This is a genomic window from Algoriphagus aestuariicola, from assembly GCF_017254835.1.
GTDB lineage: Bacteria > Bacteroidota > Bacteroidia > Cytophagales > Cyclobacteriaceae > Algoriphagus > Algoriphagus aestuariicola.
In genome coordinates, this window is record NZ_JAFKCW010000003.1 from 402,399 (window position 1) to 460,069 (window position 57,671).

Genomic DNA, 57,671 nt, shown 5'->3' on the forward strand with positions numbered 1-57,671 from the left:
GGAATCCCTAATCCATCTGGCAGGAGGCATGGGGCAGGTCGGCGACATCAGTACCTACTTTCAGGGAGAAAAAAGCTATTTCGACCCAATTTTATGGCACAATAATCAACAACAAAAATATCAAGGATATTGCTCAGACATATTCGCTTCGGAGGCTATCAAGTTTATCGAGAAAAACAAAGATCGCCCATTCTTCACCTACTTGGCATTCAATGCCCCGCATACCCCACTTCAAGTGCCGGAGGAATATTACCAACGATACAAAGACATCGATCCATCAGCTGGATTTGGTGGCGATGGAAGACCCTTTTACCCGATGTCTGAGAAGGACAAAGAAGATGCGCGAAAGGTCTACGCCATGGTCGAAAATATAGACGACAATCTCGCAAAGCTCTTTTCCAAGCTTGAGGAATTGGGAATCGAAGAGAATACCATCGTGATTTTCATGACCGACAACGGACCCCAGCAGCAACGGTATTTGGCCGGCATGAAAGGACGCAAGGGCACCGTCTACCAAGGAGGCGAAAAAGTGCCATTCTTCATTCGATATCCTGCGGGATTTACCGGAAATCGAGATATCTCTTCTCTCTCGGCCCATTTGGATATTCTGCCGACTCTGGCAGACTTGTGTGGCCTTGACGTACCTAGCGATCGGAAAATTGATGGACAAAGTATGCTTCCCTTGATCTCAAATTCAGGGAACGCCACAGCGGACCGAAGCTACTTTTCCTATTGGACGCGCAAATATCCTGAGCTCTATGAGAATATTTCGCTCCAGAAATCAGGATGGAAGTTGGTTGGGAATACCGGCTACAGTTCGGAGATAGAAGACTTTGAGCTATATGACTTGAGCAAAGATCCTTTTGAAAAGCAAAACCTCGCAAAAAAACACAGCTCAAAAGCAATGGAGCTAAAATCTGAGATGGATCATCTCATCGCAGAATTGGTCAAGGAAGAAAATCTGATCCATCCCCCGCTGATTCAGATTGGATACGAAGCCGAAAATCCAGTAGTTCTTAATCGCAACGATGCTTCCGGCGAAAGAGGCATTTGGGACCAAGAAAACATTCTTGGCTATTGGAGGGTAGCCATCACCCCGGGTGTGTATGATATCAGGTTTAAGTTTATAAAACCAGTACCACCTCTTGGCAAAATGACCTTAGAGATCGGTAACCTAGCCAACGTCCTCTCAGACAAATCCGAGAGCGAGATAGACATTTTGGAAATGAAAGGGGTGAGGCTAGAACAAACCGAAGGAGATCTGCTGCCTTTCTACACGGTGGGAGGCAAACGATACTTCCCTTTTTGGGTAGAGTTGGAGAAAAAAAAATAACGACAAGAAGCAAATTCTTCGGCTCGAACCTGGCGTAATGACGCTACCTTAACAGCCTATCTCAAGTCAATCACCTCTATACCTGGGTACTTTTTTGGATCAAAGACAAAGTAATCGGCGGGCAAACTCGGTGCGGCTTTCAGGTTTTTGAAGGAGTAGGCAAACATCCCCCCCTGTCCATCAAACATCTCCCAGCCTAGCAGATCTTTGGTTGACTTGTCCACCATCAGCTTCACTTGTTTAAATGGCGCGTTGGATTTGAGAGCTGTCAGCTCGACGACATGCACGGATTTTCCCTGATAGGTTTTGTCAGCCAAAAGCTTATAGTTAAATCCCGACTGATACATCTTATACACGTTAGACGGGGTCAATTCTCCTTCCATCTGCGAGGCGTCGTTGATCGTGACTTCCTTGTAAGTCGAAGTTTGGATAAAAGTCCACACGGTTTTGCTGTCGTTGTAGATCTCTTGATCAGGAAGCTTGAGCCGGTATTTGTCGCCATTCACAGCAATCTCTCCCGACTGTCGATCTCCCGTGCCACCTGCATCTTGGTACGTGTAGTCAAAACCTGCGGTGAAGCCTTTCATGCTTTGGAACTTTTCGCTCATACCATCGAGCACGGCCTTGGCCTTTGGATCCTTCTGGGCAAAGGCCTCAAAAGCGGAGAAAGACATAAAAAAAAGAATGATAAGGAGGTAAAGAGACTTCATGAATTTGGAGTGATGAAACTGCGAGACAGCTTCTACAAGCCATTCAATAACCGTTCCAAACTAACCTCATCCTGAATCAGTACTTCACGGGCTTTGGAGCCTTCAAATGCCCCCACAACGCCTGCCGCCTCCAGCTGGTCTACAATGCGGCCAGCTCTGTTGTAGCCTAGCTTTAGCTTTCTTTGGATCAAAGAGGTGCTGCCCTGCTGATGAAGTACGATGAGCCGTGCAGCTTCGTCAAAAAGCGGATCCCGGTCGGCAAGGTCAACGCTAGCGAGCGAGCCGTCTCCATCTTCCCCGACAAATTCCGGCAAAAGGTAAGCGTCCGAGTAGCCTTTTTGCTCTCCAATCCAGTCGCATATGGCATCTACTTCAGGCGTATCCAGGAAAGCACACTGGATTCGAGTCATCTCAGATCCTACGGAAAGCAGCATATCACCCATGCCGATCAGCTGATCTGCACCACCTGCGTCGAGGATGGTTCGGGAGTCAATCTTTGAGGTCACGCGAAAAGAAAGCCTTGCGGGGAAATTGGCCTTGATGATACCCGTGATCACGTTGACAGATGGCCGCTGCGTCGCGACTACCAAGTGGATGCCAATAGCCCGGGCTAGCTGGGCAAGGCGAGCAATGGGAGCCTCGATTTCCTTGCCGGCTGTCATCATGAGATCCGCCAGCTCATCGATAACGAGGACTATGTAAGGCATGAAGTAGTGTCCCTTTTCCGGATTGAGCTTTCGGGCGATAAATTTCGCGTTGTACTCCTTCAGGTTTCTACAGCCGGCATCCTTGAGGAGGTTGTATCGGTTATCCATTTCGATACAGAGGGAATTAAGCGTATAGATGACTTTTTTGGTGTCGGTAATGATGGCTTCCTCCGAACCTGGCAGCTTGGCCAAGAAGTGTCGTTCAATCTTGTTGAACAGCGTCAGTTCAACTTTCTTTGGATCGACCAATACGAATTTGAGCTGTGAGGGGTGCTTCTTGTAGATCAGGGAAGCAAGTATCATGTTCAGTCCCACGGACTTACCCTGCCCGGTAGCACCTGCCATCAGAAGGTGCGGCATTTTTGCAAGATCCCCGACAAAGACCTCATTGGAGATGGTTTTTCCGAGGGCCACGGGTAGATCCTTGTCCGACTTCATAAACTTCTCAGTCCCCAAAACCGCTCTGGCAGGAACCAGTTCTCGGTTCTTGTTGGGCACTTCGATACCAATCGTCCCTTTGCCAGGAATGGGCGCAATGATACGGATTCCCAAAGCCGCCAAGCTGAGTGCAATGTCATCTTCGAGATTTTTGATCTTGGAGATCTTTACTCCCGGATCCGGCACGATCTCATAAAGGGTCACAGTCGGTCCGATAGTTGCCTGTATTCCCTGTATTCCTATCTGGAAATTCTTGAGTGTGGTGACGATCTTCTCTTTGTTTTCCTGAAGCTCCTGCATGGTCACGGTCACCTTCTTGATGTCGTACTCATTTAGCAAGTCGAGCGTAGGATATTTGTATCTCGGAAGATCGAGCGTAGGATCATAGGGGTCGAGGTTCTCCACTTCCGCGGCAGTCTTTTCCTCTTCTGAAGCTTTCTTGATCGAGAAACTGCCCGCTTTTACTGGACCGCTTTTTTCTGCCCCTTCCTCCAAAAGATTCACTTGGGGTACGTCAAAAATGTCCTCCTCATCTTCCGGCAGCTGCTCCTCCAGACCAGGAACATCGAAGGGAATCTCAGTCTGCGGCAGCGGAGAAGCGGCGGGCGCCGTGTTTTTCACTTCCCAACTGCTTCCGTCATCTTCTATTTCATCCAGGGAATCCGAGAAATCCTGGCCTGATTCCTCTGAATCCAAAAATGGGTTTGGCTTGTTGCTTCTTCGTGCAAACTCCGAAGCGAGGCCGCCATCTTCTGCCGAGTGCGACTTTGGAGAAAACCAATTCAACTGCTCCAAGCCAAAGAAAAGCACTACAAATATCAAGAATGCCCCTACGATCAGGATGAAAGTCCCCATGCCCAGAAAATCACTGGAAAGCTTCGCCAGCTCGTATCCAAATCCCCCCGAAAGAAAACTCCAATAAGAATAGCCCTCCACCAGGATCACGATGTATCCCATCAGCAGCCCGAGCCAAGCAGCAAAAAAGAGCGCAAAAACCGAATAGCGGGTCAGCGAAAGCAAGGAAAATTTGAAAGTCCACCTGAATCCCAGCAAAAACAAAAATGGTGGAAGGAGAAATGCAGCAATTCCAAACCAGCGGTAAATCAGCCAGTGCGAAGCTTGCGCACCGAGGTAGCCTACCCAATTTCGTGATTCCCGGGCAGAGTCACGGATCGCCTGATCCGGATTGTTCATCACAAGACTTTGGTCCGCGGGACCATTGATCAGATAGCTGACAAAGGCAATAAAAAGGAAGATCGAAGCGGAAATAAGGATAATCCCCAGCGTCAGCGTCAGCTGCTTAAATTGAAACTTTGGCAGCGAAATACCCGACCCACTCGGTTTTTGAGTGGTCTTTTTGGTATTTTCTGACTTCTTTCGAAAGGTATTTTTGCCGGGAGATTCTGATGCCATCTAAGCTTGAAAGTACAATTTTAATTTTAGCCAAAAGGCTAGTGAAAGACAACTTACCGGGAAAAATACTCCAGCAGTCCTTTCTTGATTTTCTTGATCAGTCCTGGTCCCTCATAAATCATGCCCGAGTACACCTGGACCAAGCTAGCGCCCGCCTCCAGCTTTTCTATTGCATCCTCTGCCGAAAAAATCCCTCCGACGCCAACGATCGGAAACTCTCCATTGGACTTCTGATGCAGGTAGCGGATGACATCGGTGCTTCTTTTCGCCAACACTTTACCACTTACCCCACCCGCACCAATTGCCTCGACCTGCTCTTTCGACGTGGTCAAAACCGAACGGTCTATAGTCGTGTTGGTCGCAATTACCCCAGCGATGCCCGTCTCCCGAACGATCTCCACAATATCATCCAGCTGCCCGTTCGTCAGATCTGGTGCTATTTTCAGCAGAATGGGCTTAGGATTGGACTTTTGGTCATTGGCGGATTTAACCGCGCTCAGCAATTGCTTCAAAGGTTCCTTTTCCTGTAGATCGCGTAGATTCGGCGTATTTGGGGAACTGACATTGACTACAAAGTAGTCGACGTAAGAATGCAAGGCCTCAAGGCAGAAAAGGTAATCGTCCACCGCATGCTCATTGGGTGTGACCTTGTTTTTGCCGATGTTTCCGCCTACTATGACATCGGACTTTCGTTTTTTCAAACGCTCCACGGCCTTGAGCACCCCACCGTTGTTGAAACCCATCCGATTGATCAGGGCATGGTCCTGCGGTAGCCGAAACAGGCGCGGAAGCGGGTTCCCCTCTTGCGGCTTCGGGGTCAATGTCCCTATCTCAATAAAGCCAAAGCCCAGCATCGCCAATTCGTCAATCAACTTGGCATCTTTGTCTAAGCCAGCGGCCAGGCCGACGGGGTTCTTGAATTTCAAGCCAAAAACCTCCCGCTCCAATTTTGGATCATTCAGCTCAAAAGTCGCTTTGACAATCGAATCGACGATCGGCAGATTGAAAGTCAGGTTGATCAGGTTAAAGGTAGTGTGATGGGCCTTTTCCGGATTTCTGAGAAAAAGAAGCGGCTTGATGAGCGATTTATACACGGCGGTTTGGTGGGATTTTGGTTGCCAAAGTTAGGAATTGCTCGGAGAAAAACGGGAGGAAAAACCCCGGTTTTGCCTATCCGGCAGAGTTGGCTTCCGTGATCAGCCTCAGCCCTTCCAAGGTAAGGTTAGGGTCGATCTCATCGAAGACTTTCTCCAAAGTCGTGAGTATGGCGGCCAAACCTCCGGTTGCGACGACTTTGAATTTCAGATTTGCCTCCGTTTCCATCATCTCGATCATCCCCTTGACCAGACCTGTGTAGCCGTACAAAACTCCCGCTTGGATCGCATGGATGGTGTTTTGTCCCAAAGCCGAAACGGGAAATTTTAGCTCGACTTCCGGAAGTTTGGAAGTATTTGCCACAAGTGCCTTGATGGCAGTTCTTAAGCCAGGGACGATGTTTACCCCAAGGATTTTGCCTCCCGCATCCACAGCCGTAAAGGTCAGGGCTGTCCCAAAATCCACCACAATCACCGGACTGGTGAACTTTGAAAATGCGGCCATGACGTTGCACATCAAGTCAGAGCCAATCTCATTTGGGCGAAGGGACTTCACTGGAAGTTGGGAATAGCTCTTCGCAGTGATCAAGTAGGCCGAGAGCCCAAAATAGCTTTTGCAAAACTGCTCGATGATGGCGTTGATCTCCGGAACCACCGAACTGAAGCCAATTTGGGAGATGTCGGAAGCTTGGATTCCATGCTCCAGAAAATAAAGCGGAACCTTCTTGCCGAGCTGGGAAATCAACCTAGGCGCGTGCGTCTCCAGTCGGAACTGATTAGTCCATTTTCCGGCTTTTTGATCATACAGCGCAAATACAACGTTCGAGTTGCCGGCGTCAATGGCTAAAAACATTCTTTCTCAGGTTTTGACTAATTTAGGCCTTCACAAAAGTAAATACCAAATCTAGACTCCCATTCTGAATATGTATTCTCTCCGCGAAGGCAAGATTGAAGACCTGCCCCGAGTACTCGAACTGATCAAAGAACTCGCCCTATATGAAAAAGCTCCCGAGCAGGTGACCAACACTTTGGAAATGATGAAGGCCGACGGATTTGGGACAAATCCGGTTTATGGACTTTTTGTCTGCGAGAAGCACAACTCAGCCGAAATCATCGGAATCGCCATCTACTACTACCGCTATAGCACTTGGAAGGGCAAGCGCCTGTACCTCGAAGATATAGTAGTCACGGAGTCAGAGCGGGGAAATGGCGCCGGAAAACTACTTTTTGACCGGGTGATGGCTAAGTCACTCGAGGCAGGCTGCACAGGGATGATGTGGCAGGTGCTAGATTGGAATGAACCCGCGATCAATTTCTACAAAAAATACGGCGCCGCGCTTGAAGCAGGCTGGCTCAATGCCCATTTGCAGGATTATGAGATTAAAAAATTGCTGGGTGCCTAAAGTCCGGTGACCGATGCTTTCGACATCAGGCATCCGACATAATCCCCTACCTTTGTGATTCATTATGAGAAAGAAGCCATTTACCGTTGTCTATGAAGACAACCACCTCCTGATCGTCAACAAGGCGGCAGGGATATTGGTCCAAGGGGATAAGACCGGAGACAAAACCCTGACCGACTATTGCAAGGAATATATCGCCGAGAAGTACAACAAGCCCGGAGATGTCTTCCTCCATCCCGTCCATCGCTTGGACCGTCCTGTGAGTGGGCTGGTGGCTTTTGCACGCACTTCAAAAGGTCTGGAGCGCATGATGGAGCTTTTTCGCAAGCGGGATATCCACAAGGTCTATTGGGCGATTGTCAAAAGAAAGCCGAGAGAAGAGCAAGGCAAACTCACACACTATTTGACGAAAGACGAAGCTAGAAACGTAGTCACAGCACACGAGCGTGAAGTACCCGGATCACAAAAGGCAGAGCTGAATTACAAAACACTCGGCTACATGAACGACCACTGGCTGCTGGAAGTCCGTCCGATCTCTGGCCGTCCCCACCAGATCCGTGTCCAGCTCGCTTCCATGGGCTGTCCGATTCGCGGGGATGTGAAGTATGGCTTTGCTAAGCCTAACCCTGACGCCAGCATCAACCTGCATGCCTTCCACTTGATCTTTGTCCATCCGGTAAGAAAGGAAAAGCTCTACATGCGCGCAGCCCTGCCCGAGACGGAGTTTTGGGAGCAGTTTCTGGAGTTTGAGGAAGTCAAAGCCAAAGACCAACATTTGGACAACACATTTTCTGGGTAAAGTCTTTATTTCGGGAATAGAGCCTTACCCCCGACATCCAAACATCGAATCCCAGCTCATTTTGCAATGTCACCTTACCAAGCCTTGAAAAATTTCCTTATCCTTCTCTTCTTGGTCCTCGCTCTTGCTGGCTGCACTTCCCAAAACCAGCCCAAGACCATCTACATAGTCCGGCATGCGGAGAAACAACTCGAAGGGAGTGATCCGGAGCTGTTGTATGTGGGCGGAGTGAGGGCGACAAAGCTTGCCCAAATTCTTGAGGACAAAGAAATCCAGCACGTCTTCTCCACGGACTACAAGCGTACACGCCTCACCGTGGAGCCAACTGCCCGCGCCTCCGGAGTCTCGATCCAATCCTACGATCCAGGCAACCACGATCAACTGGTGGAGAATCTCAGAAGCCTGGAAGGCAATGCACTCGTAGTAGGCCACAGCAATACCGTCAGCCAGTTGGCCAACTATTTCGTAGGGGAAGGAGAGAAGTTTCCGGACCTGACAGATCTGGAATATGAATACATCTATATCGTCACACTAGAGCCCAACTCCTCCTCGGTAGTCCGAAAAGTTTACAAGGATTTTTAGACCGATCATTCCAATGATGATCCAATTCCTCTATCTTGAAAGGACTTTTAGACGGAAAAATGGATCGAAACGAAAACCTGGAGCAACTCAAAAACTCCGAAAAAATCTGGGACATAGCCGTGATTGGCGGAGGTTCTTCAGGATTGGGAGTTGCCCTCGACGCGGTTTCAAGAGGACTTTCAGTTGCACTTTTCGAAAAAGCGGATTTTGCCAAAGGCACCTCCAGCAGGAGTACCAAATTGCTCCACGGCGGAGTGCGCTACCTAGCCCAGGGAGATGTCATTCTGGTACTTGAGGCGCTTCGTGAGCGGGGAAGATTGCTAAAAAACGCACCTCATCTTACCAGAAACCAAGCCTTTATCATCCCGGTGTACACGCTTTGGGATCGGGTGCAGTTCAGCGCGGGGCTGAAGATGTACGACTACATGGCCGCAAACTTGAGCCTTGGACCCTCGCGATACATTTCCAAGGAAGAGACCATCCAAAGAATGCCCGGGATACAGGCCAAAGGACTGTTTGGCGGAATAGTCTATCACGACGGGCAATTTGACGACGCGAGGTTAGCACTATCTATCGCCCAGACCGCTGACCATGCCGGCGCCTGCATCCTGAACTACACCAAGGTAACAGCACTCAAGAAGTCCGAAGCGGGAAAAATCTCGGGACTTGAGGTCGAGGATCTTTTGTCCAAAAAACGCTACGGCATCCAAGCCCGCATGGTGGTCAACGCCACCGGGGTGTTTGCCGACAAAATTCTCCAAATGGACAATCCCGATGCCCCAAAAACCATCCAGCCCAGTCAGGGTATCCACTTGGTTTTGGATCGGGACTTTTTGGGGGGGGATGATGCACTCATGATTCCAAAGACTCGCGATGGACGTGTGCTTTTCGCAGTTCCTTGGCATGGAAAACTCGTAGTGGGAACTACAGATACCCTTCGGGAAAAGGCGAAGTTGGAGCCGGAAGCCTTGCAGAAAGAAATCGACTTTGTGCTGGAAACAGCCTCAGGGTACCTCAAGCGAAAGCCAACTCGCTCAGACGTGAAAGCGGTATTCGCCGGGCTGAGGCCACTGGCGCGGCCAAAAGAAGGCAGTACGAAAACCAAAGAAATCTCCCGTTCCCACAAGGTCATCGTTTCAGAGAGTGGCCTAGTGTCACTCACAGGAGGCAAATGGACCACATTTCGCAAGATGGGAGAAGATACCTTGGAGTATTTTCCCCAAGTCACTGGCATAAAAATGGCCCGCTCCACCTCCAAGGATATCTTGCTACATGGATTTACCAAAGCTATACCCGACGGACACTGGGGCACCTATGGTTCGGATGCTGCTTTGATCAAAGATTTGGCAAAAAAGGACCCTGCGCTTGCCGAAAAGATACACCCCGCATTTCCAAACATCATGGCGGAGGTGGTATGGGCAGTCCGCAATGAGATGGCCGTCAAAGTGGAAGATATACTTTCCCGAAGAATCCGAATGCTCATCCTAGATGCACAAGCGGCCTTGGATTCTGCCAAAAAAGTGGCAAGCCTAATGGCTTCTGAACTGGAAAAGGACTCGGTATGGATAGAAAAAGAACTGGCTGACTTTCAGCTCACCGGTAAAAAGTACCTGATCAGACCTGGATAAAATGAGGGCGAGCACAAGTCCGTTTTTGTTTACAATCAAACCCAGAAAAATGACCCAAAACAAACCTTACCTCATGGCCTTGGACCAAGGAACAACAAGCTCCAGAGCCATAATTTTTGACAAAAAAGGCCAGATTGTTTCCGTTGCCCAAAAAGAGTTCAAGCAATTTTTCCCGAAGCAGGGCTGGGTAGAGCATGACGCCAATGAGATCTGGACGAGCCAGTCCTCCGTGATGATCGAAGCGCTGGTCAACCAAGACATCCGGGCAGACCAGATCGCCGCCATCGGCATCACCAATCAACGCGAGACCACCATCGTTTGGAACAGGAAGACCGGAAAGCCGATCCACAAGGCAATTGTATGGCAGGATAGACGCACGGCCGCATTTTGCAATGAATTGAAAGAGAAAGGACTTGCGGAAAAAATAGCCTCAAAGACAGGCCTGGTCATCGACGCGTACTTTTCCGCCACCAAAGTGCGATGGATCTTGGAAAACGTAAAAGGTGCCAAAGCGCAGGCGGAGGCGGGTGAACTCGCCTTTGGAACCGTGGATTCCTGGCTGATCTGGAAACTCAGCACCGGACGAGCCCACCTGACCGACATCACCAACGCCAGCCGAACCATGCTCTTCAACATCCATACCCAGAAATGGGACGAGGAGCTTTTGGAACTTTTCGAAATACCTATGTCCATGCTTCCCGAAGTAAGGTCTTGCAGCGAGATCTTCTGTGAAACCACTGGAGATGTATTGAGTGTAAAAATCCCCATTTCGGGCGTGGCGGGGGATCAACAAGCAGCCCTTTTTGGCCAGCTCTGTACCGAGCCGGGTATGGCCAAAACGACCTACGGCACTGGTTGTTTCTTGGTGATGAACACGGGAAAAGAGGCCGTGCGCTCCCTAAACCAACTATTGACTACCGTAGCTTGGAAGGTCGGGGACGAAATCAACTATGCGCTCGAAGGCTCGGTTTTCATCGGTGGAGCCGCCGTACAGTGGCTTCGCGACGGACTGGAGCTTTTCGAAAAAGCCTCTGACACTGAGAGTCTGGCGACTAGCCTGGATGACAACGATAAGGTATATTTTGTGCCTGCGTTGTCTGGTTTGGGAGCGCCACATTGGGATCAGAACGCAAGGGGGGCGTTTTTCGGGATCACACGAGGAACGACTATCGCCCATATGACCCGGGCAGCACTGGAGGCGATCGCTTATCAAGTTTACGATGTGCTTAAAGCCATGGAAAAAGATTGCGGACAACCGACCCAAGAGCTCCGGGTGGATGGCGGTGCCACAGCAAACAACTTCCTGATGCAATTTCAGGCGGATCTGCTTGGCTGTGAAATCAAACGCCCAAAAATCATTGAAACCACCGCAATTGGAGCAGCTTTTTTTGCAGGCTTGGCAGTCGGGTTTTGGGAAAGCAGAGAAGAACTTCAGGCACTTTGGACTGCGGACCGAAGCTTTGATCCAAACATGAAAGCCGAAAAGCGGGAAGAACTGATCCACTTTTGGCACAAAGCAGTCGAACGCTCCAAACATTGGGTAGATTGAAATACTAACCCATCAAAAACATTCAAAACAGGAAAACCAAAGACACAGAAATAGCAGTATGAATCCCTATATAGCAGAATTTATAGGCACGGGAGTCCTCCTTTTGCTGGGCTCGGGCGTGGTCGCCAACGTCATTTTGCCACAGACCAAAGGAAACGGAGGTGGATTGATCGCCATTACCACCGCTTGGGCTTTGGCAGTATTTTGCGGCGTCGTTGTCGCGGGACCATACAGCGGCGCGCACCTCAATCCTGCCGTGACGGTTGGGCTTGGGATTGCAGGCAAATTCGACTGGGCCTTGGCTCCAGGCTACATTCTTGCGCAGATTGGGGGTGCCATGCTTGGTTCATTTTTGGCCTGGCTGATGTACCGAGAGCATTTTGACCTCGCTACGGAGCCAGGCCTAAAACGAGCACCATTCTGCACCGACCCGGCGATCAGGAATTTTAACACCAGCGTGATATCCGAAGTGCTCGGAACCTTTGTGTTGATCTTTGTGATCTTGTACATCGCTCCTGCCAAGATGGAAGACGCTTCCGGAACTCCAATCGGCTTGGGCTCTGTCGGCGCGCTGCCAGTGGCATTTTTGGTTTGGGTGATAGGCTTGGCACTTGGAGGCACTACGGGCTATGCGATCAATCCAGCCCGGGACCTTGGTCCGAGAATTATGCATCAGATTTTACCGATCAAAGGAAAGGGAACTTCTGACTGGGGATATGCTTGGGTACCGATCGTAGGCCCGATCATCGGATGCGCGCTGGCAGCCGGATTGTTTTTGGCGGTGGGGAGCTGAAAGATCAAACTTCCAAGAGCCGTTTTACAGGCACCGAATTAAAAAGCCCCGAATTGAATCCGGGGCTTTCTTGTTTCATTTCACGTTAACCTTCGTACTTAAGAGAACATCTCCTCGATCAGATCTGAATAAAATTCCTTCACCTCCATCCCAGCCGCCCTTACCTGCTGGGAGATTAGACTGGTCTCGGTTTGCCCTGGTACGGTGTTGATCTCAATGAAATAGAAGTTTCCTGTTTGTTGTTGAAGAAAATAATCGACACGCACCGCTCCTTTGCAGTTTAGCTTTTCATAAACTTGGGTCACAATCCTGCCGACGCGCTCGACCTCTTCGGGACTCATCCGTCCGGGAGTGATCTCTTCAGTCACTCCGGGAACATACTTCGCTTCGTAGTCAAAAAATTCTTTGCTGCTTACGATTTCCGTAGCCGGAAGGACGGTGATTTTTCCTTTCCCTTTGAAGACTCCGATCGAAAACTCCCTTCCGGAGACAAACTCTTCCACCAACACCTGACTGTCTTCAGCAAAGGCTTTCGCCAAAGCCTCCGGTAGTTCTTCCCAAGTTTTCACCTTACTCATGCCTATCGAGCTGCCGCCGTTGTTGGGTTTGATAAAAAGGGGCAGCGTCAGTTCTGCGTGAATTCTCTGGGCATTTTCTCCGATGTCTTCAAAGAGCTGGATAGACTTGGCAACATTCAGCTCGGGAATGTCCTGCACGATGGCCTTGGTATAGCCCTTGTTCATAGTGATCGCCGATGTCAACTGATCACAGGTGGTATACGGAATCCCGAGCATATCGAAGTAACCAGCAAGCTTTCCATCTTCTCCGGGAGAGCCATGGAGAATATTAAACACTCCGTCAAAAGTGATCTTTTCATCTCCAAGACTGATACTGAAGTCGTTCAGATTGACCGGGATCTTTTCCCCGCCGGAGTTCAAATAATGCCAATCCCCAGGATAGACGAAGATTTTGTAAACTTCATACTTCTCGCGATCGATGGTCTTTTCGACCACCGCGGCGCTTTTCAGCGAGATCACGGACTCACCGGTAAAACCCCCAGTCACCAGGGCAATTGTTTTCTTCATGGCAGGAAAAATTTCTACTGCGAAATAGGCTATTTTCTCCTAAGCCTCCAAGTGTCGGCCAAAAACCCTCCATGGCTTTCAAAACATTGGAGGGTTCAAGTTGGGCTGCCTATATTCGCCGATTGAAATTGATATGTCATACCCAAATAAGTGATCGAATGATTAAAAGTTGGAAAGTACTGTGCCTTGCGTTGGTTTTTGCCCTAGGCCTGTCCTCCATTTCTCAGGGCCAAGCCCTGAAAAAAGTGACGATGGAGGATGTTTTCAAAAATGGAAGTTTTACCCAAAAGACCGTGTCCGGAATCAACTGGATGAAAGATGGCCAATTTTATAGCTCCTTGGTCGAAAAGAACGGGGCTCCGGCAGTGGTCAAAATCAACTTGGCAACTGGCGAGGAAGCAGGAATATTACTAGACGGCTCCGCTCTGGGAGTTGACTTTTCTTCCTATTCTTTCAATACCGACGAGTCAAAAGCCCTCATCGCCGCTGAGGTCGAATCTATCTACAGACGATCGTCCAAGGGCATTTTCTACGTGGTCGACATGGCCACGGGCCAAAAACAACAACTGATGAACGGAGAAAAAATCTCCTATGCCACCCTTTCTCCAGACAATGACAAGGTGGCCTTCGTCAAAGACAACAACATTTTCCTAGTGGATCTCTCCACCAATAAGTTGACCCAAGTCACCGCCGAGGGAGAATGGAACAAAATCATCAATGGTGCAGCAGACTGGGTTTATGAAGAGGAGTTTTCCATGGCTCAGGCTTTCAAATGGTCTCCTGACGGAAAAAAAATCGCCTTTATCCGCTTCGACGAAAGCCAAGTCCCCGAGTTCAACATGCAGATTTGGGGCACACTTTATCCCAAAGACTACAAGTTTAAATACCCAAAAGCCGGTGAGAAAAACTCCGTTGTCAGTATTCATGTCTACGACTTGGCCTCTGGCAAAACCCAGAAAGTGGATGCAGGAACAGAAACAGATATCTACCTCCCAAGAATCTATTGGACCAAGGATGCCAATACTTTGGCTTTCATCCGTCTGAATCGTCTACAAAACCAACTCGACCTTTTCCATGCCGATGCTAGCACCGGAGCCAGCAAATTGATCATCTCTGAGACTTCCAAAACCTACGTGGATATGGAATACAATGATGATTTGCAGTACCTGAGCGATGGCAAAACGTTCATCCGCACGTCGGAGCAAGATGGCTTCAAGCACATCTACCACTACAACTTGGATGGCAGCTTAATCCGCCAAATCACAACCGGCAACTGGGAAGTAACCGCTATGGTCGGACTGGATGAAAAAGCGAAAAAAATCTATTACATCTCCACCGAAGCCTCACCTTTGGAGCGCAATTTCTATGTGATCAACCTGGATGGAAAAGGCAAAAAAACCTTGGCTCCTGCCAAAGGAACCCACGCGATCAACATGAGTTCCGACAGCAAATTCTACATCGATTATTATTCCACTGCCGACACTCCAGTCAAAGTTACCTTGCATGAAGCCTCTGGCAAGGAAATCAAAGTACTCGAAGACAATCAGGCTTTGAAGGACAAACTTGCTGACTATGCTCTGGCAAAGAAAGAATTCTTCACTTTTCCGACTGTAGATGGCACTGCGCTGAACGGCTATATCATCAAACCGGCCGACTTTGATCTAAACAAGAAATATCCGGTCCTGATGTATGTCTATGGTGGCCCGGGCTCACAGAACGTCCTCAACTCTTGGGGTGGCATGCGAGATTTTTGGCATCAGCAACTTGCCTCTGAGGGATTCATTGTAGCCTGCGTGGACAATCGAGGAACCGGCGCAAGAGGTCGTGATTTCAAACATGCGACCTATGCCAACCTTGGCAAATTGGAAGTGATCGACCAAATCGAAGGAGCGAAGTTCTTTGCCAAAATGCCTTTCGTGGATCCGGCTAGAATCGGCATCTGGGGCTGGTCCTACGGTGGATATATGTCATCCCTTTCGCTGATGATCGGCAATGATATTTTCAAAACCGCCATCGCCGTAGCTCCCGTAACCACTTGGAGATATTATGACACGGTTTACACCGAACGCTACCTGCAGACTCCCCAACTCAATGCAGCAGGTTATGACGACAACAGCCCGATCACTCATGTGAACAAGCTGAAAGGAAATTTCCTGCTGATCCATGGCACAGGTGATGACAATGTCCATTTCCAAAACTCGGTGGATCTGGTCAATGCGCTGATCACGGCCGACAAACAGTTTGACTCCTTCTACTATCCCAACAAAGCCCACAGCATCTCCGGCGGAAACGCGACTTGGCATATCTACACGCAGATGACCAATTACTTGAAGGAAAAACTGTAAATTATCTCCCACTCCAAATAAAAAACCGCAGAATTTTGATCCTGCGGTTTTTTTGTTGTAGCACAAACTATATTTCATACGTCTGGGTATCAAATACTTTTGTCAACCCAAATCAACCTCTATGAAAAATGCCTTTTTGATTTTCCCAGTCCTGCTTCTAAGCTTTATCTTTTACTCCTGCCAAGAAAATGAGGAACCTGAAAACCTGCTCGAACAAGTGGGCTTTGAAGGCACTTTGCCGGATGGAAGTACATTCGGAACCTCTGAAATCCGATCGGGAAATGGAACTGGAGGTTCGGGTGTAAATGGGAAAAATGAAGGTCGACATATTTTGGATATTCGAACTGTTGACCACAAATGGTCTATAGGGCTGGAAACTCCATCCCAGCCCCTGCCAGATGGCATGCCAAGAGGGGAACAAGTTCCATTTCAGGAAATCGTGGACTTGTTCAATACCCACTATCCGTATGAGGATTTGTTGCAGGTTTTCTTAACGGAGAAATCAAAAGCAGATGCTGACCCTGAGTATACCAGTTTTGAGCAATTTAGGGTTCAGGTGGCTAACCAAGAAAAATATTATTCCTATCTGACCGAATACTTTTTCCCCAGAAAAGGCGGAAAAATCCGTGTATTGGCGGTCGAAGAAGGTCTAGTAAAAAATCTATCTGGACTGGACGTGAGAAAAATCGAGGTGGTTTTGGAATTTGACCTTCCCATGAAGACCATGGACCCGACTGTTGCAATCCAAGAAGGGAATTTGAAAGGCCTGGGCCGATTTAGGTACCGCGAGGATTTCTATCAGGGGGAGCTGGAAGAGTTTGATTAAGCAATCTTGATCTGATCCAGATAAAACTTCATCCAACCGATGTCCTTTGAACTGAAATTGAATCTATTGGAATTTTCAAAACTTGACCTAATTTTCATTTTCTGGCCAAATTCAATCTCATGAAAACTGAATCTTTGAAGCGTATTTTCTTTATTCTTTTGAGCGCAATGCTCGTTTCCTGTGAATCGGAAGAGAACTTGCTTCCTGAAGAAGAAGTCGCCACTGAGACCACGGTTAGATTTGAAGGTCAATTGCCCAACAATTCGACATTGGGAACTTCCCTCAAAGGCTCTAATTGGGTGATTTCCGCCATGGATCTGGTGCAAAAAGTACAGGGAACCCATATTTTGGCTCTTGTAGACACCCAATCTGGATGGGAATTGCACGTTTCCCTTCCTGTGCTGGAGATGCCGGAATTCCCTCAATTCAGCGAGCTTCAAAGCCAGAGGGAATATTTCAGTCATTTCAAGAAAGGCTATTCTTACGAAAAGATTTTGGAGCTCTTTGAGGCAGAAAAGGCAAAAGCACAAGCCAATCCAACCTACAGTTCAATAGGTGGTTTTACAGTTCGCGTGAAGCAAAACAATGAGGAACGATACATCCACAACTTTCACGATCCGGTGGAATCTGGAATTCTCCGAATCATCAATATCGAGGAAGGAACCGAATCTTCTGACTCGGGAGTACAATCCCGGAAAATAGAGGTGGAATTTGAATTCGATTTGAATATGAAGGCGGCCCATCTGGAAACTCAACCTCAAAGCGGCAAGTTGAAAGGCAAAGCGACGATGAAATTTTCAGAATCGGTCTTTGATGGCGAATAGCCCGTCCACAACCCAAGCTATCCTAGCTTGATCTGATCCAGGTAAAACTTCATCCGGCTATGGTCTCTGGGAAGAAAGTCGATCTTGTCGATACGGTCTTCCTTGTGGTTGTAGAAAACTTCGACGTATTCGTTTTCCAGGAGGTAGAGGTTGATCTTATGGCGGTAGTATCGGATGGCCACCACAAAAGTACCCTCGATGTAGAGGGTCTTTATTTTTTGGTGAAGTGGTAAACTGTGAAAATCCTCTCTGCTCATGTTCTATACTTTTCCCCGAAGACCTGAATTTAAAAAAAATGGTCTGGAAAGAACCCTTGCCATTAGAGAAACCTTATCTGACCCTGTGCTTCCCACCAGAAAAATCACCAACGCAGATCCAAAACAATTTGTTTCCTAAGCTGTGAAGCGTAAACTTGAACAATCAATCTGACTACTACATTGGGCAAAAAATCCCGAATCTCTTATCTCCTTTCCCTTTTCCTACTGGCAGGCCTGACACTGGCCATCGGATGCAAGTCCAAAAAGAAACTCTCCAAGGAATCCCCCGCCTTCACCGTGATCGAGACCGCGAGAACTTATCGTGGCACTCCCTACAAATACGGCGGCACGACGCGTGCTGGGATGGATTGCTCCGCCTTGGTTTTCCACTCCTACTACGCCGTGGGCATCAACCTGCCACGCATGTCTGTCGACCAGAGCAAGGTGGGCCAAAAAGTCAAGCTTGATCAAGTAGAGCCGGGTGACCTGCTATTCTTTGCCACCGGCAAGCGCAAAAACCAAGTCACCCACTCGGGCATCGTCACCGAAGTCGATCGGGACGATATCCGATTTATCCACGCCTCGTCCTCCCTCGGAGTGACGGAAGACTTCATGAGCAACAACTATTGGAAAAAGGCTTTTTTGTTTGCCACAAGGCTTTTGGAATAGATTGAAAACAGAAAAGAGCGCTTCGGCGCTCTTTTTTTCTTGGATTCGGTCCGGAATTAGTTTCCAGCTTCTACCAGCTCGTACTCGAAGCTTGGCTTGCCTCTTTCTCCGTCTTTGGTGAGAGACAGGAATCGCAATTTATAGACGTTTCCGTCTGAATCTTTTACCACATAGTAGATAGTATCGAAGGCACTTGGGGGATTAGGCGAGGATGGGCCTCCAGTATATCTCCAAGTCGAACCGATAGTCAGTCTGTTGTCGCTGTTAAAAACTAGTGATGGTACATCAGTTTCGTCAAACTCTGCAAAAGGGACAGTTTCCTCCAAAACTGCTACCGCGCTTGTTCCTCCATAGATGTTGTGATACACCAGGTCTTGATAAAAATAGGCCAATTTTCCGTTTGTTGCCGCCGGAAAAGCGGTTTCCGAAGTTCCAGCAGTCCAAACAATATCCCAATCCGTCTTGGCTGGCTCTACATTCACCACGCCGTTTTCGAAATTTACATAGACAAAGTTGTCGTCCGAGTCTTTGGAGATGTTCAGGGAAGTGAAGGTAGTTGCGTCTGCGTCGGCATGCTGGAGGGTGTAGCCCTCACCATTGCGGATCACACGGATCTTCTTCCAAGGCTTGGCATCCACTCCGCTAGCACCTCTGGAAAGCAGATATACTAGGTTGTTTGCCTCGGTAGCGCTCACGGCAGCAATAGTGGGATTGGAAAGCGGGTCTGCAGCATCATCTACGTGAAGGATTCCAAGCATATTGGTAAAGCCCATCACAAGTTCCCCACTGGCCTCAGCAGCCGCGATCTCGGTAGCACCTACGGCATTGATATCAGTTTTGTCAGTAGCGGAAGCCATGGCCCCAGTCGTGCCATTGATCAGGACTTTAAAGTCGGAGCCTGTGGAAAAGGCCAAATCCCAAGTGGTACGAGCCACTGGAGTCTGCACACCAGATCTGAGGGAAATGAAAACGGAATTGGGATAAGTCGCGCCGCCTCCATCTACTTCGATCAAGCCTTCTTCATTTGGTGGGACTACGACTGGATCTGGGTCGTCGGAACAAGAGGAAAAAAAGGATACTGCGGCCAATAGCGCAGTCATGGGGAGGAAACGTAGGTGTTTCATACTAGTTAGGTTTAATGAAATGTTATTTATTTAGTTGATAGGTCAATCCGAGAAAATAAGAGCGTCCATAGCCGATGGGTCGGCTAGACCCACCGCCATGCGCATCCCCGCCTGCAGCGGTTGAGTTGATCTGGGTCACATCCAGTAGGTTTTTGATACCCAAGTTGAGATTGAGATTTGGAATGAGCTCCTTGCCCAGCGTCAGATCCATCCAGTGATAGGCGTCTGTTTTCACCTCTTGGGCGGTGACGTTTCCTCCATCGACCACTGTCTGATAGGCTGGCAGTTCTCCAGTGTACTTGTAGAAAAGGCTGACCGAGGCGCCCCATTTCTCGATTTGATAGATCGTATTCGCTGTGACCTCAGGAGTCCAGGCCATCTGTGGAGTATCTTCGATCTCCTCGGAGATCAGGTTATAGCGACCGATATAGGAAAATCCCAGATTGGTTTCCAAGCCTTTGTAATGGAAGGTCTGACTGAGTGTAGTTCCTGCAGTCTTGAAGTTTTCCACATTGAAAAGCGTGGTGATCTGGATATTTTCCGGGTCTTGGCCGTAGGCAATCCTATCTTCCACATCATTATAAAAGAAGCCGAGTACTGAGCTTGTCTTGAGCTCTCCTTTGATCTTCGGAGACCAGTTGAAAGAGCCATTAAAGCTGTCGGAGGTTTCAGCCTTCAGGTTGGGATTGCCTTGGATGGAGTGGCTGGCATCAAAGAAGTCGAAGTACAGCTCTCGGATGGAAGGTGCACGAAAGCCCTTTGCATAAGACAATCTCAAATCCAGCGTCTCCGCCAGACGGAATTTCGTGTTGAGCGAGGGGATGAGACCCGGGGCATCATAAATCGAATTGTTGGCTTTTCGCAAACCTGGGCGGATCTGAATCCAGGAGTTTGGCGTCCACTCTCCCGTCAAGAAAACGGCGTAGTCTTGCATGCCTTCATTGTCGGTGATACGCTCGCCGCTGCCGTTTTCCAGGTTCAGATCTACGCCTGGTTGGATTTTCAATTTGGACCCAAGTGACCAATTTCCCATTGCCCTCCAGCTGAAGCCGTTGTACTTGATGGTGGCTTGGGCCCCAGGGGCGGTCGAGAGATATTTTTCTCCGGTTCGGACGTTGCTTACCCAGGTCTCACTATCTCGCTTGTAGTTGGTCCATCCTCCCTGCCAACTCAGCGCAAATTCAGAAGACAAATCCCACTGTCCCAGCAGGCGATGCATCCATCGGTCGGTGACGAAATTTTGGTCAATCATCTCCAGCCTTGCCTCAGGACCATAGGTAAAGACTGTTTCGTGTAGAAAATCCAACTGGTAGTCGAGAGAAATCGCCTCCTTTGCCAACCCGATCCGGGCATTGGCGAAATCCTGATTTCTAGGAAGCCACTGGTATTGGCGGCCGGTGTAGTCTCCTTTCCATCCGCCAAAGCGGTTTTGGGAGTAGCCCAACCCAAAGTTCCAGTTGTTGACCATGCCGGTGCCAGAGATCGCTCGCTGGTGGTTGCCATCTCCGGTGAAAGGAGAATAAGAGCTTCCCACGCTTTCCTCCTGCACCCGGACGCTCAGTCCCCAGGTGTTGTCAGAGCTTTTCTTGGTGATGATATTGATCACGCCAGCCAAAGCGTCCGCACCGTAAACCACGGACATCGGGCCCTCGACGATCTCGACGCGCTCGATCTGGTTCACATCGATTTGGTTGATATTGATCTCGTTTGAAGTACCCTGTCTGCCGACCATGGGCACGCCGTCGATGAGGATTTTCACGTTTTGGCCAGACATACCGAGCAACTCCATATTGCTCGATCCGACTGCATTGTCCTGCGAAAAGCGAATCCCCACTTGGGTATTCAACACATCCTGAAGAATCATCGGTGCTCTCTTGCTGATCTCCTTCGCCTCGATGCTGCGCACCTGATAGACGGAGTTACGGGCCGATTGGGGTTCAAAACTGCCCGTGATCACGACCTGCTCCAAGTCTGAAGTGGACTGGGCAAGCGTAAAGTAAGCTTCGTTCAGGCCAGCCGGCCATTGAGTCGATAGCGTTTCAAATCCCACGGCCGATATTCTCAGCGAACTGCCATTTGGAAGTTCGCCGAGCACAAATCCGCCCTGTTCGTCGGCCACTTTTCCCTGGGCATCTCCCAACCAGACTGTCGCATGGGGTATGGCTTCACCCTTTTCGGTGACTACTTTACCTTTGAGGACAGTCTGAGCCAAGCCTTCTGGATATGTTCCAAAAGCTCCCAGCCACAGGATCATCATAAGCTTATTAAGACTAAATCTACGCTTTTGCATAAAATTTTTTGAAAGGGAGGCTCTACCAGAATCTCCAGTGTGCCAGCCTGAGCGAAGTCGAAGGCGGATTTCAGTTTACAAAACCACATTTCTACATCGCTCAAAGTGACAATGGAAATTCCGAGATGGCCTCCGGTAGGTTCTTTAGAGGCTATCCACGAGGGCCTTCCACTCCGTTTTCTGAGGAAGGCCTGGCTTTCTCAAGCCAAAGAATTGTGCGACCATCTCGCCTTCCTTGTCGAAAAGCTCCACGGCGGATACCAAGCCGTCTTCGGTATTTTTGTGGACGACAAAGGCTTTATCCACCACGCTCTCATTCAGGTGCATGTTAAAATCCGGATCCAAAACATTGAGCCAATCACCCATCTGTCTCACGGTTTGCACCTTGCCTTGGTGGATTTGGATGTTTCCCTTGTTGCCTGCGAAAATCATGATCGGAAGTTTGGTCTCAGCGGCTACTTCCACGATTTTCCTGACGGAAAGACGGTCGACCTCATAAGCCCATTTGTCATCAATCCACTTTACCGCATCGAGTCGGTTGAGCTTGTATTTGCGCAGCATGCCAAAGAAGTCGTGCGTATCCTTCATGTTTTCCCAGTCGTGGGTAAAGGATTTGAAGTCCAGATTTTCCTGGGAAGTGTACTCCGGCTTGGGGAAAGCCTCCAGGTCCAGCTGGGCATTTTGGTCTGCTGCGGTGTTTTTGGCGACCAAGTCTTCGTAAACTTCCTCTTTGGACTGGTCTTGGAGGTATACTTTCATGACAGCCTCACCTTCTTTGTCAAAATACTGCAGGCTTTTCATGGTGCCTCGGGGAGTCTCGGTAGTCACGGCAAAGCCGAATTTCCAGCTCGCAAAAAATACCCGCTGCTCGATCGGGCCGATCACGGTCGCAATCTTGGCCGGACCCGCCTGATGCATCTCTATCTTTTGAAACGGGCCTTTGTGCTCCAATACACAGCCTTCACTTCTGGTCAGGGACATCACACGTCCCAATCTCGGGAATTCGATGAGCTGCCCTTCAAAGTTGTCCGTCAGGCGAATCACGTTGGTTCCTATTCCTGTAGCCAAGAGCTCGGCCTCGCTTACACCCAGCTTGGCGGCTGCGTCCCTGATTCTGAGTGTGGGTTCGGATACTTTCAGGCTATCCCAGGCTTGTTTGAGGGATAGTACGGATTCTTGTAGCGTTTCCATATTAAGCTTGTTTAATGGTATGGGTCGATGAATATGATTGGGCAGCGGAAGAGACAAATACTCCCCCAGTAGCCGGGTTGGCAATAAGCTGGATAGGATGATCAAACACTTGGGCAAGAATCTCTTCGTCAAGTACCTCCTTCACAGTTCCGGATTTGGCAAGGAGGCCGTCCTTTAGCAAAGCGATCTTGTCCGCGTATTGGGCTGCCAGATTCAGTTCGTGGAGAATCACTAGGATGCCGATATTTCTCGACTTGAGCGCTTCTAGGATCTTCAGGACGGCATGCTGCTGGGCAATGTCCAGACTGGAGGTTGGCTCGTCGAGCAGAAGATAGCGGGGAAAAGGTTTGGCCTCCCAGATCTGCACTAGCACTCGGGCGAGCTGCACACGCTGCTTTTCACCTCCTGAGAGAGTATTGAAAACCTGGTCTTTCAGGTGGGAAGTATTGGTTGCTTCCAGTACCTCGGCGATCAGCCTAGTTGGATTTTTTGCTTTGGTACTGATCAGGCCCAACTCCACCACTTCCTGCACGGTAAAGGGGAAATTTACCTGTGTATGCTGGGGCATCACGGCTCGCACTTCGGCCAGTTCTCGGCTTTTGAGGGTATGAATGTCATGTCCGTTATAGCCTATCGCACCGTGTTTGCACCTGATTTCCCCAGAGAGGATCTTGAAAAACGTCGACTTGCCAGCCCCGTTTGGCCCTAGTACCGCAAGGATTTCCCCCGGATTCAATTCCAGGCTGACCTCGTCCACGATGGGTCTTTGTCTGATACAAAAATGAACTCTTGAAGCCGTCAGCATTAGTTTTTGGGTTTGTTCAGATTGAAAATGAGCCAAATAAAGAAGGGCGCGCCGATCAGCGCCGTGATCACCCCGATAGGCATCTCCGTCGGAATCACGATCACGCGGGCGATCAGGTCGGCAAAGTTGAGCAAAAGCGCTCCCAGCAAAAAGGAACCTGGAAGCACTAAGCGGTGATCTGCTCCGAATAGGATACGGATCAAATGCGGAACCACCAAGCCAACGAAACCGATCATTCCAACCATCGAAACTCCGGCTCCCACGATGAGTGCGCTGAAAATCAGGAACTGCAATTTGACGCGCTGCACGTTCACTCCCATGTGGAAGGCCTCCTGCTCGCCCAGAGCCAGCGCATTGAGATTACGGTAGCTGAAGAGAAGCATGAGGGAAGGGAAGGTGATCAAGATCAAGCTCACGGGGATTTTGGTCCATGTTGCTCCGGCCAAGTCTCCCAAGCTCCAGAAGGTAAAGCTTCGCAAAGCAGAGTCGTCGGCAAAGAAAAGAACTAAGCCAATCAGCGCCCCCGCCAACGCATTGATGGCCACACCTGCTAGGATCAGGGTAGCTGCATCCGTCTTTCCTTGGGATTTGGACAGGCGATACACCGCCAAGACGGCAATCAGGCCTCCGGCAAAAGCAAAAATGGGCAAGCCTATAGGTCTGACCCATGCCAAGATTGGAGATATCGGGACGAATACCATAAAGATCACCGCAAAGAGTGCGCTTCCGCTGCTGACACCGATCAGTCCTGGTTCTACGAGGGGATTTCGGAACATGCCCTGCAACGCTGCCCCGGCGATTCCCAGTCCTCCACCGACCAGCACTCCCATCAGCACCCGCGGCATGCGGATCTGCAGGAGCACATTCGCCTGCTGTACTTCGAAGGCTCCGACGTGCATGCCCACCTGGTCAGACAGGATCGCCAGCACCTGAGGCAACGGAATACGGTAGGCGCCCATGGACAGGGAGACAAGCAAGACCATCCCAAGCATCAATCCAAAACCCAGCAAAATCTGGTTTTGGCTTTTGGTTTTCGTATGTGCCAAGGCTGAACTCATAGGTTATCGGCGGGTAGCTTTAGCAAGGTCCAAAGCGGCTTTGCCGACTCTCGGGCCGAATCCGGATAGATATTGTCCGTCAAGCGCAATGATCTGGTCTTTTTTGAATGCTTCTGTTTGGTCGATTCCCTGTATCTTGACCAAGCCTTCTTTTCCGCCCAAACTCTGGACTCCCGATTCAAAAAACACCAAATAATCAGGGTTCATCTGCACCAGCGACTCCGGAGTCAAGGGGGCGAATTCGTCGAATCCTGTAGCGGAGCCTTCTAGTTTGGCCAATTTGAAGATCTCTGTGGCAAAGGTCTTGTCACCGGCTACAAATACGGTCTCCGGGCCACGTGCCATGACGAAAATTGTCTTTGGCTTGGATGCTTGGGTCTTTAGATAGCTTTCCAGCGCCGCCAGATCTGCATCAATGCCCTCAATTATTTCTACCCCTTTCTCAGGAACTTCAAAAAATACCGCCAACTCCTTTACCAAAGTTCTTGTTCCCTCGACGGTAGTCGGCTTTTGGAATACTTGAATGTTGACCTGGGCAGCCTTCAACTGGTCTACTACATCTGGGTTCAGATAGTTTTCTTCGATCAGCACCAAGTCTGGGCTAAGCGCGAGGATACCTTCGGCTTTGATTTGATTGCGGTATCCTATGGAAGGAAGAGCCTTCATGCTTGCCGGATAGGTAGAAGTAATATCCGTTGCAATAATCTGCTCACTAAATCCCAATGCGTCCACTACCTCGGTAATCGTGCCGCCAGCGGTGATGATCTTGCGGGACCTCGACTCAGCTGTATCGGTCGCAGCCTTGCCACAGGCAAAGCATAGGAGAAGGATCAAAGGCAAAAATCTCACTATCATTATTTAGATTAAGTTTAAATACAATGCAAATGTATTGTTATTAAGATTGAATCCAAATAATTGCGCCAAAAAAAATGATTGCCGGATAAATGGGTTTGGCGGCGGGTAGAAGGAGGTTTGGCAAATTCTCTTAACCAATCAAAAAGCTCAGACTAGATACAGGCCAACTTAAAAAAATGGCCCTTGGCCGGCTAAACGATCTTCATACCAAGAGCCAAAAAAAACGCAAAACCTTAGACCTAGAACACCTAAGATTTTGCGGCAGTATTTAAAAGCTATGGCTTGACTACGCCCTAGCGCACACTAAACAAATAGATTTTTACTTGCTGTGCTTGGGTATTTTCAGGATTATAGAAAGCGTATTCCATTTCATTCTCAAGAGGTCCCGAAGGCGTGATTTTGTAGATCCCTTCACCGCTCTTTTCAATCTCAAAATTAACATGGTATTTGTCGGACATTGATTTGCCCCTTGCACCGAATGCCGCTAATGCACTAACCTTGAGAATAGGAATGCTACGTTTTTTACTGTCGAATTCTGTTTTGGTGAGCACAATTAGCGATTCAGGATCCACTCCCTCGTCTACCCAAATCACAAAAGTTGGTTCATTAGATGCTACAACTGGAGATTTTCCTCCTGGAACCGATATCTCTTGCTGTGTCCCTCCATACCCCAAACCTTTTACTTTATATTTGGTTTCAGCGGTTTGCACCTCCAACTTATGGAGTTCTCCATCTAATAGTATCATTGGCTGGTTTTTAAACTCCGGCCGTGGAAAATCCTGGGCATAGCCAGTAACTGCGCAGCTTAACAGAAGCACACCTAAGATAATTTTTTTCATTTTTTTTAATTGATCTATGTATTCGCTCAATATTACTATCAAGCTGTAAAACTGCCTAATCTTTCTTTACAAAAAATCGCTCCTCCATATAAGTCGCATATCCTATCGACAGACTTGATAATAAAATTCAACTTTAAGGGGCCTTCCCTTTAGAATTTATGAGTGAGATCGATGACGATCGAAGCATTTTCCTCGCACCAAACAACCTGTCATCCTCTTCTGATTGCTAGAATCAGCAAAAAATCAGCTCTGAACAATCTCCATTATAAAGCTGAACGTACAAAATTCCCAAATATACTTTGGTATTAGGCTTTATTCATTAATTTTGCGCTCGAATTAAAAAAGCGTATCCTTTTTACATTTCATCCTACAAATGGCAAATATTGGAAAGATAACACAGGTAATCGGCCCGGTTGTGGACGTTTCCTTTGAAGGCGGTAAACTGCCGAACATCCTTGACGCGCTGGAAGTGACCAAAGAAGACGGCCAGGTGGTCGTCATGGAGGTTCAGCAGCACCTAGGCGAAGACCGAGTTCGTACCATCGCAATGGACGCTTCCGAAGGGATGGTCCGTGGCATGGAAGTCCGCGACTTGGGTCAGCCTATCTCCGTACCTACCGGCGAAGCGATCAAAGGTCGTCTTTTCAATGTGGTAGGCCAGGCGATTGACGGTCTTCCGCAGGTTCCTGCCGGCAAAAGACTTCCAATCCACAGAGCTGCTCCCAAGTTTGAAGATCTTTCTACTTCTACCGAAGTACTTTATACAGGTATCAAAGTAATTGACTTGATTGAGCCTTATGCAAAAGGTGGTAAAATCGGTCTTTTCGGTGGTGCCGGTGTTGGTAAGACGGTATTGATCCAAGAGCTGATCAACAATATCGCCAAGGCTTATTCCGGTTTGTCTGTGTTTGCCGGTGTAGGTGAAAGAACCCGTGAAGGAAACGACCTTTTGAGAGAAATGATCGAGTCTGGCATCGTGACTTACGGTGACGACTTCGTACATAGCCTGGAGACTGAGGGCGGATGGGATCTATCTAAAGTAGATCTTAAGAAGCTGGAAGAATCCAAGGCAACCTTCGTGTTTGGTCAGATGAACGAACCTCCTGGAGCACGTGCGCGTGTTGCCTTGACCGGTTTGACTTTGGCAGAATACTACAGAGACGGTGATGGTTCAGGACAGGGAAGAGACATCCTTTTCTTTATCGACAACATCTTCCGATTCACCCAGGCAGGTTCCGAGGTGTCCGCACTTTTGGGTCGTATGCCATCTGCGGTAGGTTACCAGCCAACTCTGGCAACAGAAATGGGTACCATGCAAGAGCGAATCACCTCTACCAAAAATGGTTCTATCACCTCCGTACAGGCCGTTTACGTACCTGCGGATGACTTGACTGACCCGGCTCCTGCGACGACTTTCGCGCACTTGGATGCCACTACCGTACTTTCCCGTAAGATCGCCGAACTGGGTATCTACCCTGCGGTGGATCCATTGGACTCTACTTCCCGTATCCTCTCTCCGGACATCCTGGGTGACGAGCACTACGGCTGCGCCCAACGCGTGAAAGAGATCCTGCAGCGCTACAAAGAACTTCAGGATATCATCGCGATCCTGGGTATGGAAGAGCTTTCTGAAGAAGATAAGCAAGTCGTACACAGAGCGCGTCGTGTGCAGCGTTTCCTTTCCCAGCCATTCCACGTAGCCGAGCAATTCACCGGCTTGAAGGGTGTATTGGTAGACATCAAAGACACCATCAAAGGCTTCAACATGATCATGGACGGTGAGCTGGATCACCTGCCTGAGGGAGCGTTCAACCTGGTAGGTAGCATCGAAGATGCCATCGCCAAGGGTGAGAAAATGCTTGCAGAGGTAAAATAAGGAAATTAGTTAGAGGTGATCGTCAAACAGATGGCGCTTCACCACTAACCTAATAACTAAAAATATGCAATTAGAAATCGTCACACCGGAGAAGAAAGTGTTTCAGGGAGAAGTCTCCGAAGCTAGCTTTCCCGGCGCATCCGGCTCATTTCAGGTATTGAACAACCACGCCCCTATCGTGTCCGCTCTGGCGAAGGGCACGGTGTCTTTCACAACCAAGGAAGGCGCTAAGCAGTCCCTGACCGTGGACGGCGGCGTAGTCGAAGTCAAAGACAACGTGATCGTGGTCTTGGCCGAAAAAGTGATCGGCTAATTCCTGCGCAAACTTTATAGAAAAGGCCTCCTGTGCAAACGGGAGGCCTTTTTTGGCTATTGGTGTGACTAGTTATACTCCACAACCGGCCGTAGCACCGCTCGTTTAATGTATTTTTCGTCGTGCTTCATAAGGCTACCTTCGTAAAAATAAAGTGTATCCCGCACCACCCCAGCCAGCATGCCGATTTCCATGATATTTTTGGGATTGACTGTTTCTGACCATTTTTTCGCGGTCTTGTCGTAGATCAATAGATGAGAAAAAGTAGCGTTTTTGTCTCCTTGTTCACGATTGTTCATCCAAGTCTCAATAAAAATCTCATCACCACTTTCCTGAATGGAGTTAAAATAGTGATTGGTCGGCACGTTTACTTTGGAGTCTCCACCGGATTTAAATAATTCATTAAAGTCAACAATCTGGTCTGCGCCACGGAGGGCGTAGTCGAAAAAACGGCTTTGTGGCAAGGCCACCGAATCGAATATTTGTTCAGTTTCGGAATAGAATGTCAACTTTTTACTGTGCGGAAGAGATAGCGCGAGGTTCTCACCGAAATCCCCCATAGTCAAATAAGTCACCGCGCTCAACGACCCCGATATGGCCTTGTACTCATCCGAATATTCAAACATTGAACTCTGAACCGCTCCGTCGAATCCAAAGAAGTAGATCTGATCTCCTGAGGCCCGATAAAAGTCCGGATGAAAGCTGTCATATACCGAACTAACCAGCTCTACTAGAAAACCATCTACCAGTTTTTTAAACTTTGCGCCCAAAAACCTGATCACCTTATCTTCGGGTAGTTGGAGTTTCATTTTTTCCACAAACTCCTGCGTTTCCGCATTGAATACCAATACTGACTCGCTTCTCTTGTCAAGGATATACACGATGGGATACGCTGACACATCAAAGGAAGCGGGAGAAAATGAACCAATTGGAAAATCCCCCGAGGCGATCTTTGTTACCTGCTCGCCACCTGTTGTCATGATGGCCACCATGGGAGAGCGGTAGGAAGAGACGGCCAAAAGGCTATCGCCGATCAGTTTGACTTCTGCTTGGCTATTCAGGAAAAATTTGTCCTCCCTCACCAGAACCGAATCCACCACAGAAAGCTCCCAAAAATCAGGATTTGCGGCCTCTTGCTTTTCGGTAGTGCATGCAGCCAAAAAGGAAAAGAATGCCATCGCAATCAAAAAGTATCGTTTCATAGTGTATGATTTAACACGGTAGGTTCGCAAGAAAAGAAAATACTGCGAAAAACCAATCACATGCCGAAAAACATAATAAATCACCTTAAAGAGCTTCAATTCAACCAATGCTCACCTTTGCCAAACAAAAAAGTCCAAGCCTTTCGACTTGGACTTTAACTTTTCAGCCTAAGTTAAAACTCACTTCAAGCTTCCGATCATATCCTCTGGCTTCACCCACTCGTCAAACTGCTCGGAAGTCAACAGACCAAGGGCGATGGCCGCTTCGCGCAGGCTAGTGCCTTCTTTGTGCGCTTTCTTGGCGATGGCAGCGGCATTCTCATAACCTATATAGGGATTGAGCGCCGTCACCAACATCAGCGAGTTTTCGAGATGGCGCTGGATCATTGGCGTATTTGGCTCAATGCCGATCGCACAGTTGTCATTGAAAGACACGCAGGCATCCCCGATCAGTCGAGCGGACTGCAGGAAGTTAGCAGCGATCAATGGTTTGAATACGTTCAATTCGAAATGTCCGTTAGATCCGCCAATGGTGATCGCTACGTCGTTCCCCATTACTTGGGCTGCGACCATGGTCATGGCTTCCACTTGGGTGGGGTTGACTTTTCCTGGCATGATGGAGGATCCCGGTTCATTTTCCGGGATCAGGATCTCGCCGATTCCCGATCTTGGACCGGAGGAAAGCATTCGGATGTCATTGGCGATTTTCATAAGCGATACGGCCAACTGCTTGATCGCTCCATGCGCCTCCACCATTCCGTCGTGCGCTGCCAAAGCCTCGAATTTGTTTGGCGCAGTCACAAAAGGATGACCGGAAAGCTCGGCAATTTTCTTGGCTACCAACTCGGAATAACCCTGTGGTGTGTTTAGTCCGGTTCCTACAGCTGTTCCTCCCAAGGCAAGTTCAGAAAGGTGTGAAAGCGTGTTTTTCAAAGCTCTCAAGCCGTGATCCAGCTGGGCCACATAGCCACTGAATTCCTGTCCGAGGGTAAGTGGAGTCGCATCCATAAAGTGGGTACGGCCGATTTTCACCACGCTTTTGAAGGCCTCTGCTTTCGCAGCCAAGGTGTCACGCAACTTTTGAACCCCGGGAATCGTCGTCTCCGCGACCATCTGGTAAGCAGCCACGTGCATGGCAGTAGGATAGGTATCGTTGGACGATTGGGATTTGTTTACGTCGTCGTTGGGGTGGATTTTCTTCTTGGCATCCTCAAGAGAACCTCCCAAAATCACGTGTGCGCGGTAAGCGATCACCTCGTTGGAGTTCATGTTGGACTGGGTACCAGAACCTGTCTGCCAAATCACCAGCGGAAACTGGTCGTCATGCTGACCAGCGAGGATTTCGTCGCAGACGGTAGCGATGATATCCGCCTTGCCTTGATCCAATACGCCGAGCTCGGCATTTGTGAGAGCAGCGGCTTTTTTAAGGATCGCAAAAGCACGGATAATCTCGATGGGCATGCGGTTTTTTTCGCCGCCGATCTTAAAGTTGTTGATGGAGCGCTGAGTCTGGGCTCCCCAGTATTTGTCGGCTGGGACTTCTACGGGCCCCATGGTGTCCTTTTCGATACGGATTGACATGGTCTTGTTAAATGGGTTTGAATTTCGCCCCAAAGGTAATGGCTAAGCGTCTTTTAGCCTAAGAAGAAAGATGATAGTTGTGACGTATGGTAAACGGTCGACAGTCCAAAGTCCACTGCCGAGAAAGAGGAACTTCATGCGCCAAGTCTTCTAGTCTATCGTTTTGCAATGCAACGTCAAGTTCTTTCTTGACCGGCTGTCAACCGTCGTCTGTGAACGGTTGACAAAAGACTGCCTACTGAAACCTGTCTACTGTCCTACTCCTTTCCCTTCATCTCCAGGTTGATGAGCTCATGAAAAACCGATCGGGAGGCTTTGACTTGCCGCTGAAAAAAAATGACGCAGAGCACGTAATTCAATATTGCGAGACCTAGACAGATGCATCCGTAACTGATATTTTGATGCCCAAAGAAATAAAAGCCGGTGAAGGCCAGCAAAACGACCGTCCAAAATACCAGGAAAAACACCGTGGCTGGGAACAAGCGGTAGTTTAGAAAGATAATGGAACCGCGCGCGGTGGACTCCACCTGTCCCGTGATCAAGGGCAGAAAAGAATCGCCACGCTTCACTACCCGGGAAATCCGAAAGCCCTCTTGGCCAATGAGGCCATTGAAATGGATCTTGGGATCCCCCTGAGTACGGGCATCCAAGAAATTGACCTCCCTTGTTACCCGGATCAAATGTCCCAACACTTCCTCTTTGCTGAGGATGCTGACGAGTGTTTCACTATGGGCTGGCAGGAGGTTCAAGGTCTCTTATTTCACGGCAATACAGGAAATTTCCACATTCACATTTTTGGGAAGCTTACTTACTTCTACGGTTTCCCGGGCTGGAGGATTTGATTTAAAGTATTGCCCATAGGCCTCGTTGATCGTCCCAAATTGTCCCATGTCCCGGATGAAGATGGTGCACTTCACCACATCTGAAAAGGCAAACTTTGCGCCACGGAGTACCGCTTCCAAATTTTTCATCACCGCATGGGTCTCTTCGGTGATGTTTTCATTGATGAGTTCTCCAGTGTCGGGATCCAAGGCTATCTGACCCGAAATGTAGAGCGTATTGCCAGCCAGCACCGCTTGTGAGTAAGGTCCTATCGGCGCCGGAGCTTCTGGGGTGAAAATGATTTGGTTTGGCATGATGAAAAGTTAAATAGTAAATTGGTTAACAAATTAATTTGGCTTTGACTCCGCTCAGCTTGACGCATTTACCGCAAATTGCCGACTGCCTACTGTCCTTTAGCTTCGTTCCAATACACATCCATTTCGGCCAGCGTCATCTCGCTAAGATTTTTGCCTGCTGCTTTTGCCGCATTCTCCAAGTATTGAAATCGTTTGATGAATTTCAAATTGGTCCGTTCCAGCGCTTCCTCGGGATCAATGTCGATAAACCGGGCGTAGTTGATCAAGGAGAAAAGCATGTCGCCAAATTCAGAAGTGGCCTTTTCCCGGTCGATTTCTTGTTCGTCCGCAACATTGAATTCCGCCTTGAATTCCTGCATCTCTTCCTCCACTTTTTCCCAAACCTGATGTTTTTCCTCCCAGTCAAACCCTACTCCCCGGGCTTTCTCCTGGATTCGCATCGCCTTGATCACAGCGGGAAGCGAGCGGGGTACTCCGCCAAGGACGGATACATTGCCTTTCTCTTTCAGTTTTATCTTTTCCCAATTTTGGCTGACGGTTTCGGCATCATTTGCCTCCGTATCGCCATAGATGTGGGGATGTCGCCGAATTAGCTTTTCGCAGAGCGAATTGGTCAAAGTCGCCATGTCGAAATTGCCCTCTTCCGAACCTATCTTGGCGTAGAAAACGATATGAAGCAGGATATCTCCGAGCTCCTTCTTGACTTCCTCAGGATTGCCGTCGAGTATGGCATCGGAGAGCTCAAAAGTCTCCTCGATCGTCAAATGCCTGAGACTCTCGGTGGTCTGCTTCCGGTCCCAGGGACACTGGGCACGGAGCTCATCCATGATGGTCAACAAGCGGTCAAAAGCAGCCAACTGTTCGGCACGGGTACTCAAATTAGACATGTGCGGGGAAACTAACCTTAAGGTGTGGACGTTTTCGAAGTAAAGCTTTAAATTTGCGCAAATTTATCCGTTATGACAACTGTATTGATTACCGTAGGATTCGTGGCATTGTTCTTTATATTGATGTCTGTACGCCTGATCTTCCTCAAAAACGGTGAATTCAAAGGCACGTGTGCGTCCCAAAGTCCTTTTCTCAACAAGGAAGGCGTGACATGCAGCCTTTGTGGGAAAACGGTCGACGCTGACAGCAGCTGTGGCAATCCCGAAAATGAAGTGGACAAAGTGATGGCCAAATTCAAATAATTTATCCCCTGTTTCAAGCAGCTTTTTTATCATCTTCATCAAACCAATTTATACGTGTCGCTTATCAAATCTATTTCCGGGATAAGAGGGACCATCGGAGGAAAATCCGGCGAAGGTCTTACTCCTATCGACATAGTGAAATTTACCGCTGCCTATGGCGCTTGGGTCATCGAGACGACCCACAATCCCAAAGTAGTAATCGGAAGGGATGCCCGAATATCGGGGGAAATGATTTCCAGCTTGGTTTCGGCGACTCTTCAGGGTTTAGGCATACACGTAATTGACCTCGGGCTGAGCACTACCCCTACAGTCGAACTCGCCGTACCAGCTGAAGGAGCTGGAGGTGGTATCATCCTCACTGCCAGCCATAACCCCATACAGTGGAACGCACTCAAGCTTTTGAACGCTGTAGGCGAATTCATCTCAGATGCGGAGGGAAAATCCATTTTGGAAAAAGCGGAGAAAGAAGCCTTCACCTTTGCAGAGGTGAAAAAACTCGGCAAATACACCAAAATTGACGACTACATCGATCGCCATATCGCCCATGTATTGAGTCTGGATCTAGTGGACGTGGAAGCCATCAAAGCCCGTAACTTCAAAGTAGTAGTGGATGCGGTGAACTCGACCGGAGGAATAGCCGTCCCCAAGCTGCTTCGCGCACTTGGCGTCACGGAGATCGAGGAAATGTACTGCACCCCGGATGGGCTTTTCCCGCACAACCCGGAGCCCCTTCCGGAAAACCTACGCGATATCTCAAAAAAGCTGGAAAAGGGCAGCTTTGACTTGGGCATCGTGGTAGATCCAGATGTGGATAGGCTCGCCTTTGTAAACGAAGACGGCTCCATGTTTGGCGAGGAATATACCTTAGTCGCGGTAGCGGACTATGTGCTCTCAAAAACTCCGGGTAATACGGTGTCCAATCTTTCCTCCACCCGCGCGCTGCGCGACGTGACCGAGAAAAGAGGTGGTAAATATACCGCAGCCGCAGTAGGTGAAGTGAATGTCGTACAGCAAATCAAAGCTGTTGACGCCGTGATCGGAGGAGAGGGCAACGGAGGCATTATCTATCCAGCTTCCCACAACGGGAGAGACGCCTTGGTAGGGATTGGCCTGTTTTTGACTCACTTGGCAAAATTTGGGAAATCCATCTCCAAGCTTCGCGCCAGCTACCCCAACTACCATATTTCCAAAAACAAGATTGAACTCACTCCAGAGATCAACGTCGACAAAATCCTTTTGGAAATCAAAAACAAATATCAAAAGCACCCGATCAATGACATCGATGGGGTGAAGATCGAGTTCGAGAAGGAATGGGTGCATTTGAGAAAATCGAATACTGAGCCGATCATCAGAATCTATTCCGAGTCAGACTCCGAGGCAACAGCCGAGCACCTGGCCAAAAAGATAATCCAGGACATCAAAGAAGTCGTCAGCTCTTCCTTGATTTGATCCAAGTAGTTCAGTGCCCCAGACCCAGATATAATAATGAAAGTTTACTTTGATAATGCCGCTACTACAGCTATGGACGATCGCGTGATCGAAGCCATGCTGCCCTACATGAAGACGCACTTTGGCAATCCATCTTCCGTCCATAGCCATGGCCGGGAGGTACGCACAGCCATCGAGCGGTCTAGGAAAAAAGTGGCGGAACTGCTCAACGCAAGCCCATCTGAAATCTTCTTCACCTCGGGCGGCACAGAAGCGGATAATACAGCACTGGTATGCGGCATCGAAAGCCACGGCATACAGCATGCTATCACTTCCCCTTTGGAACACCATGCCGTACTCCATACCTTGGAAGTTTTGGAAAAAAAAGGCGCGGTAAAACTCAGCATTCTCGATGTCAATGAAAAAGGAGAAATAGACCTCAACCAAGTCGAGGAATTGCTCAAGGCAAATCCGAAAAGCTTGGTTTCACTGATGCATGCCAACAATGAGATCGGCAATCTCAATGACCTCAACCGTATCGGAGAACTTGCCAAATCTTACGATGCATTTTTCCATTCAGACACGGTGCAGACCATGGGCCACTATGTACATGATCTGAAAAGCCTCCCAATTGATGCTATCGTGGCGGGAGGACATAAGTTTCACGGGCCAAAGGGTTCCGGCTTTCTATACGTGCGAAAGGACAAGAAAATCCATCCTTTCATCCATGGGGGCGCCCAAGAGCGCAATATGCGGGGAGGAACCGAAAACGTCATCGGCATCATAGGGATCGCCAAGGCTTTGGAACTGGCCTACGAAGACATGGCTGGACATCAGAGCCATATCGAAAAGATCAAAAAACACTTCATCGAAAAGCTGGTGCAGGACATTCCCGGTGTTGAGTTCAACGGACTTTCTGCAGCTATGGACAAAAGCCTTTATACTGTCCTCAACGTCAGTCTGCCTCCGTCTCCCGCAAATCGCGGTATGTTGCTCTTCAACTTGGATATCGAAGGGATCTCTGCTTCCGGCGGCTCTGCCTGCAGCTCTGGAGCGACCGTGGGCTCACACGTGCTGAGAGCGCTAAAACACAATCCTGAACGGGATTCCGTACGATTCTCCTTCAGCAGATTCAATACGCCGGCTGACGTGGACTACGCCATCGACAAACTCAAAGAACTCTACTTAGTCGAAGCTTAAAAATAAGAAAAGGAGCCTTTTGGGCTCCTTTCTGTTTCTCCTTCGAATCAAACTATTTGGCGGACTTATACCCGATCGCATAGGGTGTCCAGATCTCATAGATCGGATTACCAGTCGAGCTCAGGCCGCTGTGATGCCATTCCCCGTCAATTACTTCATAGTCAAACCCAAGACTTGCTCCGACTCGGCTGTTGTCCCGAGAGAAAAAAGTGATGTTTTCGGTGTATTTTCCATTGATTGCGGTATAGGTCCCCCCCCCTGTACCAGAAAACTCCTTGGTCTCGGAGTTAAACGCAACCCATTGAAATCTGCCGCCACTGAGGATCTTGATTGTCCGCCGCGCCCCGGGAGTGGATCGTGAAATCTCACCTTCGCGCTTTCTCCCTGTGATCACCCAATTGCCAGTAAGCTCGTCTTTGGAATCGGAGACCTTTTCCCAAACCTCCACCAACATGCCAGCGCCGGTGTCGGTGGATAGCGTCAGGCGATTTCCCTTTAGTTCAGCCTTGAATGGCGTAGTCGTGCCTACCTTTGGAGGATCGAGGGTGAAAAAATCAAGCGTCTCGGTATACTTGCCATCCGCAAATTGGTAAGGGCCTCCGCCAGCTCCAATGAAGGCATTATCAGCTACCTTCTTCACGCCGAAGGCAAAGTAGTCGTCCTGATATATCTTGATATATTCTTGGTCGGTGACCGGCTTTCCATTTTGGGTTATCATCTTCCATGCACCATCAAGATCCTGGGCGCTGGCCCAGCCGAGCAAAAAGAGAAAAGGCAAAAACAGATATTTTTTCATGGTTTGATCAGGTTAATTGTGAGTTTGTGGAATTTGGACACTTATCCCCAAAAAAGCAAAAGGCTATAGCTTAGTTGGTTAATTTGCGATTTCAAAAGCAGCACAAGATGAAAGAATACAGCCTTGGCTCCAGCAGAGAACAAGTCTTGGGTTTGTTTCCCGAGCGGATGATCAAAAAGATCCAGCTTGGCGAGAAACTGCTCGGTGGAGTGAGAATAGGCGAAAAAATCTTTGTCTTCGATGCGAATTGCCCGCATAGGGGAGCGCCTCTCACACAAGGGACCTTAAATGGTCTTGGGGAAATCATCTGCCCACTTCACGAATATCGTTTTGACCTATCCACCGGAAATGTTCGCGCAGGATCATGCGGCGATCTGGAAGTCTACAAAACCAGAATCGATGCGAATGGGCTAAAAATCATGCTTCCCTAGTGGAGCCGTTTCCCGTTTGGGACCTTTCTTTCCGAAGTTGCCAATACAATCCCTCCTCCTTCGGAGGCAAATCCCGTCACCAAAACCTCGGACATAAAATCGGCAATTTGCCTCGGTCGAAAGTTGCAAACGCAGAGCACTTGCATTCCGACCAAATCCTCCGCCTTGTATAGCTCCGTCACCTGCGCCGAGGACTTTTTTATCCCCAGTTCAGGACCGAGGTCAATCCAAATTTTGTATGCTGGTTTACGCGCTTTTTCGAAAACTTCTGCCTGAATAATTGTCCCCACCCTCATGTCTATTTTGGTGAATTCTTCGATGTCAATCGTTTGCATAGTGGTTTTTTTTTCTAATTTTAGGAACCTTTAAGCCCTGTACGAGTTAAAGAACTATCTATCCGAAACTAAGCCATGTTGAAATTCTCAGGATTTCATTTTAAAAAACCCGCCATGCTCAGTGTAGCTGTTTTGGGATTGGCCTTGATTGCAGTCAATGCTTCTGCCCAAACCGAAACTGAGAAAGAGGAAGACCACACTTCCAAAGTCAATGACCGGGTGCTTTTGGAAGACCATAGCTTACTTCAGGACAATATTTCTTCGCCAGTTCATGTGACCAAATCCACTCCGGCAAAAACATCAAACCCGGCGACGGTGAAAAGAGATCTTCCAGCGGGTGGAGTAGTCATAGACAAGGATGCCAAGAAAAATGAGTCCCCGTCGACCTTGTCTTTCAACATCTTCCTCTACATCGTCGACAAATTCAAAGCGGATTAATCCAACCTTACCATATACAATAAAGAGGCTTTTAGCCTCTTTTTTCGTTCTATGACTCAGAGATAAATTTCTCAAGCTCGTTCAGACTGATTTTGCCTTCGTAGTACGCCCGGCCAAATACTGCCGCCTTCATTCCAAGATCCCTTAGCTGCTTGAAGTCATCCACACCCCTAACTCCCCCCGAAGCGGCCAAGTGTATAGAAGGATACTTTTCGATGATTTCTGCGTAGAGTTCAAAGTTCGGGCCTTGCATCACCCCGTCCCTTGTCACATCAGAGCACTTGAGGTATTTCAATCCTCGCTCGTAGAAGAATTCGATATGGTCAAAAAGATCTATTTCGGTTTTTTTCAACCATCCTCTGATTTTGATTTTGTGATCTTCCGGATTCGTGTCGGCGGCCAGGTTGATCTTTTCCCTCCCATAGGAAAGGATAAATTGGGCAAACCTCTCCGGGAAATTGGCGGCTGCGGTGGCCACAGTGACAGTTTTCGCACCGAATTCAAAGCATTTGATCACGTCCCCGTCCGTAGAAACCCCTCCGGTAAAATCCACTTTGAGGTCAGTGTACCCAGCTATGGCTTCCAGGATATGGTAGTTTTTCGGCTCTCCTCTTCTCGCCCCGTCCAGATCCACCAAGTGTAGCCTTTGGATCCCTATGCCCTCAAAGGCTTGCGCAATTTCCAGAGGATTATTTGAAATCACCTCCTGAGTGGCGAAATCGCCTCTTTTCAGGCGGACACATTTACCATCAATAATCCAAATGGAGGGGATAATTTCAAACATGGGTCTAGATTCGTAAGGATTAAGATTGGAACTCAGCAGGAATTCCCTCCTTAAATATACTACCGACGGGCTGGATAAAAAGCGGCCGCGAACCAAAACTTGGTATTTAGAATTCCCTGCTGGATAAATATCTGCTATTGAGGCAAAAAATGTCAGGCCAATCTATTTGACCAAAATCCCAATCCTTCCGGAGCTACCACTGGCCCAAATGGCCTTTTGGTCGCTAGAAACTTTCACCGCATGATAGCCAGTAGTGGAGAAATTTTCCCAATTTTTCCCCTCGTCGCTTGACAAGTCAGAACCAGATGGCCCAACGGCGAGGATGAGGTTATTTTTTTCCCAAAAAGCAATCCCAGAGCGATAACCGAGGGGCATAGACTCAGGAAAGGAAAAAGCTGCGTTCTTGTAAATAAAAGCATGCCTTTCGCGCTGCTCCAGCTTGGTATAGTCACCACCGACGGCGATTATCGCGTTCCCGACTTGCGCGATTGCAAAAATTCCCTCCGAAGGCTGACCCTGTATCATCGGAGTCTTCATCTTACTCCACGACATGGTCTTAAAATCATACAAGTGAAGATTGGATACTGATCCTCCGGTACCGAGTACCAATCCGTCCTTGCCCACGGTGAGCGAGGAAGCACTGGCCGCAAAAGCAGCTTCACCCGCTTCCGCATCGGGCGAGCTTGCCAAGGACTTCCAACTTCTACCCCCATCGCTAGTTTCTAGGATCATCCACTTTCCGTCCACTGGATCCCCGATCACATAACCGGTATTTGTTCCCGAAAAGGCAATTCCATCAAAAAATGCCAAATCGCCCTCCTGATGAACTTTTCCCCAAGTCTTCCCTCCGTCTTCGGTTCGATAGATTACGGCTGGCTGGCCGGCGGAAGCTGCAACGGCCGTCTGGGCATCAAATGCCTGAATGGAACGAAAGTCCACCGTATCCAATCCTGCGATCACTCCATATTCCCAGGTCAATCCTCCGTCAATGGTTTTCAGCCAAGTACCTCCGCTGCCGCTGGCCCAGCAGATCTGGTCTGAAACGGGTGAAAGCCCCCTGAGGGAGGCTTTCACTGGTGTATTGATTTCTTTCCACTGGGGATTTTGGGCATGTGCAAAACAAGCCCAAAGCAGGCCAATGGCCAGGAAAAACTGCTTTATCATGCAATGTCCACTTTTCTATAGGCTTCGATGAGGGCTTTTTCCCCATCTACTCCAGGCAAAGCGTTGCCATGCTCCATACCCATCACTCCGGTGAAACCTTTGGAATGGATGTACTTAAATACATTGCCGTAGTGGATTTCTCCAGTTCCGGGTTCTTTCCGTCCAGGATTGTCCCCGATCTGGATATAGGCAATCTCACTCCAAGTCTTCTCCATGGTGGCAATCAGGTTCCCCTCATTGCGCTGCATGTGGTAGATATCGTAGAGGATCTTGCAGCTGGGGCTTCCCACAGCCTTACAAATCATATAGGTTTGATCCGCATGGCGGAGAAACAGGTCTGGATTGTCACTCAGGGGCTCCAATACCATGGTCAAGCCGGCAGGCTCCAAGATCTCGGACCCACGCTTTAAGGCTTCGATCACATTGCCCGTCTGCACACCCATGGGGAGGTTTCTCTCAAAATAGCCAGGAACGACTGTCGCCCACTTGGCACCAACACGCTTGGCTACTTCAACGGATTCACGACAGGTCTTCAGAAACACATCCAAAAACTCCTGCTTGCCTGTGGTGAGAGAAACCTTCCAGTTGTCCCCTCCATCGATCACGAAAACTCCCATGCGCATCCCAAGATCATTGAGCGTCTTTCCGATCAGCTCTTGGTCGGCAACGGATCGCTTCAGCATGCCATTGTCCTCCAAGGATCGAAAACCTTGGTCCGCCATAAACTTCAACTCGTCGACAATACCGCCAGGTGCTGAGTTTTTGAACATGCCGAAGTGCGGGGCAAAATCCATTTTGAACGCAGGCTCTGCCTCCTTCACCCCAGCAAAAGCCGGCATGCTCATGGCGCCGGCAGTGCCCAATAATGCACTGCCCAAACCCATTCTCTTAATAAAACCTCTTCTCTCCATGGCTTAGATCACTTTGGTTTTGCCAGGAATAGCATGCGGGTAGTAGCCATCGGCGCCGGGAAGCAATTTTGGCGATGCATCCCAAGCCAGCGTCTCAGGGAAGAGATCTATCGTTCCGTTGAGCGCCTCGTCCCAAGTCAGGACTTTTCCGGAATAAGTCGCATATCTACCCATGATGGCAGTCATCGTGGACTTGGCGGCGTTTTCCGCATCGGCAAACTTGTATTCGCCTTTCACCAAAGCTGCCCAAAGTTCGTCGTGCTCTGTCTGGTAAGGGTTTGGCTGATTTTCGCGATTGTGGGTATAGATCGGATTTCCTTTCCAATCGGTCATCACGCCATGGTTGCCGGCGCTTAGAAACACCTTCCCTTTGGTTCCTTGGAAAGTCTCATCCACGCGATTTGCAGCGCCTGGAAAATGGCGGCACTCGGAGTGGATCACAGTTCCGTCATCGTAGGTGAAAGTCAATACGTGGTGGTCAAAGATCTCCCCGTTGTCCTTGCCTGTTCTCACCATTCTACCTCCAGTTCCCTCGGCCTTGACCGGATAGGAGTTTTTGGCCCAGTTGGCGATATCGATATTGTGTACATGTTGCTCCACGATATGGTCGCCGCAAAGCCAGTTGAAATAATACCAGTTTCTCATCTGGTATTCCATCTCGGTCTGCTCAGGCTTACGCTCGCGAACCCAAACACCACCGTCATTCCAATACACCTGACCGCCGACAATTTCACCGAGGTCTCCGTTGTGAATGCGCTTCATCACCTCTCGGTAGTTGTTTTGATAGTGACGCTGCAGGCCCACGACCACATTCAGTTTTTTCGCTTTTGCAACTTCAGCGGCTGCCAAAACTTTGCGGATACCCGCAGCATCAGTCGCCACCGGCTTTTCCATGAAGATCTGCTTGCCTTGGTTTACCGCTTCCTCAAAGTGCGAAGGACGAAAGCCTGGAGGAGTCGCCAAGATTACCACATCGGCTTCGGCGATTGCTTTTTTGTATCCGTCAAATCCCACAAATTTCTTTTCGGCAGGTACATCGACTTTGTCTTTTCCATACTTGTCAAAAATCGCCTTGTAACTATTGTCCAGACGGTCTTGAAAGGCATCAGCCATCGCTACGAGCTTGATGGGATGGCCGGTCTCGAATGCTTGGAATACCGCGCCGGTACCACGTCCACCGCAGCCAATCACGGCGAGCTTCAGTTCATTTGCTGGAGCAGCATAGGCTCCGGGCACCAAAAAAGAAGGTGCCATCATCCCCCCGGTCACCAGGGCAGAAGTCTTGAGAAAGTCTCTTCTCGAATTTAGATTTTTCATAGACATGGGGTTATTTAGGTTCAATAATCAGCAATGGGTGCCTGCTCATAGTAGGCTTTGATCTCCTCGGGAGACGGCGGATTCAGTGGTCTCACCAGTCTCAGGCCGATAAAGGGCGCCTCTGGGAACCACCACTGGCTCTTTGGAATTTGGGGATCGATTCGCTTCCAAGCGGGGTCGGATACACTCCGCATCGCCGAGCCTATCTGCTCTGCCGGAGTCTTGAAGCTCCCTCCACGCACTACATGGGGGTAGAGTTTTTCAGCGGGATTGAGTGGATTTTCCTTGCCGGAGCGCTTGTAGAAATCCTCCTCATACAGGTCCATTGTCCACTCCTGAACATTCCCATAGATATCGTAGAGTCCCCAGGGATTCGCCGGCTTCTTTCCGACCGGGTGGGTACTTCCCTCACTGTTAGGTTCGATCCAGGCGTAGTCAGTCAGCTTTGACTCCTCATTTCCAAAGAAAAAGCGGTCGCCCGATCCTGCCCGAGCGGCATATTCCCACTCCGCTTCGGTAGGTATTCTATAGAAGATGCCGGTCTTCAGATACAACCAGCGGCAAAATTGCAGGGCTCCGTACTGGGTCATCCCAACGGCGGGCTTCCCTTCTTTTCCCATCCCAAAAGTCATATCCAGATAGGGCAAGCTCGGCCGAGTCAAGCCATCCACGATCTCAGGCACACCGCCCTCTGTCATGGATTCTTCGTATTGCTTGTCGAGGAAAAGCTCAAAGGCATCCCAGGTCACCTCATGGGTTCCCATCCAAAAGGCATCGATTTTCACCTCATGGGCGGGATTTTGATCTGGAAACTTAGGGTCGTTTGAACCCATCTTGAAGGTTCCGGCAGGAATCGGTGCCAAATCAAAGGTGACTTCAGTGCCGGGAATCTTTTGGGTATAGGCCTCAAACATATCGCTTTCCTCCGATTGAAAGCTCATGAGGATCAGGCCGGATACCGCTAGGTACTTTTTCATTTTATTCTGGGTAATTGGAAATTTCAAATTACTATATCGGTTTACTATTGACTTTGATCTTTTGATAAATGGTAGGTATAAAGTTGGATACCATCTTCTTTGGTGTAGAAAATAAGTGAATTCTCCAACACTTCGACCCTTCTGACCTCTCCGCGGAGCGAAAGTCCGGAGGCCGACGGAACTAGCGCTTCAAATCCTCCCTTCCCATCGCCCAAAAACACCGAACCATGATCTGCATCGTAACGGCCAAATTTCAGCTTGGTGTCAAAAAGATTACCCCCAAATACCAGATCGAGGTTTCCGTCTCCATTTAGGTCCACGGAGGTAGATGCAAAGACCGGCGAAAACTGCGCCTGCAGTGGCAGTTTCCTCTTCTGGAATTTTCCGTCTTGGCCGAGGGCAAAATAACTTGTCTCCAGATTGTTTACCGAGATGGTCTTGGCATCCTTTCTCTCCTCCTCGGTGAAAAGCTCATCCATCTTCACCTCGGAAAAGCTCTTGAAATCCAGATATCTTTTCTTCAAAAAGAGCACTTGGCCAAGGATTTCATCACGACTGGAGGAGGGGTACTTTTCACCCTGAATGTAATAGGATAAGATAGCATCTGTGGATCCGTTGGAGTCAAAATCCTTGTACAACAATTCCAAAGGCTGGCCCTCGCTGGCGAAAAGCTGGGAATTTCTACCGTGGTTTCCAACAAATAGCTCGGGCTTACCGTCACCATCCCAATCTCCGATCAGCAGATCCGACCAAAACCCGACTTGGGCTTTATCAAAATATGTAGAAGTCACCTCTTGCCAAGTATTGCCAGATTTGCCGAAAACCGTGATCGGCATGGCATCACCCACGACGATGAGTTCAGACTGGCCGTCGCCATTCAGGTCTGCCAAGCCAGAATCGGTCACCATACCCAGACTTTTGAAAGCCGGAGCTAGCGCATCCGTCTGATCAGTGAAGTTTCCTTTGCCATCACCAATCCAAACCCGAGACCCAGGTGAGGTCGGATACTGTCCAGGAACGATACGTCCTCCGACAAAAATATCATCATGGCCATCGCCATTGAAATCGAGTGCCAAAAGAGAGCCGATTGGGAAAGCCTCTTTGGGAAGCGCATCAGGAGAAAGACTGAACTTGCCATTGCCGTCATTCAAATAAAGTCTAGGCAACAAAGCTGGGTCGCCGATCTGATACTCATACATCCCACCGGAAGCAACCAACATATCTATAAAGCCGTCCCCGTTGGCGTCTAAGCTGAGCGCATCCGTATCCGCACTGGACGCTGCCAAAGCGAAAGCTGTCGAATCCGCTTTTCCAAACTGTCCATTGGTCTGGGCAAAATAAATCCTTCCACTCACCCCTGTACTGCCGCCCACAAATAGGTCGGCTTTGCCGTCCCCGTTGAAATCCTCCACGACCATGGCTTTGCCGTTGCCGGAAATTTCAAAATTCAGCAGGGGCTGGCGTTTGAAGTCGTTTACCTCCTGGCCCTTTGGCAAAGTCAAAATTCCCGCCTTGGTCAGCAAAACTGAAACTTTTGAAGATGGTGTTATTCGCGCTTGGCTGGCTTCGGTCTGGTCGATCCTATAGCTTTGGTTAGCCTGCAGATCCGCCAATCTGGATTTTTTCCCTCCCGGCCAATTCACCAAGACTGAGTCGGCGATTGTGGAAGATCCCAAACCAAAAACCAAAAGGGGAGAAACGGAAGACTGGAAGCCCCGGTAGAGATTTTGCTCCTGCATCTGCATTTTCCCTCCGGAATAGACCTTCACCAAAGCGCCTTGGCCTAGGGTGTTTTGGCCCTCGCCCTTCAGCTCGACTTTCAGGAAATTGCCTTTCGCCTTTTGCACCGCGAGATTTTCATAGATAAATGCCGGCGCATTGATGTTGTTGATCACCAAATCGAGGTCGCCGTCATTGTCGAGGTCAGAATAAGCCGCACCGTTGGAGTTTCCGTTTTCGGATATGCCCCAGCTTGTGCCAATACTCTCAAAAGTCAAATCCCCTCGATTTCGGTAGGTATAGTTCCGAAGATTGGAAGAGCTCATGGATTTTACCAGATTCAGCAAATCCTCCCGCTTCAGCTGTCCTCCGGCGGTACGGACGTAATTATCCATGTATTTGAGAAAGTCCTGGTTGTTGTAATCCCTCAGGTAGCCATTGGTCACAAAAAGGTCTTTCCAGCCATCCAGATCAAAGTCTGAGAACAGCGCCGCCCAGCTCCAATCCGTGTTCGAAATGCCAGAGATCTGCCCAACTTCCTGAAATCGACCGTCACCCGTATTCAGATGCAGCATATTTCGCATGTACTGGTAGTAGAATCCCCGGTCTAGATTGAGTTGAAACAGCTCGAAATTGTCCGGAGAGAGCAGGAGTTTCTGTCTTTGGTTGTCCTCTGGAAGCATGTCCAGCGTCAAGATGTCCAAGAAGCCGTCGTTGTTGATGTCAGCGATGTCGTTTCCCATCGAGAAATGGGAAACGTGATCCAGCATGGACTGGATTTCGTCCTTGAATTTCCCGTTTTTCTGGTTGATGTACAGATAGTCCGGCATGGAATAATCATTACCGATGTAGATATCCGGCCAACCATCCGAATTAATATCGGCTACCGAGACCCCCAGTCCATAGGACAGACTAGAGCTGGATATTCCAGCTTTTTCGGTGACTTCGACAAATTTGCCATTTTGATTTTCAAAAAGCTGGGAACCCGCCTCATGCTTATCCTTCATCAAGGCACGCGTTACAGCGGGATCATGGTTTTGAATAGACTTGGTGTTGTGGTTGAGGAGAAAAAGATCGAGGTCACCATCCAAATCGAAGTCGAAAAATGCCGCGGACGTAGTAGTCGACTGGGAGGCTACGCCGAATTCTTCGGCCATTTCCCTGAATTGGGGAACGCCGTCCGCATTGTTTCCCTGATTGACAAAAAGCTCATTTTTGCGCTTCTCGGGCATCAAGGCTCCCGAGTGGCAAAGGTAGATGTCCAGCTTGCCATCGCCGTTGATATCCACCAGGACGACACCGGTCTTCCAAGGGCCAGGTCGGCCAGAGGCTCCTGAGGATTGGGTAATGTCTTTGAATTTGAGGTCTCCCTCATTGAGGTACAATTGGTTTTGGCCAACATTGGCCGAAAAGTAGATATCGTCCAAGCCATCTTGGTTGAGATCGCCTACAGCCACACCCCCACCATTGTAGAGGTATTCATACATCAGTACATTGAGGTTTAGATTTTCCTCGATTGGATTGGAAAAGTAAACTCCACTGGAATCGGGCGGAACAAGCTGAAAAATCGGATCCGAGGCAGGAGCGCTTGAGGTGGAAGTCTGCTCAGCAGTCTTGTCGCATGAAAAAAAAAGCCAGCTAAGGCCAAGTAGGCTAATGGGCAATCGGAATAGCTTCATACAAATAAATCTGGGCTACTCCCAAAGGGAATAGCCCAGACAAGTTAATCAGGATTTTATTCGGTATACCCAGGATTCTGAACCAGTTCTGAATTTCGGTTCATTTCGTCCCTGTGGATAGGCAGATAATACATCTTATCCAACCACTTACGATTTTCCTTACCCGGATCCATGTCGATTACTTTGTAGACATAGTTATAGATTGTAGGATCATATCTATAGATTTCCAAAGTCTTTCCCGGCTTGAAAGTAGCAGTGATGTTGATACCATTTGCCTGTCTGTTGAATGCCACAGGGGCTATCATCCAGCGGCGCACGTCGTGGTAACGCTGCTCCTCATAGGCCATTTCGATTCTTCGTTCATTTCTATACCGCTCTCTCAAGGCGTCCCCAGTTTCGGTGATGGCTGGCAAACCTACACGGAATCTGATCTGGTTGAGCCAAGCTTTAGCTTCCGCCTCCTGACCCAATTCTATGGAAGCCTCCACATAGTTGAGCACAGCCTCGGTATATCTCAGCACTGGCCAAGGCACTTGTTGCCAAGTGTTCTGATCTACGATGGCCGGGTTGGCATCGATAAACTTGCGGAAATAGTAGCCGGTATACGAACCGTTCCAGTCTTCGATTGGGCTGTTTCTGGTGTCCAATCCGAAGTGGGTGCCGGTACCTCCAGTGATTTCATAGGTACCTGTCTGAATTTGACCTAGTGGATCTCTTGGCTGGTTAGCACTGGATCTTGGCTTCCACTGCGCTCCGTCATAAAGCACTGAAGCATAGAATCTAGCCTCTCTGTTTACATATGGAGCCGCTGAATGCTCAGGATTAGACCAAGAAAATTTGGTACCGTCCATCATCTCGTAGTCGTCTATCAGCGTCTGCACCGGGGTATTCCCAGCCCAGTTGTTATATCCGTTTGGACCGTTGAAGAGACCCTGACGGCCGCCATTTTCCTGCTTCAGGTTGATGAAATATCTACCTAAAAGAATCTCCGCCTCCCCGCCATTTCTGGCCATGGAGTTGTTAATGTAGTTTTGGATGGCAGTTTCCTGATCTACTGGAGCGGTAAGGCCCATTTGATTTCCGGTGTGTTCATCCAGTACCGCTTTGGCAGCAGCCTGGGCTCTCTGCCATCTTTCGGTTCTGTTGCCTGATGGATAAGCCAAGATATCAAGGTTGCCATAGGCCGCCAACTCAGCTGATTTGGCTTTTGCAGTAGGGCCGTCGTGCAGATCACTTGCTGCGTACAGAAGCACTCTGGATTTTAGGGCCAACGCAGACACTTTGGTCGCCCGACCTCGTATCGCGGACTGCCCAGTGAGCAGATCAGCAGCTTCGTCCAAATCCTTTACGATAAACTCCACACATTCCTCGAAGGTGTTTCGCGGAGCGAGAAAGGTCTCGGCATCTAAGGTATAGGCAAAGTCGACGATTGGGAAACCACCGTAATAGCGAAGCAGCTGATGAGAATAATAGGCCCTCATAAACTTGGCTTCACCAATCAGCCGATCCGTGCTGGCACCAGTGTGAGGAAAAGCTTCATCGGTCAGCTTCTCGATTGCTAGATTGGTAGCTCTGATGCGTAGATACATATTCTGCCAAGACAGCGTACCATTTACCCAACCGATATCGGCCGGGTTGGAACGCGCCTCAGTGATCGTAGTGATACCCCGTCCAGGGTGGGTAAACATGGATTCATCCGTCAAAGACGCAAGCATTTGCTCGTCAAAGCCCCCGTTACCTAGACCTGAATATATTCCCACTACAAAGGCTTCTGCCAGATTGATGTCCGTCCAAACACTTCCTTCGTCCACCTCGCCAAGAGGCTTGGTGTTCAGAAAGTCGTCGTTACATGCGGTGAACGTGAAGCATGCAGCGAACAGAATAGCAAAATATTTATTGATTCTTTTCATGATTCACAAATGTTAGAAAGTAACGTTAAGTCCTGTGCTGATGATTCTGGCCTGAGGGTAATATTGCCCTGTACTATTGTTAGTTTCAGGATCGTAGACCTTCAACTTATCCCAAGTAAAGAGGTTGATACCGTTGAAGTACAGTCTCAGATTCCTCACACCCACCTTTTCGGTCAAATGGGCTGGGAAATTGTAACCCAATTCGAAGTTTTTCAAACGGATGTAATCAGAGCTTCTAAACCAGTAGGTGTTATTATTGGAATAGTACTGGTCACTTCTGTTGGCAATTCTTGGATCCACACTGCTTGGGTTGTCGATAGTCCATCTATTTTCATAGATGTCCAAGAGATAGTTACCGATATTTCCGGACTCGCCAGCACTAACGTATTGTCTTGCGCCGGCAGCGCCCTGGAAGAGGACGGCCAAGTCAAAGTTTTTCCAAGCCATGTTGAGATTGATTCCTCCTTGGAAAGTTGGAATATCGTTGTTGTCCATTCTTACCCGGTCTTCCGGGGTAATCGCACCATCACCATTGTAGTCCTGATATTTCATGTCGCCAGGACGTAGGTTGTTGGTGATTGCGGAATAATCCAAAGATTCAGAATCGATATCCTCCTGGGTAGCAAATACCCCATCATACTGGTAAACCAAGAACGTGTTCATTGGCTTTCCGGTAGATCTTTGCCATTCCGGTGCTCCAGGTGCCTCGTCCCAGAACAGAATTTTATTTTTGGCATAGCCTCCATTCACCGATGCGGAGAAGGTCACTGGGCCAAGATTGCCCCTATATCCGACGTTCAAATCAAAGCCTTTGTTTTCAACTTCCCCGATGTTTTCGGCTGGAAGGATCAAACCTGTGGACTGGGGTACGGAAGCGTTCTTTCTCCAAAGGATATTGGTTCTTTTGTTGTAGAACAAGTCAAACTCGAAGAACACCTTGCCTTGAAGGAATTGACCTTCAAAACCCAAGTTGGTGTTGTTGGCCACTTCCCAGGTAATCCGGGTATTTGGAATTCTGTTTTCGAACAATGTTTTTACTTCTGTCCCATTGACAATGTAAGAACCGAATCCGTACGTAGAAAGGAATTGATACTCTTGCAAAGAAGCTCCATTTTGTCCGTCATGGTCAAAGAATATCTGGTCGTTACCCAGCTGACCCCAAGAACCTCTAATCTTGAAGAAATCAAAGGTTTTGCCCAAGGAGTTTTGCCAGAAGCTTTCGTCGGACACGACCCATCCCAACATGATACCAGGGAAGAAACCATATCGTGTGTTTTCAGGGAAAAGGTAGGAGCCGTCGTATCTCCAAAGGAACTCGGCAAGGTATTTCTCTTTGTAGTTGTAGGAAGCGCGGCCGAAGTAGTTCAGACGGGCACGTTCGTAAGCTCCGCCACCGTTGTTTTTCTCCAAGTCCCCGCCGGCAAACATTTGGTCAATGGCGGTGGAAAGGAAGTATCTTCTGAAGGCATTAAAGTTGTTGGATTCGACGGTCTCCTTATTGAAGCCCGCCAAGATATTGATGGTGTGGTTGTCTGCGATGACTTTATCGTAGGAAGCAACGGTTCCGAGAAGAATGTTCAACGTGTTTTCATTTGACTCGGTCAGCCTTGGATCCGCTGGGCCTCTCTTGGAAGGAACCAAAACAGGAGTCACACCGTCTTCCTCGAATCCAGAACCCAATTGGTACAAGGTCCAAGGAGTCTCCCATCTCTTGGTGAAACGCATGGTTTTATCCACAGCAGCGGTACCTGTAATTTTCAATCCTTCTACACCTGGGATCTTGATCTCCAAAGTACCGTTGGTCTGGAAGTAGTCGCGGGTATCGCGATCATAGCCGGTAGCGTTAGTGGTGATCACGACTGGGTTTTCACCATTCTCAATGTCAGGACCTGGCAGCCCGTTTGGCCAATAAGCCGGCTGGTTGGGCTTCCCACGCATCTGCATACGGAAAATGGCTCCGGCTCCTCGCGTAGGAAAGAATCTTCTTTCTTCACGTCCCAAGATACCTACACCCACTTTGATGTACTTGTTGATGTTGGCATCCAAGTTTAGCCTAATGTCATACTGCTTAAATCCAGTCGCCGAATTGATATAATAAGCGTCCTGATCTTGGAAACCGATGGATGTCATGTACTTCACGTTGTCGGTACCTCCGACTAATTGGGCATTTACCCGAGTCTGTGGAGACCAGTTTTTCAGCGTAGCGTCATACCAGTCGGTATTTGGATAGAACCAAGGATCGGAACCATTTCGGTACAGCTCCAGCTCATCTGGAGAATAAGGAGCAGACCTTACTTGGCCATTTGGCCGAGTATATTCTCCGTTTTGCTTGTAAGCTTGGTTAGCCGCAGCCCATTCGCTTGTAGGCAATTCGTAAATGTTCAAGTCATTGAGCATTTCTGCGTATTGCGCAGCGTTGGCCAAGTCAGGGACTACCGTAGGCTGGGCCCAACCCTGATTGACTTGGAAAGTCAACTCTGGTACACCACTCTTTCCTCTCTTGGTAGTGACCAAGATCACACCGTTGGCAGCACGGGAACCATAGATGGCAGCAGACGCATCTTTCAATACGGAGATGCTCTCGATGTCATTTGGGTTCAGACGGTCGATGCCCCCAGCCCTCGCCGGGATACCGTCAATTACGATAAGTGCATCGTTGTTACCCAAGGTATTGGAACCACGGATACGGATCGCAGACCCGTCATATCCTGGTTCACCGCTTCTGTTTACGGCTACCACACCCGGCATACGACCGGCAATGTTGTTGGATAGGTTGACCGAGGGCGACTTGGCCAGTTCACCACCTTTGACAGTGGCAACCGAGCCCGTGATGGTCTCCTTTTTCTGCTCACCATAACCTACCACGATCACCTCTTCGAGGGACTTGGTATCGGGAGCGAGACGGACATCAAGCACACTTTGCGAACCGACGACCACCTCTTGGGTGGTAAAACCGATAAAGGAAAAAACCAGGACAGACTGGTCGGATTCAACGGCGATTCGGAATTTACCGTCCACATCGGTGACTGTACCTGACGTGGAGCCCTTGAGGAGAATGGAAACTCCTGGAAGTGGCAAATTATCCTCACCGGAGATAACTACACCAGACACCTCCCGGGTCTGGGCCTGCGCAGTGCCCAAAAATAGAAGGCACATCAAGAATGACAGACAGAGAAGCCTGACATGAGTAGAGATTTTCATAGGCAGTTTTGGGTTAATGAAAATTAAACCACAATGTCACCCATTTTTTGGCTAAAAGTGTACCTGTTTAGCGCCAAAAACTGACTGTATTATGCTGTTTATACAAACGGCCATCTTATTTTTCGCCAATATTGGAGGAATACAAAAAAAATTCTTCTCACAATCCGATCAAAAAAACAACAGCAAGAAACCACATTTCAAGAGCTTGCCTTGAAAAGGCAACATTTATCGACGGAAATTTTATAAAAATCTGAAATCTGCGGTTTTTATAGTCTTTTCACCACTTCCCGTTTTGGAATTCGCAGAGACCACATCCCTCTGAGATCCCCCTCCTTATAGTTAATTGCTTTGTCTTCGGGATAGAGCTCCGTAAGCTTCTGGAGAGTAGCGTCATCGATGCCTTTACCGGGATCGCCGTGACAGGCAAGACAGAAGCCTCCAGGAATAACAATAGGCTTAGTGTAGAGAAATACCTCGCCGTTATTGATCTTTTGAATATTGGGATCACTTTTCCCCCCGTTTTCTGCGGTATATTCATACGCATCCAATAGCGGTGCCTCGTCTGCATCCGGCTTGTTCGATGGATTTCTATTCCGGTTGGACACCCGACGGATATCCACCTGACGCTCCTTGCCTATTTTTTCGAGTATTGGAAGCGCCTGTAGTTGGCAGAATTCTAAAGCGCCCACTGTACCATTTTCAGAAATTGCCCGCTGAAGTTTGGAAATCAATTGGGCCTGAGCCTCTGCGGTCAAAGAATCTCCCCAAACCATAGCCTCCTCCAGGATCTCGACTTCGGTCAGACGCTTTACCTCCATGGCCTCATTTACCTGCTCAAAGGTCTCTCTTGATATCCGTTCCCGAGGTCCACAAGCTATCATCGTCAGCATACATAGGGAAAGAGTCAGGTTTTTCATGGCAGAGTGGATTAAAGCATAAATTTACCATGCTATTTAAGATTTCGGGCGAAAGCATTTGATTATCTTAACTCGGCATATAGTTTTATCCCCACCCTATCGAGCAAAAAATGACTTCCTTTCTAAGATCATCTTGTTTTCATCAAGCATGAAAAAACTCTTACCGATCACCTTCTGGCTTTTGATGCTCACGTCTAGTTCGCTAGCCCAGACGCTGAGCCGAATGCAGAGCTGGGGCTTGGATTTTGAATCCGTCTACTGGCTCAATGCCCAACAGGGCGTCGCCGTCGGGGAAAAGCTGATTGCCCTCAGCATGGACGGAGGCAACACTTGGGAGGAAGTGCTACAAAGGTTTGACCTGAGATTCTATGACGTCGTTCTTCTTAATGCCGAGCGAGGGGTGGCCGTGGGGGAAAACGGTAGAATATTCATCACCTCCGATTCGGGGAAAACCTGGCAAGAAAAAGAATCGGGCACGTCAAACGATTTATTTGGTATTGCCAAGTCCTCTACTTCCGGGCTGACGGCGATAGGGCAAAACGGAGAGATTATTCGATCGACCGACGGAGGAGAAAGCTGGGCGAAAACTCCAAGCGGAACCAATCTAGCGCTGAACGATATCCAGTTCATAGGAGAAAACGCAGGATTTATTGCGGCCGAGGGAGGAAACATTCTAAGCTCACAAGACAGGGGAAACACTTGGACATTATCAAGCCTCCCGGAAAACAATGCCCTTTTTGGTATCGCGTTTTCAAGTGAACTGATAGGCTATGTCGTGGGTGCGGACGGATTTTTCGCGAAGACCATAGATGGAGGCTGCTCCTGGTCAGCGCTGAACTCCGGCACTATAAATACCTTGAGGAAAGTAGCGATTAGTCCCCTGGATACGCGGATTGTAGTTGCCATCGGTGATATGGCGACCATCACCCGAACTGCAAACTCCGGAAGTACCTTTACTAAACCCAGCCTTGGTGCCGCCGTGACAAGGAATCTGAAGGGCATGGGGTTCAAACCATCAAGCAACCTCCTTTCTGTCGTAGGCCAAGACGGCTATTTAAGCAACTCCAGCAATGCTGGGGCAAACTGGGCCCAAAAACTAGCGGGAATCCGAAACCACTTTACGGCAGTGGATTTTCTGAACCAAAATACCGGATACGTTGCTGGAGAAAACGGAGGCCTTTTTGTCACCAGCAACGGTGCAACCACGCTAGTCAACCGATCCCTTCCTGAGCCTATCACTATTCGAAGCATGGGCTTTTGGAGCACATCCTTTGGCTATGTGGGATCAGACAATGGCAAAATCTACCGCACTTCCAACTCGGGGACCAGCTGGGTAGCGGTGCCCACATCTGCGGACAGGACCATTACCAGATTCTACCTTTTTGCGCCATCCGTGGTCTACCTATCCGGTTCCAGAGGATATATTTCCAGATCTTTTGACTCAGGCAGCACCTGGGATCAAACGGTAACCTCCAACACTCTAGAAAATCTTAAAAGCCTCATCTTTTTCGACTTTGGTTACGGGGCTGCTGTAGGGGACAAAGGCCAAATCAGCCGGACATTTGGGGGAAGCGAGTGGGAAACCGTCCCAGCAGCAAGCGGTGAAAATCTGAATGCCCTTGCCAAAATAGACAGCACAAGGGCCATCGCCGTAGGTGATGGAGGGGTAATACTAAAGACCGAAGACAAAGCCAAAAGCTGGAGGAAAATTGAATCAGGCACCACCAAAAAACTTAAGTCCGTAGACTTCTTCGGAACAAATTACGGATTCATCGCTGGAGAAGATGGCCTTGCCTTGGCTACGTCAGACGGAGGGGAGACGTGGACTCCCTTTGCCACAGGGACAGTGAGAAACCTGGAATCTGTGAGCGCTGGCACAGACCAAAAAGCCTATTTCGCCGGAGAAGACGGTACCCTACTCGCCTATACTTGCGTCCCTCCGAGCGGCTCTCTCGGGACAATTGCCGGGGATTCAAAGTCATGTCTGACTACTGCCACTTACTCCATCCTCGAATCCGACCAAACCGGTTCCGATATCAGGTGGAGAGTGGACGGAGGTGAGATCCTCTCTGGACAGGGCACCTCCCAAATAGAGGTAAAATGGACTGGTCTCGGAAGGAACGCGGTCTTGGTCAGCAGGACAAACTTTTGCGGCAGTGGGGAAACCTCCGCCTTGGAGGTCAGCGTAGCTTCCATTCCAACAAGCGATTCAGAGATCTCGGGAGAGGGAGCTGTTTGCAGTGAAGGCAGCTATACCTATTCCCTGCCAAACATTAAAGGAGTAAGCTATACTTGGACGGTCAGCGGGGGTGAAATCAAAAATGGCCAAGGAACCCATGCGGTGGAAATCATTTGGGATCAAGCCGGAGAGCAAAAAATAACGGTAAGCCAAGAAAACTATTGTGGACAAGGTGCAAGCTTGGAGAAAGCGATTTCCGTGACTTCGGCTCCGGCCTCTCCTTTGGGAATAGGTGGAGAAGCACTCACTAGTCCGGGAGAAGAAATTTACGAAATAGAGACCCTTCCTGGCCTAAACTATCGATGGAGCATTTCCGGCAATGGAGGTAGAATAGCCTCCGGTCAGGGAAGCGGTCGAATCTTGGTAATCTGGGAGCAAGAAGGGGATTTCGAACTTTCGGTAGAAGCCCAAAATGCCTGCGGCTATAGCTCCAAGCGTATTCTCCCCGTCAATGTCAACATCATCACCGCACTCGAGCCTGCGGTGGCGGAAAGTCTTAAGATCTACCCTAATCCAAGTCAGGGAACAGCAACGGTTTCCGCCGATAATTTGGATTCCTGGTCGGGCATTTCGGTCGTCAATTCCCTAGGTCAGGCGATAGTTGACCTGCCGATCGCCGACGGCCAAAAGCAAATCTACCTCAGCGGATTGCCAAAAGGCCTCCTTTTGATCCGCTTGCAGGGCAAACAAGGCGCGGTAACAAGAAAATTACTGGTACGGTAGGACTTCAAAGATTTTGGTGGTAAGGAGACCTTTTAGTTTGCAAAGGTTGATAAGGAATAGCTGAAAGTACTCTTCGTACATCGCATCGAGACAGAGAGCGGGTGGCTTGAAACAAAAAAGACGAAGATTATTCCCCGTCTCTTATCATTACATATTGGAATACATCTCCGACTATTCCCCTTTTGATATAGGCCTTTTTCAGGATTGCTTCGGGAATAAATCCCGCTTTCTCGAGGACGCTCATCGACTCCCCGTTAAAGTCATAGACTTGTGCATAGAGCCTCTGGATGTCGAACTTTTCGAATATATACTGGGTGTAAAGTTTCACTGCCTCCGTTGCGATGCCCTTGCCCCAAAATGGCTCGCCTACCCAGAAGCCCAGTTCCATATTGGTACGGAGTTCATCCTTTCCCCGGTCGCAGCCAATCGAACCTGCTAGTTTTCCCTCAAACTCTATCGCGAAGTTTTGGGGAGGGTTAAATTTCTGGTTGTGCTCTATCCAATGCCTGGCGTCATGGATGGTATAGGGCTGGGGGTAGCTGTCCCGCAGGTTCATGGCAATCTTGGGATTGTTGGCGAGGGGATAGAGTTGGTGAAAATGGGCCTCGCTCCAAGTGACCAGATTAATTCCTCTTTCTCCTGCTATGATCATAAAAGTGCGTGGGTTATTTCTCCGCCAGGGCTTTTTGTTTGTTCAATATACCTTCTTAATTCAATCTTGCAAAGCCTGTTCCTCTTAGTCAATGCCTCCTGCCTGCATTTTCTCAAGGTTTTCCGCGAGTCGAAGTGCGGAGATAAATTCCTCGATATTGCCGTTCATCACATCCGGCAAGTTGTAGACGGTTTTGTTGATCCGGTGGTCGGTTACCCGGGATTGCGGATAGTTGTAAGTTCGGATTTTGTCCGAGCGGTCTCCACTTCCAACCATGGACTTACGTTGGGCGCCCACTGCCTCGTTGTGCTTGGCCAGCTCTATTTCATAGAGTCTTGACCTGAGCACCTTCAGCGCTTTTTCAAAGTTTTTGATCTGGGACTTTTCGTCCTGACAGGTAACTACCAATCCCGTAGGATTATGGGTGAGCCGTACCGCAGAGTAGGTCGTATTGACGGACTGTCCACCAGGTCCGGAGGAGCAATAGGTGTCCTTTCGAATGTCGTTCATGTCCAGATGCACCTCAACTTCGTCCATTTCGGGTAAAACCGCCACAGAAGCGGCGGAGGTATGGACACGTCCTTGGGATTCCGTGGCTGGCACCCGCTGCACGCGATGCACCCCGGATTCGTACTTGAGCATGCCATAGACATCCGCACCGGAGACAGTGGCAATGATTTCCTTATATCCGCCGGCAGAGCCGAAAGTCAAATCAAGAACGGTCAGCTTCCAACCCTGCATCTCGCAAAAACGCTCGTACATCCTAAACAGGTCACCGGCAAAAATCGACGCCTCGTCACCACCTGCACCACCCCTAATCTCCAAGATACAGTCTTTGGAGTCATTGGGGTCTTTGGGAATTAGCAATTGCTTCAGATCCTCCTCGAGGATTTCCTTTCTCTCCCGTAGCTCGTCCAACTCCTGCTTGGCCA

Annotated in this window: 50 protein-coding genes (2 of these 50 cut by a window edge); 19 read left to right on the forward strand and 31 right to left on the reverse strand. The window is 49.0% G+C overall.

Annotation, left to right across the window (positions count from 1 at the left end; genetic code table 11):
* Window positions 1–1,333, forward strand: partial view of an arylsulfatase gene (locus tag J0A67_RS14400; protein ID WP_206570062.1) — the 3' portion only. The gene continues 428 nt to the left of window position 1, outside the view; 1,333 of the gene's 1,761 nt are visible here — the last part of the coding sequence; its start codon lies beyond the left edge, outside the window; its stop codon occupies window positions 1,331–1,333.
* Window positions 1,334–1,389: 56 nt separating this feature from the next.
* On the opposite strand, the gene lolA1 is transcribed toward J0A67_RS14400, so the two are convergent.
* The 4 genes from lolA1 to J0A67_RS14420 form a co-directional block, all read right to left on the reverse strand.
* A complete protein-coding gene (gene lolA1 / locus J0A67_RS14405) occupies window positions 1,390–2,043 on the reverse strand; it encodes an outer membrane lipoprotein periplasmic chaperone LolA1 (protein ID WP_206570063.1) in 654 nt (217 codons plus the stop codon).
* Between the two features lie 32 nt (window positions 2,044–2,075).
* Complete coding sequence (locus J0A67_RS14410; RefSeq protein WP_206570064.1) at window positions 2,076–4,601, reverse strand: FtsK/SpoIIIE family DNA translocase; 2,526 nt, start codon at window positions 4,599–4,601, stop codon at window positions 2,076–2,078.
* Window positions 4,602–4,654: 53 nt separating this feature from the next.
* Window positions 4,655–5,695: a quinone-dependent dihydroorotate dehydrogenase gene (locus tag J0A67_RS14415; RefSeq protein ID WP_206570065.1), complete on the reverse strand. Its 1,041-nt coding sequence runs from the start codon at window positions 5,693–5,695 to the stop codon at window positions 4,655–4,657.
* A 76-nt stretch (window positions 5,696–5,771) separates the two neighbouring features.
* Window positions 5,772–6,548, reverse strand: a complete 777-nt coding sequence (locus J0A67_RS14420) for a type III pantothenate kinase (protein WP_206570066.1) — start codon at window positions 6,546–6,548, stop codon at window positions 5,772–5,774.
* Between the two features lie 70 nt (window positions 6,549–6,618).
* On the opposite strand from J0A67_RS14420, the gene J0A67_RS14425 reads away from it, so the two are divergent.
* From J0A67_RS14425 to J0A67_RS14450, 6 genes are all read left to right on the forward strand, one after another.
* Window positions 6,619–7,098, forward strand: a complete 480-nt coding sequence (locus J0A67_RS14425; protein WP_206570067.1) for a GNAT family N-acetyltransferase — start codon at window positions 6,619–6,621, stop codon at window positions 7,096–7,098.
* 64 nt (window positions 7,099–7,162) lie between these two features.
* On the forward strand, window positions 7,163–7,897 hold the full coding sequence (locus tag J0A67_RS14430; RefSeq protein WP_206570068.1) for an RluA family pseudouridine synthase: 735 nt from the start codon (window positions 7,163–7,165) through the stop codon (window positions 7,895–7,897).
* Window positions 7,898–7,981: 84 nt separating this feature from the next.
* On the forward strand, window positions 7,982–8,479 hold the full coding sequence (locus J0A67_RS14435; RefSeq protein ID WP_206570069.1) for a SixA phosphatase family protein: 498 nt from the start codon (window positions 7,982–7,984) through the stop codon (window positions 8,477–8,479).
* 59 nt (window positions 8,480–8,538) lie between these two features.
* Window positions 8,539–10,107 carry a glycerol-3-phosphate dehydrogenase/oxidase gene (locus tag J0A67_RS14440; protein ID WP_206570434.1) on the forward strand — a complete coding sequence of 523 codons (1,569 nt, stop codon included), beginning with the start codon at window positions 8,539–8,541 and terminating at the stop codon, window positions 10,105–10,107.
* A 49-nt stretch (window positions 10,108–10,156) separates the two neighbouring features.
* Window positions 10,157–11,656 carry a glycerol kinase GlpK gene (gene glpK, locus J0A67_RS14445; protein ID WP_206570070.1) on the forward strand — a complete coding sequence of 500 codons (1,500 nt, stop codon included), beginning with the start codon at window positions 10,157–10,159 and terminating at the stop codon, window positions 11,654–11,656.
* Window positions 11,657–11,714: 58 nt separating this feature from the next.
* Window positions 11,715–12,449: an MIP/aquaporin family protein gene (locus tag J0A67_RS14450; RefSeq protein WP_206570071.1), complete on the forward strand. Its 735-nt coding sequence runs from the start codon at window positions 11,715–11,717 to the stop codon at window positions 12,447–12,449.
* A 98-nt stretch (window positions 12,450–12,547) separates the two neighbouring features.
* On the opposite strand, the gene J0A67_RS14455 is transcribed toward J0A67_RS14450, so the two are convergent.
* Window positions 12,548–13,534: a D-alanine--D-alanine ligase gene (locus J0A67_RS14455; protein ID WP_206570072.1), complete on the reverse strand. Its 987-nt coding sequence runs from the start codon at window positions 13,532–13,534 to the stop codon at window positions 12,548–12,550.
* Between the two features lie 158 nt (window positions 13,535–13,692).
* Here J0A67_RS14455 and J0A67_RS14460 point away from each other — a divergent pair, with 158 nt between their 5' ends.
* The 3 genes from J0A67_RS14460 (at window position 13,693) to J0A67_RS14470 (ending at window position 17,529) form a co-directional block, all read left to right on the forward strand.
* On the forward strand, window positions 13,693–15,879 hold the full coding sequence (locus J0A67_RS14460; RefSeq protein ID WP_206570073.1) for a S9 family peptidase: 2,187 nt from the start codon (window positions 13,693–13,695) through the stop codon (window positions 15,877–15,879).
* Between the two features lie 121 nt (window positions 15,880–16,000).
* Window positions 16,001–16,705 (forward strand): hypothetical protein, encoded by a 705-nt coding sequence (locus J0A67_RS14465; protein ID WP_206570074.1) that lies wholly within the window; start codon window positions 16,001–16,003, stop codon window positions 16,703–16,705.
* A gap of 119 nt (window positions 16,706–16,824) precedes the next feature.
* Window positions 16,825–17,529 carry a hypothetical protein gene (locus J0A67_RS14470; RefSeq protein ID WP_206570075.1) on the forward strand — a complete coding sequence of 235 codons (705 nt, stop codon included), beginning with the start codon at window positions 16,825–16,827 and terminating at the stop codon, window positions 17,527–17,529.
* Between the two features lie 17 nt (window positions 17,530–17,546).
* Here the strand turns inward: J0A67_RS14470 and J0A67_RS14475 are convergent, their stop codons facing one another.
* On the reverse strand, window positions 17,547–17,786 hold the full coding sequence (locus J0A67_RS14475) for a hypothetical protein (RefSeq protein WP_206570076.1): 240 nt from the start codon (window positions 17,784–17,786) through the stop codon (window positions 17,547–17,549).
* Between the two features lie 180 nt (window positions 17,787–17,966).
* Between J0A67_RS14475 and J0A67_RS14480 the strand changes: the two genes are divergently transcribed.
* Window positions 17,967–18,455 carry a C40 family peptidase gene (locus tag J0A67_RS14480; protein WP_206570077.1) on the forward strand — a complete coding sequence of 163 codons (489 nt, stop codon included), beginning with the start codon at window positions 17,967–17,969 and terminating at the stop codon, window positions 18,453–18,455.
* A gap of 56 nt (window positions 18,456–18,511) precedes the next feature.
* Here J0A67_RS14480 and J0A67_RS14485 read toward each other — a convergent pair whose 3' ends face one another.
* The 7 genes from J0A67_RS14485 to J0A67_RS14515 form a co-directional block, all read right to left on the reverse strand.
* Window positions 18,512–19,579 (reverse strand): HmuY family protein, encoded by a 1,068-nt coding sequence (locus J0A67_RS14485; protein WP_206570078.1) that lies wholly within the window; start codon window positions 19,577–19,579, stop codon window positions 18,512–18,514.
* Window positions 19,580–19,601: 22 nt separating this feature from the next.
* The gene (locus J0A67_RS14490; protein ID WP_206570079.1) at window positions 19,602–21,869 is read right to left on the reverse strand and encodes a TonB-dependent receptor; all 2,268 of its coding nucleotides are present in this window, start codon (window positions 21,867–21,869) and stop codon (window positions 19,602–19,604) included.
* A 144-nt stretch (window positions 21,870–22,013) separates the two neighbouring features.
* On the reverse strand, window positions 22,014–23,060 hold the full coding sequence (locus J0A67_RS14495) for a hemin-degrading factor (protein ID WP_206570080.1): 1,047 nt from the start codon (window positions 23,058–23,060) through the stop codon (window positions 22,014–22,016).
* A gap of 1 nt (window position 23,061) precedes the next feature.
* Window positions 23,062–23,865, reverse strand: a complete 804-nt coding sequence (locus J0A67_RS14500) for a heme ABC transporter ATP-binding protein (RefSeq protein ID WP_206570081.1) — start codon at window positions 23,863–23,865, stop codon at window positions 23,062–23,064.
* Complete coding sequence (locus tag J0A67_RS14505; RefSeq protein ID WP_206570082.1) at window positions 23,865–24,923, reverse strand: FecCD family ABC transporter permease; 1,059 nt, start codon at window positions 24,921–24,923, stop codon at window positions 23,865–23,867. Before J0A67_RS14505 ends, J0A67_RS14500 begins: the two co-directional genes overlap by 1 nt.
* A gap of 3 nt (window positions 24,924–24,926) precedes the next feature.
* Entirely contained in the window at window positions 24,927–25,778 is an 852-nt protein-coding gene (locus tag J0A67_RS14510; protein ID WP_206570083.1) for a heme/hemin ABC transporter substrate-binding protein, read from the reverse strand.
* Between the two features lie 293 nt (window positions 25,779–26,071).
* Complete coding sequence (locus J0A67_RS14515) at window positions 26,072–26,617, reverse strand: hypothetical protein (protein WP_206570084.1); 546 nt, start codon at window positions 26,615–26,617, stop codon at window positions 26,072–26,074.
* Between the two features lie 373 nt (window positions 26,618–26,990).
* Here J0A67_RS14515 and atpD point away from each other — a divergent pair, with 373 nt between their 5' ends.
* Together atpD and atpC are read left to right on the forward strand one after the other, a co-directional pair.
* A complete protein-coding gene (atpD, locus tag J0A67_RS14520) occupies window positions 26,991–28,493 on the forward strand; it encodes a F0F1 ATP synthase subunit beta (RefSeq protein WP_206570085.1) in 1,503 nt (500 codons plus the stop codon).
* 64 nt (window positions 28,494–28,557) lie between these two features.
* Window positions 28,558–28,806 carry an ATP synthase F1 subunit epsilon gene (gene atpC / locus J0A67_RS14525; protein ID WP_206570086.1) on the forward strand — a complete coding sequence of 83 codons (249 nt, stop codon included), beginning with the start codon at window positions 28,558–28,560 and terminating at the stop codon, window positions 28,804–28,806.
* A 68-nt stretch (window positions 28,807–28,874) separates the two neighbouring features.
* Here the strand turns inward: atpC and J0A67_RS14530 are convergent, their stop codons facing one another.
* From J0A67_RS14530 to mazG, 5 genes are all read right to left on the reverse strand, one after another.
* Window positions 28,875–30,008, reverse strand: a complete 1,134-nt coding sequence (locus J0A67_RS14530; protein ID WP_206570087.1) for a hypothetical protein — start codon at window positions 30,006–30,008, stop codon at window positions 28,875–28,877.
* A 180-nt stretch (window positions 30,009–30,188) separates the two neighbouring features.
* A complete protein-coding gene (gene fumC / locus J0A67_RS14535; RefSeq protein WP_206570088.1) occupies window positions 30,189–31,589 on the reverse strand; it encodes a class II fumarate hydratase in 1,401 nt (466 codons plus the stop codon).
* Between the two features lie 257 nt (window positions 31,590–31,846).
* Window positions 31,847–32,338 carry a hypothetical protein gene (locus J0A67_RS14540; RefSeq protein ID WP_206570089.1) on the reverse strand — a complete coding sequence of 164 codons (492 nt, stop codon included), beginning with the start codon at window positions 32,336–32,338 and terminating at the stop codon, window positions 31,847–31,849.
* Window positions 32,339–32,344: 6 nt separating this feature from the next.
* Window positions 32,345–32,725: a RidA family protein gene (locus J0A67_RS14545; protein ID WP_206570090.1), complete on the reverse strand. Its 381-nt coding sequence runs from the start codon at window positions 32,723–32,725 to the stop codon at window positions 32,345–32,347.
* An 89-nt stretch (window positions 32,726–32,814) separates the two neighbouring features.
* Window positions 32,815–33,615: a nucleoside triphosphate pyrophosphohydrolase gene (mazG, locus tag J0A67_RS14550; RefSeq protein ID WP_206570091.1), complete on the reverse strand. Its 801-nt coding sequence runs from the start codon at window positions 33,613–33,615 to the stop codon at window positions 32,815–32,817.
* A gap of 72 nt (window positions 33,616–33,687) precedes the next feature.
* On the opposite strand from mazG, the gene J0A67_RS14555 reads away from it, so the two are divergent.
* Genes J0A67_RS14555 through J0A67_RS14565 form a run of 3 tightly spaced genes read left to right on the forward strand, consistent with a single transcriptional unit; the run spans window position 33,688 to window position 36,546 of the window.
* Window positions 33,688–33,918, forward strand: coding sequence for a hypothetical protein (locus J0A67_RS14555; protein ID WP_206570092.1), 231 nt, complete (start codon window positions 33,688–33,690; stop codon window positions 33,916–33,918).
* 54 nt (window positions 33,919–33,972) lie between these two features.
* Entirely contained in the window at window positions 33,973–35,367 is a 1,395-nt protein-coding gene (gene glmM / locus J0A67_RS14560; protein WP_206570093.1) for a phosphoglucosamine mutase, read from the forward strand.
* A 36-nt stretch (window positions 35,368–35,403) separates the two neighbouring features.
* Window positions 35,404–36,546 (forward strand): cysteine desulfurase family protein, encoded by a 1,143-nt coding sequence (locus J0A67_RS14565; RefSeq protein ID WP_206570094.1) that lies wholly within the window; start codon window positions 35,404–35,406, stop codon window positions 36,544–36,546.
* Window positions 36,547–36,598: 52 nt separating this feature from the next.
* Here J0A67_RS14565 and J0A67_RS14570 read toward each other — a convergent pair whose 3' ends face one another.
* A complete protein-coding gene (locus J0A67_RS14570) occupies window positions 36,599–37,342 on the reverse strand; it encodes a DUF4488 domain-containing protein (protein WP_206570095.1) in 744 nt (247 codons plus the stop codon).
* A gap of 107 nt (window positions 37,343–37,449) precedes the next feature.
* Here J0A67_RS14570 and J0A67_RS14575 point away from each other — a divergent pair, with 107 nt between their 5' ends.
* Entirely contained in the window at window positions 37,450–37,773 is a 324-nt protein-coding gene (locus J0A67_RS14575) for a Rieske (2Fe-2S) protein (RefSeq protein ID WP_206570096.1), read from the forward strand.
* Here the strand turns inward: J0A67_RS14575 and J0A67_RS14580 are convergent.
* On the reverse strand, window positions 37,770–38,108 hold the full coding sequence (locus tag J0A67_RS14580) for a tRNA-binding protein (protein WP_206570097.1): 339 nt from the start codon (window positions 38,106–38,108) through the stop codon (window positions 37,770–37,772). The two genes, J0A67_RS14575 and J0A67_RS14580, sit on opposite strands and share 4 nt — an antisense overlap.
* A 114-nt stretch (window positions 38,109–38,222) precedes the next feature.
* Between J0A67_RS14580 and J0A67_RS14585 the strand changes: the two genes are divergently transcribed.
* Window positions 38,223–38,546 carry a hypothetical protein gene (locus tag J0A67_RS14585; protein ID WP_206570098.1) on the forward strand — a complete coding sequence of 108 codons (324 nt, stop codon included), beginning with the start codon at window positions 38,223–38,225 and terminating at the stop codon, window positions 38,544–38,546.
* A gap of 49 nt (window positions 38,547–38,595) precedes the next feature.
* Here J0A67_RS14585 and J0A67_RS14590 read toward each other — a convergent pair whose 3' ends face one another.
* From J0A67_RS14590 to J0A67_RS14630, 9 genes are all read right to left on the reverse strand, one after another.
* Window positions 38,596–39,330 carry a 1-(5-phosphoribosyl)-5-[(5-phosphoribosylamino)methylideneamino]imidazole-4-carboxamide isomerase gene (locus J0A67_RS14590; RefSeq protein WP_206570099.1) on the reverse strand — a complete coding sequence of 245 codons (735 nt, stop codon included), beginning with the start codon at window positions 39,328–39,330 and terminating at the stop codon, window positions 38,596–38,598.
* Window positions 39,331–39,492: 162 nt separating this feature from the next.
* Window positions 39,493–40,494, reverse strand: a complete 1,002-nt coding sequence (locus tag J0A67_RS14595; protein ID WP_206570100.1) for a WD40/YVTN/BNR-like repeat-containing protein — start codon at window positions 40,492–40,494, stop codon at window positions 39,493–39,495.
* Window positions 40,491–41,405 carry a hydroxypyruvate isomerase family protein gene (locus tag J0A67_RS14600; RefSeq protein ID WP_206570101.1) on the reverse strand — a complete coding sequence of 305 codons (915 nt, stop codon included), beginning with the start codon at window positions 41,403–41,405 and terminating at the stop codon, window positions 40,491–40,493. The genes J0A67_RS14595 and J0A67_RS14600 overlap by 4 nt, the downstream gene beginning before the upstream one ends.
* 3 nt (window positions 41,406–41,408) lie before the next feature.
* The gene (locus J0A67_RS14605; RefSeq protein ID WP_438839591.1) at window positions 41,409–42,722 is read right to left on the reverse strand and encodes a Gfo/Idh/MocA family protein; all 1,314 of its coding nucleotides are present in this window, start codon (window positions 42,720–42,722) and stop codon (window positions 41,409–41,411) included.
* Between the two features lie 20 nt (window positions 42,723–42,742).
* Window positions 42,743–43,699, reverse strand: a complete 957-nt coding sequence (locus J0A67_RS14610) for a formylglycine-generating enzyme family protein (protein ID WP_206570103.1) — start codon at window positions 43,697–43,699, stop codon at window positions 42,743–42,745.
* A gap of 44 nt (window positions 43,700–43,743) precedes the next feature.
* Window positions 43,744–47,097, reverse strand: a complete 3,354-nt coding sequence (locus tag J0A67_RS14615) for a VCBS repeat-containing protein (protein ID WP_206570104.1) — start codon at window positions 47,095–47,097, stop codon at window positions 43,744–43,746.
* Window positions 47,098–47,153: 56 nt separating this feature from the next.
* Window positions 47,154–49,007 (reverse strand): RagB/SusD family nutrient uptake outer membrane protein, encoded by a 1,854-nt coding sequence (locus tag J0A67_RS14620; RefSeq protein ID WP_206570105.1) that lies wholly within the window; start codon window positions 49,005–49,007, stop codon window positions 47,154–47,156.
* 12 nt (window positions 49,008–49,019) lie between these two features.
* A complete protein-coding gene (locus J0A67_RS14625) occupies window positions 49,020–52,208 on the reverse strand; it encodes a SusC/RagA family TonB-linked outer membrane protein (RefSeq protein WP_206570106.1) in 3,189 nt (1,062 codons plus the stop codon).
* A gap of 266 nt (window positions 52,209–52,474) precedes the next feature.
* On the reverse strand, window positions 52,475–53,125 hold the full coding sequence (locus J0A67_RS14630) for a Tll0287-like domain-containing protein (protein WP_206570107.1): 651 nt from the start codon (window positions 53,123–53,125) through the stop codon (window positions 52,475–52,477).
* A gap of 148 nt (window positions 53,126–53,273) precedes the next feature.
* On the opposite strand from J0A67_RS14630, the gene J0A67_RS14635 reads away from it, so the two are divergent.
* The gene (locus J0A67_RS14635; protein ID WP_206570108.1) at window positions 53,274–56,087 is read left to right on the forward strand and encodes a PKD-like domain-containing protein; all 2,814 of its coding nucleotides are present in this window, start codon (window positions 53,274–53,276) and stop codon (window positions 56,085–56,087) included.
* Window positions 56,088–56,214: 127 nt separating this feature from the next.
* Here the strand turns inward: J0A67_RS14635 and J0A67_RS14640 are convergent, their stop codons facing one another.
* Together J0A67_RS14640 and prfA are read right to left on the reverse strand one after the other, a co-directional pair.
* Window positions 56,215–56,739 (reverse strand): GNAT family N-acetyltransferase, encoded by a 525-nt coding sequence (locus tag J0A67_RS14640; protein WP_206570109.1) that lies wholly within the window; start codon window positions 56,737–56,739, stop codon window positions 56,215–56,217.
* 84 nt (window positions 56,740–56,823) lie between these two features.
* On the reverse strand, window positions 56,824–57,671 hold the 3' portion of the coding sequence (gene prfA, locus J0A67_RS14645) for a peptide chain release factor 1 (protein WP_206570110.1). The gene runs 226 nt beyond the window's last position; 848 of the gene's 1,074 nt are visible here — the last part of the coding sequence; the start codon falls outside the window, past its right edge; it ends in the stop codon at window positions 56,824–56,826.

Coding starts and splice junctions, on each gene's coding strand:
- lolA1 (WP_206570063.1), bottom strand. CDS start 2,043: ATGAAGTCTCTTTACCTCCTTATCATTCTTTTTTTTATGTCTTTCTCC.
- J0A67_RS14410 (WP_206570064.1), bottom strand. CDS start 4,601: ATGGCATCAGAATCTCCCGGCAAAAATACCTTTCGAAAGAAGTCAGAA.
- J0A67_RS14420 (WP_206570066.1), bottom strand. CDS start 6,548: ATGTTTTTAGCCATTGACGCCGGCAACTCGAACGTTGTATTTGCGCTG.
- J0A67_RS14425 (WP_206570067.1), top strand. CDS start 6,619: ATGTATTCTCTCCGCGAAGGCAAGATTGAAGACCTGCCCCGAGTACTC.
- J0A67_RS14430 (WP_206570068.1), top strand. CDS start 7,163: ATGAGAAAGAAGCCATTTACCGTTGTCTATGAAGACAACCACCTCCTG.
- J0A67_RS14440 (WP_206570434.1), top strand. CDS start 8,539: ATGGATCGAAACGAAAACCTGGAGCAACTCAAAAACTCCGAAAAAATC.
- glpK (WP_206570070.1), top strand. CDS start 10,157: ATGACCCAAAACAAACCTTACCTCATGGCCTTGGACCAAGGAACAACA.
- J0A67_RS14450 (WP_206570071.1), top strand. CDS start 11,715: ATGAATCCCTATATAGCAGAATTTATAGGCACGGGAGTCCTCCTTTTG.
- J0A67_RS14455 (WP_206570072.1), bottom strand. CDS start 13,534: ATGAAGAAAACAATTGCCCTGGTGACTGGGGGTTTTACCGGTGAGTCC.
- J0A67_RS14460 (WP_206570073.1), top strand. CDS start 13,693: ATGATTAAAAGTTGGAAAGTACTGTGCCTTGCGTTGGTTTTTGCCCTA.
- J0A67_RS14465 (WP_206570074.1), top strand. CDS start 16,001: ATGAAAAATGCCTTTTTGATTTTCCCAGTCCTGCTTCTAAGCTTTATC.
- J0A67_RS14470 (WP_206570075.1), top strand. CDS start 16,825: ATGAAAACTGAATCTTTGAAGCGTATTTTCTTTATTCTTTTGAGCGCA.
- J0A67_RS14475 (WP_206570076.1), bottom strand. CDS start 17,786: ATGAGCAGAGAGGATTTTCACAGTTTACCACTTCACCAAAAAATAAAG.
- J0A67_RS14485 (WP_206570078.1), bottom strand. CDS start 19,579: ATGAAACACCTACGTTTCCTCCCCATGACTGCGCTATTGGCCGCAGTA.
- J0A67_RS14490 (WP_206570079.1), bottom strand. CDS start 21,869: ATGCAAAAGCGTAGATTTAGTCTTAATAAGCTTATGATGATCCTGTGG.
- J0A67_RS14495 (WP_206570080.1), bottom strand. CDS start 23,060: ATGGAAACGCTACAAGAATCCGTACTATCCCTCAAACAAGCCTGGGAT.
- J0A67_RS14500 (WP_206570081.1), bottom strand. CDS start 23,865: ATGCTGACGGCTTCAAGAGTTCATTTTTGTATCAGACAAAGACCCATC.
- J0A67_RS14505 (WP_206570082.1), bottom strand. CDS start 24,923: ATGAGTTCAGCCTTGGCACATACGAAAACCAAAAGCCAAAACCAGATT.
- J0A67_RS14510 (WP_206570083.1), bottom strand. CDS start 25,778: ATGATAGTGAGATTTTTGCCTTTGATCCTTCTCCTATGCTTTGCCTGT.
- J0A67_RS14515 (WP_206570084.1), bottom strand. CDS start 26,617: ATGAAAAAAATTATCTTAGGTGTGCTTCTGTTAAGCTGCGCAGTTACT.
- atpD (WP_206570085.1), top strand. CDS start 26,991: ATGGCAAATATTGGAAAGATAACACAGGTAATCGGCCCGGTTGTGGAC.
- atpC (WP_206570086.1), top strand. CDS start 28,558: ATGCAATTAGAAATCGTCACACCGGAGAAGAAAGTGTTTCAGGGAGAA.
- J0A67_RS14530 (WP_206570087.1), bottom strand. CDS start 30,008: ATGAAACGATACTTTTTGATTGCGATGGCATTCTTTTCCTTTTTGGCT.
- fumC (WP_206570088.1), bottom strand. CDS start 31,589: ATGTCAATCCGTATCGAAAAGGACACCATGGGGCCCGTAGAAGTCCCA.
- J0A67_RS14545 (WP_206570090.1), bottom strand. CDS start 32,725: ATGCCAAACCAAATCATTTTCACCCCAGAAGCTCCGGCGCCGATAGGA.
- mazG (WP_206570091.1), bottom strand. CDS start 33,615: ATGTCTAATTTGAGTACCCGTGCCGAACAGTTGGCTGCTTTTGACCGC.
- J0A67_RS14555 (WP_206570092.1), top strand. CDS start 33,688: ATGACAACTGTATTGATTACCGTAGGATTCGTGGCATTGTTCTTTATA.
- J0A67_RS14565 (WP_206570094.1), top strand. CDS start 35,404: ATGAAAGTTTACTTTGATAATGCCGCTACTACAGCTATGGACGATCGC.
- J0A67_RS14570 (WP_206570095.1), bottom strand. CDS start 37,342: ATGAAAAAATATCTGTTTTTGCCTTTTCTCTTTTTGCTCGGCTGGGCC.
- J0A67_RS14575 (WP_206570096.1), top strand. CDS start 37,450: ATGAAAGAATACAGCCTTGGCTCCAGCAGAGAACAAGTCTTGGGTTTG.
- J0A67_RS14580 (WP_206570097.1), bottom strand. CDS start 38,108: ATGCAAACGATTGACATCGAAGAATTCACCAAAATAGACATGAGGGTG.
- J0A67_RS14585 (WP_206570098.1), top strand. CDS start 38,223: ATGCTCAGTGTAGCTGTTTTGGGATTGGCCTTGATTGCAGTCAATGCT.
- J0A67_RS14590 (WP_206570099.1), bottom strand. CDS start 39,330: ATGTTTGAAATTATCCCCTCCATTTGGATTATTGATGGTAAATGTGTC.
- J0A67_RS14595 (WP_206570100.1), bottom strand. CDS start 40,494: ATGATAAAGCAGTTTTTCCTGGCCATTGGCCTGCTTTGGGCTTGTTTT.
- J0A67_RS14600 (WP_206570101.1), bottom strand. CDS start 41,405: ATGGAGAGAAGAGGTTTTATTAAGAGAATGGGTTTGGGCAGTGCATTA.
- J0A67_RS14605 (WP_438839591.1), bottom strand. CDS start 42,722: ATGAAAAATCTAAATTCGAGAAGAGACTTTCTCAAGACTTCTGCCCTG.
- J0A67_RS14610 (WP_206570103.1), bottom strand. CDS start 43,699: ATGAAAAAGTACCTAGCGGTATCCGGCCTGATCCTCATGAGCTTTCAA.
- J0A67_RS14615 (WP_206570104.1), bottom strand. CDS start 47,097: ATGAAGCTATTCCGATTGCCCATTAGCCTACTTGGCCTTAGCTGGCTT.
- J0A67_RS14620 (WP_206570105.1), bottom strand. CDS start 49,007: ATGAAAAGAATCAATAAATATTTTGCTATTCTGTTCGCTGCATGCTTC.
- J0A67_RS14625 (WP_206570106.1), bottom strand. CDS start 52,208: ATGAAAATCTCTACTCATGTCAGGCTTCTCTGTCTGTCATTCTTGATG.
- J0A67_RS14630 (WP_206570107.1), bottom strand. CDS start 53,125: ATGAAAAACCTGACTCTTTCCCTATGTATGCTGACGATGATAGCTTGT.
- J0A67_RS14635 (WP_206570108.1), top strand. CDS start 53,274: ATGAAAAAACTCTTACCGATCACCTTCTGGCTTTTGATGCTCACGTCT.
- J0A67_RS14640 (WP_206570109.1), bottom strand. CDS start 56,739: ATGATCATAGCAGGAGAAAGAGGAATTAATCTGGTCACTTGGAGCGAG.